This window comes from Bacteroides sp. D20 (assembly GCF_003436255.1).
Lineage (GTDB): Bacteria > Bacteroidota > Bacteroidia > Bacteroidales > Bacteroidaceae > Bacteroides > Bacteroides uniformis.
This window is the reverse complement of the sequence record NZ_QSOO01000006.1, coordinates 57,672-115,342: the sequence shown is the minus strand read 5'-3', so window position 1 is coordinate 115,342 and position 57,671 is coordinate 57,672. Positions and strand designations below refer to the sequence as shown.

46 protein-coding genes and 1 tRNA gene (2 of these 47 cut by a window edge) are annotated in these 57,671 nt (G+C 48.8%); 33 read left to right on the top strand and 14 right to left on the bottom strand.

Going from position 1 to position 57,671, the window contains the following annotated elements:
- Positions 1 to 552 carry the 5' portion of a 1-acyl-sn-glycerol-3-phosphate acyltransferase gene (locus DXD78_RS08285; protein WP_005830371.1) on the bottom strand. The gene continues 267 nt to the left of window position 1, outside the view, so only the first 552 of its 819 coding nucleotides appear in the window; its start codon is at positions 550 to 552; the stop codon falls past the left edge of the window.
- Positions 553 to 767: 215 nt separating this feature from the next.
- On the opposite strand from DXD78_RS08285, the gene DXD78_RS08280 reads away from it, so the two are divergent.
- From DXD78_RS08280 to DXD78_RS08195, 17 genes are all read left to right on the top strand, one after another.
- Positions 768 to 1,271, top strand: coding sequence for an RNA polymerase sigma factor (locus DXD78_RS08280; protein ID WP_008662699.1), 504 nt, complete (start codon positions 768 to 770; stop codon positions 1,269 to 1,271).
- Between the two features lie 376 nt (positions 1,272 to 1,647).
- Positions 1,648 to 2,151, top strand: a complete 504-nt coding sequence (locus DXD78_RS08275; protein WP_005830374.1) for an RNA polymerase sigma factor — start codon at positions 1,648 to 1,650, stop codon at positions 2,149 to 2,151.
- 168 nt (positions 2,152 to 2,319) lie between these two features.
- Positions 2,320 to 3,741, top strand: coding sequence for a glycoside hydrolase family 125 protein (locus tag DXD78_RS08270; RefSeq protein WP_085931532.1), 1,422 nt, complete (start codon positions 2,320 to 2,322; stop codon positions 3,739 to 3,741).
- Positions 3,742 to 4,262: 521 nt separating this feature from the next.
- Positions 4,263 to 4,739: a division/cell wall cluster transcriptional repressor MraZ gene (gene mraZ / locus DXD78_RS08260; RefSeq protein WP_005834563.1), complete on the top strand. Its 477-nt coding sequence runs from the start codon at positions 4,263 to 4,265 to the stop codon at positions 4,737 to 4,739.
- 10 nt (positions 4,740 to 4,749) lie between these two features.
- Positions 4,750 to 5,670, top strand: a complete 921-nt coding sequence (rsmH, locus tag DXD78_RS08255; RefSeq protein WP_008662693.1) for a 16S rRNA (cytosine(1402)-N(4))-methyltransferase RsmH — start codon at positions 4,750 to 4,752, stop codon at positions 5,668 to 5,670.
- A gap of 9 nt (positions 5,671 to 5,679) precedes the next feature.
- On the top strand, positions 5,680 to 6,030 hold the full coding sequence (locus tag DXD78_RS08250; RefSeq protein WP_005830386.1) for an FtsL-like putative cell division protein: 351 nt from the start codon (positions 5,680 to 5,682) through the stop codon (positions 6,028 to 6,030).
- An 87-nt stretch (positions 6,031 to 6,117) separates the two neighbouring features.
- The gene (locus DXD78_RS08245) at positions 6,118 to 8,256 is read left to right on the top strand and encodes a penicillin-binding protein (protein ID WP_005830388.1); all 2,139 of its coding nucleotides are present in this window, start codon (positions 6,118 to 6,120) and stop codon (positions 8,254 to 8,256) included.
- A gap of 45 nt (positions 8,257 to 8,301) precedes the next feature.
- On the top strand, positions 8,302 to 9,750 hold the full coding sequence (locus tag DXD78_RS08240) for a UDP-N-acetylmuramoyl-L-alanyl-D-glutamate--2,6-diaminopimelate ligase (RefSeq protein ID WP_009037699.1): 1,449 nt from the start codon (positions 8,302 to 8,304) through the stop codon (positions 9,748 to 9,750).
- Between the two features lie 122 nt (positions 9,751 to 9,872).
- The gene (gene mraY / locus DXD78_RS08235; protein WP_005830392.1) at positions 9,873 to 11,141 is read left to right on the top strand and encodes a phospho-N-acetylmuramoyl-pentapeptide-transferase; all 1,269 of its coding nucleotides are present in this window, start codon (positions 9,873 to 9,875) and stop codon (positions 11,139 to 11,141) included.
- Positions 11,142 to 11,246: 105 nt separating this feature from the next.
- Positions 11,247 to 12,581 (top strand): UDP-N-acetylmuramoyl-L-alanine--D-glutamate ligase, encoded by a 1,335-nt coding sequence (murD, locus tag DXD78_RS08230; protein WP_009037698.1) that lies wholly within the window; start codon positions 11,247 to 11,249, stop codon positions 12,579 to 12,581.
- A gap of 91 nt (positions 12,582 to 12,672) precedes the next feature.
- A complete protein-coding gene (locus tag DXD78_RS08225) occupies positions 12,673 to 13,989 on the top strand; it encodes an FtsW/RodA/SpoVE family cell cycle protein (protein ID WP_005834555.1) in 1,317 nt (438 codons plus the stop codon).
- Between the two features lie 99 nt (positions 13,990 to 14,088).
- Positions 14,089 to 15,312 (top strand): undecaprenyldiphospho-muramoylpentapeptide beta-N-acetylglucosaminyltransferase, encoded by a 1,224-nt coding sequence (murG, locus tag DXD78_RS08220; protein ID WP_008662690.1) that lies wholly within the window; start codon positions 14,089 to 14,091, stop codon positions 15,310 to 15,312.
- 69 nt (positions 15,313 to 15,381) lie between these two features.
- Positions 15,382 to 16,827: a UDP-N-acetylmuramate--L-alanine ligase gene (gene murC / locus DXD78_RS08215; protein WP_050756852.1), complete on the top strand. Its 1,446-nt coding sequence runs from the start codon at positions 15,382 to 15,384 to the stop codon at positions 16,825 to 16,827.
- Complete coding sequence (locus DXD78_RS08210) at positions 16,820 to 17,557, top strand: cell division protein FtsQ/DivIB (protein WP_009037695.1); 738 nt, start codon at positions 16,820 to 16,822, stop codon at positions 17,555 to 17,557. Before murC ends, DXD78_RS08210 begins: the two co-directional genes overlap by 8 nt.
- Positions 17,558 to 17,640: 83 nt before the next feature.
- Positions 17,641 to 19,074, top strand: coding sequence for a cell division protein FtsA (gene ftsA, locus DXD78_RS08205; protein ID WP_005834548.1), 1,434 nt, complete (start codon positions 17,641 to 17,643; stop codon positions 19,072 to 19,074).
- Between the two features lie 33 nt (positions 19,075 to 19,107).
- Positions 19,108 to 20,421, top strand: a complete 1,314-nt coding sequence (ftsZ, locus tag DXD78_RS08200) for a cell division protein FtsZ (protein ID WP_009037694.1) — start codon at positions 19,108 to 19,110, stop codon at positions 20,419 to 20,421.
- A 69-nt stretch (positions 20,422 to 20,490) separates the two neighbouring features.
- On the top strand, positions 20,491 to 20,940 hold the full coding sequence (locus DXD78_RS08195; protein ID WP_005830410.1) for a GatB/YqeY domain-containing protein: 450 nt from the start codon (positions 20,491 to 20,493) through the stop codon (positions 20,938 to 20,940).
- A gap of 338 nt (positions 20,941 to 21,278) precedes the next feature.
- Here the strand turns inward: DXD78_RS08195 and recO are convergent, their stop codons facing one another.
- On the bottom strand, positions 21,279 to 22,007 hold the full coding sequence (recO, locus tag DXD78_RS08190) for a DNA repair protein RecO (protein ID WP_005834546.1): 729 nt from the start codon (positions 22,005 to 22,007) through the stop codon (positions 21,279 to 21,281).
- A gap of 287 nt (positions 22,008 to 22,294) precedes the next feature.
- On the opposite strand from recO, the gene DXD78_RS08185 reads away from it, so the two are divergent.
- From DXD78_RS08185 to gyrB, 3 genes are all read left to right on the top strand, one after another.
- Positions 22,295 to 22,366: transfer RNA gene (locus DXD78_RS08185), tRNA-Glu, on the top strand.
- A gap of 40 nt (positions 22,367 to 22,406) precedes the next feature.
- Positions 22,407 to 22,661: a 30S ribosomal protein S20 gene (gene rpsT, locus DXD78_RS08180; RefSeq protein WP_005830420.1), complete on the top strand. Its 255-nt coding sequence runs from the start codon at positions 22,407 to 22,409 to the stop codon at positions 22,659 to 22,661.
- 205 nt (positions 22,662 to 22,866) lie between these two features.
- Entirely contained in the window at positions 22,867 to 24,828 is a 1,962-nt protein-coding gene (gene gyrB, locus DXD78_RS08175) for a DNA topoisomerase (ATP-hydrolyzing) subunit B (RefSeq protein WP_005830422.1), read from the top strand.
- Positions 24,829 to 24,959: 131 nt separating this feature from the next.
- On the opposite strand, the gene DXD78_RS08170 is transcribed toward gyrB, so the two are convergent.
- Positions 24,960 to 25,541: a DUF3109 family protein gene (locus tag DXD78_RS08170; RefSeq protein WP_009037693.1), complete on the bottom strand. Its 582-nt coding sequence runs from the start codon at positions 25,539 to 25,541 to the stop codon at positions 24,960 to 24,962.
- Between the two features lie 112 nt (positions 25,542 to 25,653).
- Positions 25,654 to 27,168: a 2,3-bisphosphoglycerate-independent phosphoglycerate mutase gene (gene gpmI, locus DXD78_RS08165; protein ID WP_005834542.1), complete on the bottom strand. Its 1,515-nt coding sequence runs from the start codon at positions 27,166 to 27,168 to the stop codon at positions 25,654 to 25,656.
- Positions 27,169 to 27,437: 269 nt separating this feature from the next.
- Here gpmI and DXD78_RS08160 point away from each other — a divergent pair, with 269 nt between their 5' ends.
- Positions 27,438 to 28,364 (top strand): magnesium transporter CorA family protein, encoded by a 927-nt coding sequence (locus DXD78_RS08160; RefSeq protein ID WP_005834540.1) that lies wholly within the window; start codon positions 27,438 to 27,440, stop codon positions 28,362 to 28,364.
- Between the two features lie 6 nt (positions 28,365 to 28,370).
- Here the strand turns inward: DXD78_RS08160 and DXD78_RS08155 are convergent, their stop codons facing one another.
- The gene (locus DXD78_RS08155) at positions 28,371 to 28,979 is read right to left on the bottom strand and encodes a ribonuclease HII (RefSeq protein WP_009037691.1); all 609 of its coding nucleotides are present in this window, start codon (positions 28,977 to 28,979) and stop codon (positions 28,371 to 28,373) included.
- A gap of 97 nt (positions 28,980 to 29,076) precedes the next feature.
- Between DXD78_RS08155 and DXD78_RS08150 the strand changes: the two genes are divergently transcribed.
- The 9 genes from DXD78_RS08150 (at position 29,077) to DXD78_RS08105 (ending at position 47,954) form a co-directional block, all read left to right on the top strand.
- A complete protein-coding gene (locus tag DXD78_RS08150) occupies positions 29,077 to 30,699 on the top strand; it encodes a tetratricopeptide repeat protein (protein ID WP_009037690.1) in 1,623 nt (540 codons plus the stop codon).
- Between the two features lie 1,027 nt (positions 30,700 to 31,726).
- The gene (locus DXD78_RS08140; RefSeq protein ID WP_005830477.1) at positions 31,727 to 34,804 is read left to right on the top strand and encodes a TonB-dependent receptor; all 3,078 of its coding nucleotides are present in this window, start codon (positions 31,727 to 31,729) and stop codon (positions 34,802 to 34,804) included.
- A gap of 28 nt (positions 34,805 to 34,832) precedes the next feature.
- Positions 34,833 to 36,368 carry a RagB/SusD family nutrient uptake outer membrane protein gene (locus DXD78_RS08135; RefSeq protein WP_005834532.1) on the top strand — a complete coding sequence of 512 codons (1,536 nt, stop codon included), beginning with the start codon at positions 34,833 to 34,835 and terminating at the stop codon, positions 36,366 to 36,368.
- Between the two features lie 126 nt (positions 36,369 to 36,494).
- Positions 36,495 to 38,504, top strand: a complete 2,010-nt coding sequence (locus tag DXD78_RS08130) for a trehalase family glycosidase (protein WP_005834530.1) — start codon at positions 36,495 to 36,497, stop codon at positions 38,502 to 38,504.
- A gap of 69 nt (positions 38,505 to 38,573) precedes the next feature.
- Entirely contained in the window at positions 38,574 to 41,810 is a 3,237-nt protein-coding gene (locus DXD78_RS08125) for a glycoside hydrolase family 2 TIM barrel-domain containing protein (RefSeq protein WP_117652680.1), read from the top strand.
- 101 nt (positions 41,811 to 41,911) lie between these two features.
- On the top strand, positions 41,912 to 42,190 hold the full coding sequence (locus DXD78_RS08120) for a LysO family transporter (RefSeq protein ID WP_005834527.1): 279 nt from the start codon (positions 41,912 to 41,914) through the stop codon (positions 42,188 to 42,190).
- Positions 42,187 to 42,789, top strand: coding sequence for a lysine exporter LysO family protein (locus tag DXD78_RS08115; RefSeq protein ID WP_005830487.1), 603 nt, complete (start codon positions 42,187 to 42,189; stop codon positions 42,787 to 42,789). The genes DXD78_RS08120 and DXD78_RS08115 overlap by 4 nt, the downstream gene beginning before the upstream one ends.
- 72 nt (positions 42,790 to 42,861) lie before the next feature.
- On the top strand, positions 42,862 to 46,005 hold the full coding sequence (locus tag DXD78_RS08110) for a glycoside hydrolase family 2 TIM barrel-domain containing protein (RefSeq protein WP_009037687.1): 3,144 nt from the start codon (positions 42,862 to 42,864) through the stop codon (positions 46,003 to 46,005).
- 20 nt (positions 46,006 to 46,025) lie between these two features.
- On the top strand, positions 46,026 to 47,954 hold the full coding sequence (locus DXD78_RS08105; protein WP_009037686.1) for a trehalase family glycosidase: 1,929 nt from the start codon (positions 46,026 to 46,028) through the stop codon (positions 47,952 to 47,954).
- 154 nt (positions 47,955 to 48,108) lie between these two features.
- Here the strand turns inward: DXD78_RS08105 and buk are convergent, their stop codons facing one another.
- Entirely contained in the window at positions 48,109 to 49,191 is a 1,083-nt protein-coding gene (gene buk / locus DXD78_RS08100) for a butyrate kinase (RefSeq protein WP_005830498.1), read from the bottom strand.
- A gap of 44 nt (positions 49,192 to 49,235) precedes the next feature.
- Positions 49,236 to 50,156, bottom strand: coding sequence for a phosphate acyltransferase (locus tag DXD78_RS08095; RefSeq protein WP_005834523.1), 921 nt, complete (start codon positions 50,154 to 50,156; stop codon positions 49,236 to 49,238).
- Positions 50,157 to 50,414: 258 nt separating this feature from the next.
- Here DXD78_RS08095 and DXD78_RS08090 point away from each other — a divergent pair, with 258 nt between their 5' ends.
- The 3 genes from DXD78_RS08090 to DXD78_RS08080 are packed head-to-tail and all read left to right on the top strand — an operon-like array spanning position 50,415 to position 52,831.
- The gene (locus DXD78_RS08090; RefSeq protein ID WP_009037685.1) at positions 50,415 to 51,353 is read left to right on the top strand and encodes an LD-carboxypeptidase; all 939 of its coding nucleotides are present in this window, start codon (positions 50,415 to 50,417) and stop codon (positions 51,351 to 51,353) included.
- Positions 51,350 to 52,363, top strand: a complete 1,014-nt coding sequence (locus DXD78_RS08085) for a M28 family peptidase (RefSeq protein ID WP_005830510.1) — start codon at positions 51,350 to 51,352, stop codon at positions 52,361 to 52,363. The genes DXD78_RS08090 and DXD78_RS08085 overlap by 4 nt, the downstream gene beginning before the upstream one ends.
- Before the next feature lie 45 nt (positions 52,364 to 52,408).
- Positions 52,409 to 52,831: a SufE family protein gene (locus tag DXD78_RS08080; protein ID WP_034523308.1), complete on the top strand. Its 423-nt coding sequence runs from the start codon at positions 52,409 to 52,411 to the stop codon at positions 52,829 to 52,831.
- 240 nt (positions 52,832 to 53,071) lie between these two features.
- On the opposite strand, the gene DXD78_RS08075 is transcribed toward DXD78_RS08080, so the two are convergent.
- From DXD78_RS08075 to DXD78_RS08045, 7 genes are all read right to left on the bottom strand, one after another.
- Positions 53,072 to 53,275: a helix-turn-helix transcriptional regulator gene (locus tag DXD78_RS08075; RefSeq protein ID WP_005830522.1), complete on the bottom strand. Its 204-nt coding sequence runs from the start codon at positions 53,273 to 53,275 to the stop codon at positions 53,072 to 53,074.
- A gap of 43 nt (positions 53,276 to 53,318) precedes the next feature.
- On the bottom strand, positions 53,319 to 53,960 hold the full coding sequence (locus tag DXD78_RS08070) for a DUF2975 domain-containing protein (RefSeq protein ID WP_005830526.1): 642 nt from the start codon (positions 53,958 to 53,960) through the stop codon (positions 53,319 to 53,321).
- A 15-nt stretch (positions 53,961 to 53,975) separates the two neighbouring features.
- Positions 53,976 to 54,578 carry a DUF2975 domain-containing protein gene (locus DXD78_RS08065; RefSeq protein WP_034529397.1) on the bottom strand — a complete coding sequence of 201 codons (603 nt, stop codon included), beginning with the start codon at positions 54,576 to 54,578 and terminating at the stop codon, positions 53,976 to 53,978.
- Positions 54,579 to 54,595: 17 nt separating this feature from the next.
- Positions 54,596 to 55,264, bottom strand: a complete 669-nt coding sequence (locus tag DXD78_RS08060; RefSeq protein WP_009037683.1) for a DUF2975 domain-containing protein — start codon at positions 55,262 to 55,264, stop codon at positions 54,596 to 54,598.
- Positions 55,261 to 56,055: a CPBP family intramembrane glutamic endopeptidase gene (locus tag DXD78_RS08055; protein ID WP_009037681.1), complete on the bottom strand. Its 795-nt coding sequence runs from the start codon at positions 56,053 to 56,055 to the stop codon at positions 55,261 to 55,263. Before DXD78_RS08055 ends, DXD78_RS08060 begins: the two co-directional genes overlap by 4 nt.
- A gap of 180 nt (positions 56,056 to 56,235) precedes the next feature.
- On the bottom strand, positions 56,236 to 56,721 hold the full coding sequence (locus tag DXD78_RS08050; RefSeq protein WP_005834518.1) for a DUF3836 domain-containing protein: 486 nt from the start codon (positions 56,719 to 56,721) through the stop codon (positions 56,236 to 56,238).
- 225 nt (positions 56,722 to 56,946) lie between these two features.
- A protein-coding gene (locus tag DXD78_RS08045) for a bifunctional riboflavin kinase/FAD synthetase (RefSeq protein ID WP_009037680.1) crosses the window boundary here: on the bottom strand, positions 56,947 to 57,671 show its 3' portion. 217 nt of this gene lie beyond the right edge of the window; only the last 725 of its 942 coding nucleotides appear in the window; its start codon lies off the right edge, out of view; the stop codon is at positions 56,947 to 56,949.

Here is a 57,671-nt window from a genome sequence, read left to right as displayed (position 1 = left end):
CACGATAAAGGTCTTTTTCCAATCCAAGTCACGGATGACCCCATTCTGCCTACGCGAACAAAGCCCTGCGGGAAACATGATGAGCTGATTGTCCGAAGCAAATCCCGCCTCCACCATTCTGGGGAAGTCTTTGGCCTGCTTTCCCGTCTTGTTGATGGGGATGCAAAGCGGCGCCAGTCCGTGCAGGTTCATCAGCAGGTCGTTGACCATATATTTCACCTTGCCACCATAAAAGGAGCCCAGGACATAACCCAGTGCCACTCCATCCTGCCCACCCAGGGGATGGTTGGACACAAAAGTATAAAGCCCTTCTTTAGGCAGATTTTCCTCCCCCTTTACCACAATATTGGCATCAAGGAACTCCAGACAAGCTTTCAGGAAATCTACACCGACTTTATCTTTCGACTCCCGCAAAAAGACATTCAATTCCTCTTGATGAACGATGTGCTTCAAATAAGAAACCACGAACTTGGGGATATACTTAGACTGCTTCGGAGCCTTTTCCCGAAGTATCTTGTCTATGTCAATCAAAAATAAAGAGTCGTCAGCCATTCTTCTTTTGATGAAATGAATGCGCAAAATTAACTCATCTTTTTAATTAATCGCAAAAAAATGACAGAAAACTGCACCCGAAATCTATCAAATAGCACCTAAAAACTGTCAATTGATAGTTTTTCCCCTAAAGTATGTTTGAAATCCGTCTGCCTGAAAGAGAAAACTTCCGTAAACTTGCAATATCAAGATTAACGAAAAAAAACATAGCACATATGAACAATATAACATTTAAAAAAGACCTGCTCGGAGTTCAAGACGATTTATTGCGTTTTGCATACAAACTTACTTCCGACCGTGAAGAAGCCAACGACCTCTTGCAGGAAACATCCCTGAAAGCTCTGGATAACGAAGAGAAGTATACGCCCGATACTAATTTCAAAGGATGGATATACACCATCATGCGCAATATCTTCATCAACAATTACCGCAAAGTGGTGCGTGACCAGACTTTCGTGGATACCACGGACAATCTCTATCACCTGAACCTGCCGCGCGACGCCGCTTTTGAAAGCACAGAAAGCGCATATGACCTGAAAGAGATGCACCGCATTGTCAACGCCCTTCCACGGGAGTACAAGATTCCCTTCTCCATGCATGTCTCCGGCTTCAAATACCGCGAAATTGCAGAGAAGCTAGGGTTGCCCTTAGGCACGGTAAAGAGCCGCATTTACTTCACCCGCCAAAAACTACAACAAGACTTGAAGGATTTTGTTTAAGCACTCAGCATATAAAACCAGTGATTTCCATAAATTAAGAAGAGTACAGATTTTAGTTGTATCAAAAGAGAGAAAGGCAGGTCGGGACAATCCCGCGTCTGCCTTTCATGGTCTCGCCCCTTGTATTTCGTACACAAACTCATTCAAGCCGTTACGCTTTGCGACAATATTATTTACAAAAATCAGGATAGCAATCTCTGGCTACATCCCACTTTTCCACCTATCCGAGGCACTGAAAGCTAACCAAAGCCACCCGAAAACTGCCAATTGTTAGATTTTACCCCAAAGAGAGTTTGATTTCCGTCTATCAAAAAGAGAAATCATCCGTAGCTTTGCATCATCAATAAAACGAACAATAATTTAAAAAACATCCATTATGAATAATAGAACATTTACCCAAGACCTACTCGGAGTTCAAAACGACTTATTACGCTTTGCATATAAATTAACCTCCGACCGCGAAGAGGCCAACGACCTGCTTCAAGAGACATCCCTGAAAGCTCTGGACAATGAAGAGAAGTACACACCTGATACCAACTTTAAAGGATGGATATATACCATCATGCGTAATATTTTCATCAACAATTACCGTAAAGTGGTACGTGACCAGACATTTGTAGATACCACAGACAATCTCTATCATCTGAACACGCCGCACGACCTCACACTCGACAGCACAGAAGGCGCCTACGACCTGAAGGAAATGCACCGCATTGTCAATGCCTTGCCACGTGAGTACAAGATACCTTTCTCCATGCATGTCTCCGGTTTCAAGTACCGTGAAATCGCAGAAAAGCTGAACCTCCCACTTGGAACAGTAAAGAGCCGCATCTTCTTTACCCGCCAGAAACTGCAACAGGAACTGAAAGATTTCAGATAAGAGAATACGGCAACCTAAGAATTGTTTATTAATTGGCCGGATAAAAAAGTAAATATGCTTATCTTTGGGCAATCATGGGACACAAACCAAGATACCTAAAGAAAAACCGAGTAATTAATAAACAACATGAAGAAACAGACAATCATTACAGCCTGCACATTTGCAGCAATGACAATGGCTACTCCTGCCGTTTTTGCCGTACAGCCGGCCATGAGTAACCACGTATGCGCCTCCGACGCTATCAAGAAAGACAACCGACCGGTAGAATCAAAACGACTGTTCCGTTCCAAAGCCGTAGAAGAACAAATTCAACGGATACAGCAGCTGCTGAAAAATCAGAAGCTGTCATGGATGTTCACTAACTGCTTTCCCAACACGCTGGACACCACCGTCCATTTCCGCAAGGACAAGAAAGACGGGAAGCCCGACACATTTGTCTACACCGGAGATATCCATGCCATGTGGCTCCGCGACTCAGGTGCGCAGGTGTGGCCCTACGTACAGCTGGCCAATGAAGACAAGGAACTGAAGACGATGCTTGCAGGAGTCATCAACCGCCAATTCAAGCTGATTAATGTAGACCCGTTTGCCAACGCCTTCAACGACGGCCCCATCCCCGACGGACACTGGAAAACCGACCTTACCGACATGAACGACGAGGTGCACGAGCGTAAATGGGAAATCGATTCACTGTGTTATCCGCTACGCCTTGCCTACCATTACTGGAAAACGACCGGTGATACAAGCATCTTCGATGCCGAGTGGATAAAAGCAATCCAAAACATCCTGACCACCTTCCGCGACCAACAGCGCCGTGACGGACGCGGTTCCTACCATTTCCAGCGGGTAACTGAACGCGCACTGGACACGATGACCAACGACGGCTGGGGCAATCCGGTGAAACCGGTCGGACTGATTGCATCTTCTTTCCGCCCTTCCGATGACGCCACCACCTTCCAATTCCTGATACCCTCCAACTTCTTCGCCGTATCTTCGCTGCGTAAGGCAGCCGAGATTCTGACTGAAGTCAATAACCGCCCGGAGCTTGCAAAAGAATGTACCGACCTGGCCGGAGAAGTAGAAACCGCCCTACGAAAATACGCTACCTACAACCATCCCAAATACGGCACCATCTATGCCTTCGAGGTAGACGGTTTCGGCAACCACCTTCTGATGGACGACGCCAATGTACCGAGCCTTATCGCACTGCCCTATCTGGGCGATGTGGACATCAACGATCCTATTTACCAGAACACCCGTCGTTTCGTATGGAGCGAGGATAACCCATACTTCTTCAAAGGTACGGCAGGCGAAGGCATTGGAGGTCCGCACATCGGCTACGACATGATTTGGCCGATGAGCATCATGATGAAAGCCTTCACAAGCCAGAACGATGAAGAGATTAAAACTTGCGTGAAGATGTTGATGGATACAGAAGCCGGAACCGGCTTTATGCACGAGTCTTTCCACAAAGACAATCCCGCCAAGTTCACCCGCGCCTGGTTTGCATGGCAAAACACATTGTTTGGCGAACTCATTCTAAAACTGGTGAACGAGGGCAAGCTAGACTTGCTGAACAGCATACAGTAAAAAAACATTTATCCCCCCTGGATTCTGTGGATGAATGTAATAATCAACCACTCCAGGGGGAATATTATCACTCCTCCCTCCCATCATCTTCCGGTAAGTAGTAACGTTCACAAAATAGACGGGAAGTTAACAAAAAAAGTTTCAGAAGTTAATACTAAAACAAGAAAGAGTTAAGAAAGAGCTTTATCCCAAACTTTGGTTTTTCCAAACCAAGCCTGGGGATAGAGAAACCAAGTCTTGGTTTAGATATCCGCAAAGCTGGGAAAGAAGTTTCCCACCCAAGACACCATTCCACCAACAAGCGACTTTCAAACCAAAGACCGTCATCCTCAACCGAATCTTTTCAAAAGAGACTACACGAATCCCCCACCAGCAAAGCGTTTCAAAAGCAGCTTCATTATCAAATGAATAAGCTATCAACAAGGTGTTGAAAACTTCTTCCTAAGATTTTAGTTAAAAGATTGTGGGGAATTGTGGGGAAATGTGTATTTTTACCGTCGCTTATTATAATAAGGTGAGAAATGATACAATTTTTAGGTAATATCGAGGCTAAGGCGGATGCAAAAGGAAGAGTTTTCATCCCGGCCACCTTCCGGAAACAGCTGCAAGCCGCTTCTGAAGAAAGACTCGTGTTGCGTAAGGACGTGTATCAGGATTGCCTGGTGCTCTACCCGGAAAGTGTATGGTTTGCCACTCAAAACCAACTTCGCTGCCGGCTGAATAAATGGAACGCCAAACAACAAATGATTTTCCGCCAGTTCGTAAGTGACGCGGAAGTTATGACCCCTGACGGGAACGGACGCATCCTGCTCCCAAAACGTTACCTGCAAATGGCGGGTATACAAAGTGATGTCCGCTTCATTGGTGTGGACAACACAATAGAAATCTGGGCTAAGGAACGTGCCGACCAACCATTCATGAACCCCGACGAGTTCAGCGAGGCTCTTGAAGAACTGCTGGGAGACGAAAATATTTGTTGTGACGAAAATAAGCTATAAACAACAGATGATGAAAGAAGAAACAACATATCACATCCCCGTATTGCTGATGCCGAGCGTAGATGCAATGAACATCCGTCCGGACGGCACGTATGTAGACGTAACGTTTGGTGGAGGAGGACATTCGCGCGAGATACTGTCCCGCCTGGAAGACGGCGGCCGGCTGCTGAGCTTCGACCAGGACGAGGATGCGGAACGTAACATTGTGAACAACCCGCATTTTACATTCGTACGCAGCAACTTCCGCTACCTGCACAACTTCCTACGCTATCACGGCATCGAAAAAGTGGATGCCATACTTGCCGACCTCGGCGTATCTTCCCATCACTTTGATGACAGCGAACGGGGATTCTCCTTCCGCTTCGACGGGGCACTGGATATGCGTATGAACAAGCGTGCCGGCCTGACCGCTGCCGACATCGTGAATACCTACGAAGAAGAAAAGCTGGCCGATATTTTTTATCTGTACGGCGAACTGAAGAACAGCCGGAAACTGGCATCTGTCATCGTTAAGGCACGGGCTACGCAGAGAATTGCCACCATCGGCGAATTTCTGGAAATCGTCAAGCCACTCTTCGGCCGCGAACGCGAGAAGAAAGAACTGGCAAAAGTATTCCAAGCATTGCGCATTGAGGTAAACCAGGAAATGGAAGCACTGAAAGAAATGCTGTATGCGGCAACAGAAGCGCTAAAGCCGGGAGGCCGCCTGGTGGTGATAACCTATCACTCCCTGGAAGACCGTATGGTGAAGAATATCATGAAAACCGGCAACGTGGAAGGCAAGGCCGAAAAAGATTTTTTCGGGAACGTATTGACCCCGTTCCGGCTAGTCAACAACAAAGTGATTGTACCGGACGAGGAAGAGATAGAGCGCAATCCGCGTTCGCGCAGCGCCAAGCTGAGAATTGCAGAAAGAGTAATGAATGATTAGTGACTAGCAATGGAAAAGAAGCAAGAAGAAAAGAATACGGAAAAGGTGAAAAAACGCACCTCACTGAAGAACATCATCGGAGGCGACATTCTGGCCACAGACTTCTTCCGCCGCCAAGCCGGATTGTTGTTCCTTATCATGGTGCTTATCATTATTTACATCAACAACCGTTACGAATGCCAACTGCAACTGATAGAGATAGACAATCTTAAAAAAGAGCTGATAGACATCAAGTACGATGCCCTGACACGCAGTTCGGAATTGATGGAGCGGAGCCGCCAATCACGCATCGAGGAATACATCGCCACCAAAGAAAGCGATTTGCAGACTTCCACTAATCCACCGTACTTACTAAAATAATGGAGAATTGAGGATTAAAGTAATTTCAATAGTACATCGTAAATCGTTAAATCGTAAATAACATTGGCTGTAAATAAAAAAAACATAATGACCCGTTACTTCTTCGTCGTCCTACTCATGGGGTTGGTGGGGATAGCTATTGTTGTGAAAGGCGCCATGATTATGTTTGCCGAGCGACAGTACTGGCACGATGTAGCCGACCGCTTCGTAAAAGAGAATGTAACGGTGAAGCCCAACCGGGGAAATATCCTGTCCTCGGATGGCAAACTGATGGCAAGTTCGCTGCCGGAATATAAAATATATATGGACTTCATGTCCGGCGAAAGGGACGAGAAGCGCCGCAAAAAGGACCAGCAGCGCAAGGATTCTATCTGGAAAGCCAATTTCGATTCCATCTGTATCGGGCTTCATCAGATTTTTCCGGACATCAGTGCCGCCACCTTCAAAAGCCATCTGCGCAAGGGGCGGGAGATGAAGAGCCGGAACTACAACATTCTTCCCAACCGCAACCGGCGCATCTCTTACATTCAGTATAAGGAAGCCAAGCGGTTACCCGTATTCAAGATGAACAAGTACAGAGGCGGGTTCCACGAACAGATATACAACCAGCGTAAAAAGCCGTTCGGTTCTTTGGCAGCCCAAACCCTGGGCCGTCTCTATGCCGATACAGCCATGGGAGCCCGTAACGGCATTGAACTGGCCTTCGACACCCTGCTGAAAGGACGGAACGGTATTACCCACCGTCAGAAGGTGATGAATAAATACCTGAATATCGTAGACCTTCCCCCGGTAGACGGTTGTGACATCATATCCACCCTCGACGTAGGCATGCAGGACATCTGCGAAAAAGCCCTGGTAGACAAGTTGAAGGAAATCAATGCCAATGTCGGGGTAGCCGTACTGATGGAAGTGGCTACCGGAGAAGTAAAGGCCATTGTCAACATGATGAAAGCCGGAGACGGCAATTACTACGAAATGAACAGTAATGCCATCAGCGATATGTTGGAACCGGGCTCCACCTTCAAGACAGCCTCCATTATGGTGGCACTGGAAGATGGCAAGATAACCCCGGATACCGAGGTAGACACGGGCAACGGTATTATGAATATGTACGGCAGCAAGATGAGAGACCACAACTGGCACCGGGGAGGTTATGGAAAGATAGATGTGACACGTATTCTGGAAGTTTCTTCCAATGTGGGCGTCTCCTACCTCATCGACAAGCACTACAAGGATAATCCGCAGAAGTTCGTGGACGGTTTGAAGCGCATGAGCATCGACCAGCCGCTTCATCTGCAAATACCCGGTGAAGGGAAGCCCAACATCAAAGGACCCAAAGAGCGTTATTTTGCCAAAACGACTTTGCCGTGGATGAGTATCGGCTACGAGACTCAGGTACCTCCTATGAACATACTGACCTTCTACAATGCCATAGCCAACAACGGGGTCATGGTACGCCCCAAGTTTGTGAAAGCAGCGGTAAAGGACGGTGAGGTAGTGAAAGAATATCCTACGGAAGTAATCAATCCCAAGATATGTTCCGACCATACCCTGACACAGATCCGCGAAATCCTTCGGAAAGTGGTATCGCAAGGTCTGGCAAAACCCGCCGGCAGCAAGCAATTCTCCGTATCGGGCAAGACGGGTACGGCACAGATTTCACAAGGAGCCGCCGGATATAAGTCGGGACGGGTGAATTACCTTGTAAGTTTCTGCGGATATTTCCCCTCGGAAGCACCCAAATACAGTTGCATCGTTTCCATTCAGAAGCCTGGGTTACCAGCTTCAGGCGGTCTGATGGCAGGTAGTGTCTTTGGGAAAATAGCAGAAAGAGTTTATGCCAAAGACCTGCGTTTTGACATACGCAGTGCCATAGACAGTACCACCAATGTGATTCCTCCCGTGAAAGCCGGAGAGATGAACGAAGCACTCCTTGTACTGAATGATTTGAAAGTGCCCGTTCAGAAACAGTTCGCCGGACAAAAGAAAAAGGAACAGTGGGGGCATACACAAGCAGCTCCGTCGGCAGTCATCCTGCAAGACCAGGAACCGGCCTCGGGCACCGTGCCCAGCGTGGTAGGTATGGGAGCGAAAGATGCTGTCTACCTTTTAGAGAGTAAAGGACTGAAAGTAAGGCTAAACGGCGTAGGACGGGTGAGGAACCAGTCCATAGCAAGCGGTAGCCGGATAGTGAAAGGACAAACCATAGCCCTGACACTACGTTAACATGAGAATAAACAAGATTTGGATATACACTATATATAATAAGGTATGAGATTAAGTGATTTGTTGCAAACAATACAGCCGGTCCGGATTACCGGAAGTACAAGCATGGAGATAACGGGGGTGAATATAGATTCCCGCCTGATAGGAACCGGACATCTGTTCATGGCCATGCGTGGTACGCAGACCGACGGGCATGCCTACATTCCGGCTGCCATCGATAAAGGGGCTGTTGCAGTATTGTGTGAAGAATTGCCGGAAGAGCTTAAGGCCGGCATCACCTACATTCAGGTGAAAGACAGTGAAGATGCCGTAGGGAAAGTGGCTACCACTTTCTATGGCGACCCTACATCCAAGATGGAACTCATCGGCGTGACCGGAACCAACGGAAAAACAACCGTTGCCACCTTATTATATAATACTTTCCGCTATTTCGGCTACAAGGTCGGACTGGTTTCCACTGTATGCAATTACATCGACGACCTGCCCGTACCGACCGAACACACCACCCCGGACCCGATAACCCTGAACCGCCTGCTCGGAGAAATGGCAGATTCCGGCTGCAAGTATGCCTTCATGGAAGTCAGTTCCCATTCCATTGCCCAGAAGCGCATCAGCGGTCTGAAGTTTGCCGGCGGTATTTTCACTAATCTGACCCGCGACCATCTGGATTATCATAAAACGGTGGAGAACTACCTCAAAGCCAAGAAAAAGTTCTTCGACGAACTGCCAAAAGGAGCTTTCAGCCTGACCAACCTGGATGACAAGAACGGACTTGTGATGACGCAGAATACCCGTTCGAAGGTATACACCTACTCTTTGCGTAGTCTTAGCGACTTCAAAGGCAAAGTCTTGGAGTCTCATTTCGAGGGAATGTTACTCGACTTCAACAATCACGAACTGGCAGTACGTTTCATCGGAAAGTTCAATGCCTACAACCTGCTGGCGGTATTCGGTACTGCCGTATTGCTTGGCAAGAAAGAAGAGGATGTACTGGTTGCCCTCAGCACGCTGCATCCGGTAACCGGCCGCTTCGATGCCATCCGTTCACCGAAAGGCTACACCGCCATTGTGGACTATGCGCATACTCCAGACGCCCTGGTCAATGTATTGAACGCCATTCACGGAGTGCTGGAAGGAAAAGGGAAAGTGATTACCGTTGTGGGCGCCGGCGGCAACCGCGACAAAGGCAAGCGTCCCATCATGGCCAAAGAATCCGCCCGCTTGAGCGACCGGGTTATCATCACCTCCGATAACCCGCGCTTTGAAGAGCCGCAGGACATCATCAACGACATGCTGGCGGGACTGGATAAAGACGACATGCAGAAAACCATCAGCATCACCGACCGCCGCGAAGCCATCAAGACAGCCTGCATGCTGGCACAGCCGGGAGACGTGATTCTCGTTGCAGGCAAGGGGCATGAGAATTATCAGGAGATTAAAGGCGTGAAACACCATTTTGACGACAAAGAGATATTAAATGAAATAATGTGCTGATATGCTAATGTGCTAATTGCCATGCGTCATGTAGGATATTCATTCCTTTACCAGCAGATATACCAGACTATCAATTAGCATATTGGCACATTAGCACATTAAACAATTAAATAATTAACATCATGTTATACTATTTATTTCAATGGTTAGACAAATATGACTTCCCCGGTGCGGGCATGTTTGGCTATACATCCTTCCGTTCGTTGATGGCAATCATTCTGGCATTGCTCATTTCGAGTATCTGGGGAGATAAGTTCATCAATCTACTGAAACGCAAGCAGATTACTGAAACGCAACGTGATGCCAGCATCGACCCGTTCGGCGTAAACAAGGTGGGAGTACCCAGCATGGGCGGTGTCATCATTATTTTTGCCATACTCATTCCTTGCCTACTACTGGGCAAATTGAGCAATATTTATATGATATTGATGCTGATTACCACAATCTGGCTGGGGTCGCTGGGCTTTGCCGACGACTACATCAAGATATTCAAGAAGGACAAGGAAGGCCTGCACGGTAAGTTCAAAATCATCGGTCAGGTAGGCTTGGGACTTATCGTCGGACTGACTCTCTACCTCAGTCCGCAGGTGGTTATCCGCGAGAACATAGAAATAGAGAAACCGGACGGACAGATAGAAGTGGTGCATGCCGCCAAGGAAATCAAGGCAACACAGACCACCATCCCATTCTTCAAGAGCAACAACTTCGACTATGCCGACCTAGTGGGCTTCATGGGTGAACATGCCCAGACAGCAGGTTGGATACTGTTTGTGATTATCACGATTTTCGTAGTTACCGCCGTCAGCAACGGAGCCAACCTGAATGACGGAATGGACGGAATGGCGGCAGGGAACTCTGCCATTATCGGACTGACCTTGGGAATACTCGCCTACGTATCGAGCCACATTGAATATGCCGGCTACCTGAATATCATGTACATTCCCGGCTCGGAAGAACTGGTAATCTTTATCTGTGCCTTCATCGGTGCACTTATCGGCTTCTTGTGGTACAATGCCTATCCGGCCCAGGTATTCATGGGCGATACGGGCAGTCTGACCATTGGAGGAATCATCGCAGTATACGCCATCATTATTCACAAGGAACTGCTGATACCCATCCTTTGCGGTATCTTCCTGGTGGAGAACCTTTCGGTCATCCTGCAACGCCTCTACTACAAGGCAGGCAAGCGGAAAGGCGTGAAACAACGTCTCTTCAAAAGAACACCGATACACGACCACTTCCGCACTTCCATGAGCCTGATAGAGCCGGGATGCAGCGTAGTATTCACCAAACCGGACAAGCTGTTCCACGAATCCAAAATCACCATCCGCTTCTGGATTGTGACGATTGTATTGGCAGCGATAACGATTATAACATTAAAAATTAGATAACAAACAAATGAAGAACTAAGAATGAAGAATGAAGAATTTAGCTGTACATCATCTCGCTGCATAGCGATTCTTCATTCATCATTCTTAATTCTTAATTAAAAAAGTATGAGTAGAATTGTAGTATTAGGAGCTGGCGAAAGCGGCGCAGGCGCTGCCGTACTGGCCAAAGTGAAAGGATTCGACACGTTCGTCTCCGACATGTCCGCCATCAAAGACAAATACAAGGAACTGCTGGATAAATACGGCATTGCCTGGGAAGAGGGACACCACACAGAAGAGCTGATTCTGAATGCTGACGAAGTAGTGAAAAGCCCCGGTATTCCCAACGACGCTCCGCTCATTATGAAATTAAAGGAAAAAGGTACGCCCATCATCTCTGAGATAGAGTTTGCGGGACGGTACACTAACGCAAAGATGGTCTGTATCACCGGCTCGAACGGAAAGACTACAACCACCTCGCTCATTTATCACATCTTCAAGAGTGCAGGCCTGAACGTCGGCCTCGCCGGCAACATCGGCAACAGCCTGGCCTTGCAGGTAGCCACGGAGCAGCATGATTACTACGTCATTGAGCTGAGTTCCTTCCAGCTGGACAATATGTATAACTTCCGTGCCAACATTGCCGTACTGATGAACATCACACCAGACCACTTGGACCGTTACGACCACTGTATGCAGAAATATGTGGACGCCAAATTCCGCATCACCCAAAACCAGACATCGGAAGACGCTTTTATCTTCTGGAACGACGACCCCATCATCAAGCGCGAGCTGGACAAGCATGGCCTGCGCGCCCATCTCTACCCGTTCGCTGCCGTGAAGGAAGACGGGGCCATCGCATACGTGGAAGACGGTGAAGTGGAAATCAACGAACCGATAGCCTTCAATATGGAGCAAGAGGAGCTGGCGCTGCACGGCACACACAACCTATACAATTCGTTAGCCGCCGGCATCTCGGCCAATTTGGCCGGCATCCGGAAAGAATATATCCGCAAAGCCTTGTCCGACTTCAAGGGAGTGGAACACCGGTTGGAGAAAGTAGCCACCGTACGCGGCGTGAGCTTCATCAACGATTCCAAGGCTACGAACGTAAATTCCTGCTGGTATGCCCTACAAAGCATGACCGGCAAAACCGTACTTATCCTCGGCGGTAAAGACAAAGGAAACGATTACACGGAAATCGAAGACCTCGTACGCGAAAAGTGCTCTGCCCTGGTCTATTTGGGATTGCACAACGAAAAGCTGCACGCCTTCTTCGACCGTCTGGGACTGCCCGTAGCCGACGTGCAGACCGGCATGCAGGATGCCGTAGAAGCAGCCTTCAAGCTGGCAAAGAAAGGTGAAACCGTGTTGCTCAGTCCTTGCTGTGCCTCCTTCGACCTCTTCAAGAGCTATGAGGACCGCGGCGATCAGTTCAAAGCATGTGTCAGAGCACTATAAGATACGGATGCCGCAACAGTCCTATTACGCATCCCGTAACAAGAACGGCAACTTTTAATTCTTTAATTATTAATTTTTAATTTGCGAAGCATTGGATTTATTAAAGAGCATATTCAAAGGCGATAAAGTGATTTGGATTATTTTCCTTTTCCTTTGCCTCATCTCCATCACAGAGGTATTCAGTGCTGCCAGTACGCTGACCTACAAGAGTGGCGACCATTGGGGACCGATTACGCAGCACAGCATCCTCCTGATGGTAGGCGCCGTCATTGTAGTACTGGTACACAACATCCCCTATAAATGGTTTCAGGTGTTCCCGGTATTCCTGCTTCCGATATCCATCGGACTGCTGGCTTTTGTGATGCTGATGGGATTCATTACCGGCGACCGCGTAAACGGCGCAGCCCGCTGGATGACCTTCATGGGCATTCAGTTCCAGCCGTCAGAAATAGCGAAGATGGCCGTTGTCATCGTTACCGCCTTTATCCTCTCGAAAGGGCAGGATGAAGACGGTGCAAGTCCGAAAGCCTTTAAGCGCATCATGATTATTACCTGCATTGTCTGTGGCCTTATCCTGCCAGAAAACTACTCGACGGGAATGCTGCTCTTCGGAACGGTCTACCTGATGATGTTCATCGGGCGGGTATCTGCCAGGAAACTGCTGATACTGGGAGGAGGAATTGTGGCATTCGTAACAGTCTTTGTCGCCTTCCTGCTGGCCACACCAGACAAGACATTGGAAAATATACCGATGGGGCACCGCTTCACCACTGTAAAATCCCGTATTGCAGACTTTACCAACAAGGAGGAAGTTCCTGCCGCCAAATTCGACATCGACGGCGACGGGCAAGTGGCACATGCCCGTATTGCCGTAGCTACGAGCAACGTTGTAGGCAAGGGCCCGGGAAACTCCGTACAGCGTGATTTTCTGAGCCAGGCATTCTCCGATTTCATCTATGCCATCATCATCGAGGAACTGGGACTGGTAGGCGGAATAGTCGTTGTGTTCCTTTATGTCTGCCTATTGGTGCGAGTGGGCCGTATCGCCAAAAAATGCGACCGCACTTTCCCCGCTTTCCTCATTACCGGAATAGCCTTGCTGCTCGTCACGCAGGCGCTGTTCAACATGATGGTTGCCGTAGGTCTGGCACCCGTCACGGGACAACCGCTTCCACTCATCAGCAAGGGTGGTACATCCACTTTCATCAACTGTGCCTACATCGGCATGATACTGAGTGTCAGCCGCTATACAGCCAAGCTGGAGGAACAGCGGATGCATGATGCGCAAGTGCCGATGCTGATAGATGCCGGAAATGCCGAGAACCCGGAACAACCGGCCGATAGCGAAGCACAGACAGCCGCCGAGCCGACAGCAAAGGTACTGAACAGTGATGCGGAGTTTGAATAACAGCCTCTCCCCCAACCCCTCCCCCGTAGGGAGGGGAGAAAAGAATAATTGAGTAATGGAGAGCATGCCAATAATACAAAAATAAAAAAGAACAAGAATATGAGTAAAGAGGCGAACAACTATACAACCAAAAGTAACTCTACCCCTCTCCCTACGGGGAAGGGGGTGAGGCTTATCATCAGCGGCGGCGGTACCGGAGGACATATCTTTCCGGCCATCTCCATCGCTAACGCCATAAAAGAGTTGTGTCCCGACGCGGAGATTCTCTTCGTAGGTGCCGAAGGAAGAATGGAAATGCAGCGTGTTCCAGATGCCGGTTACCGGATTATAGGCTTACCCGTTGCCGGATTCGACCGTAAACATCTGTGGAAGAACTTCTCCGTACTGCTGAAACTGATACGAAGCCAGTGGAAAGCACGGAGCATCATCAAGGAGTTCCGCCCGCAAGTAGCCGTCGGTGTAGGTGGCTATGCCAGTGGTCCTACGCTGAAAATGGCGGGCATGATGGGTATTCCCACGCTGATACAAGAACAGAATTCCTACGCCGGTGTCACCAACAAGCTGCTGGCACAGAAGGCATGCAAGATTTGCGTGGCCTACGAAGGTATGGAAAAATTCTTCCCGGCAGAAAAGATAATCATGACAGGTAATCCGGTGCGCCAGAACCTGCTCGGACATTCTATCCTGCACGCAGACGCCGTAAAGTACTTCGGATTGAACCCGGAAAAGAAGACTATCCTCATTCTGGGCGGCAGCCTGGGAGCCCGCACCATCAACCAGACACTGACCGCCGGCCTGGATATCATTCGTACCCACCCCGACGTACAGTTTATCTGGCAGACTGGCAAGATATACATTGACCAAGTCAGAGAAGCCATTACAGCCACTACGGGAGAAGCCGTACGTAACCCGCATATCAGTGCCATTCCGAATCTGTATGTGACGGACTTCATTAAGGATATGGCAAACGCCTATGCCGCTGCCGATCTGGTGATTTCACGTGCCGGAGCCGGTTCCATCTCCGAGTTCTGCCTGCTGCACAAGCCGGTCATCCTGGTTCCCTCACCCAATGTGGCCGAAGACCATCAGACCAAGAATGCGCTGGCGCTGGTGGATAAGGATGCAGCTATCTATGTGAAGGATGTGGAAGCGAAAGAGAAGCTGCTGCCGGTGGCGTTGGAGACAATCGCTAACCCCGAGAAGCTGCAAGACTTGAGCAAGAATATCGCCAAGCTAGCGTTGCCGGACTCGGCGACAATTATTGCGAAGGAGGTATTGAAGAGCCTCTCCCCTTGTCCCTCCCCCGTAGGGAGGGGGGAATAGATAGTACTGCTATCGTTCTTTTTATAATATCATACTTTTGGAAGAAGAGTTTGAAGAAAAAATTTGAATATGAATAAAAATATAAGCAATAGTAACTCATCTCCCCTCCCTACGGGGGAGGGGCAGGGGGTGAGGCTTGAAGCCATTCGCTCCGTTTATTTCGTCGGTGCCGGCGGCATCGGCATGAGTGCGCTGATACGTTATTTCCTCTCTAAAGGAAAGACAGTAGCGGGCTACGACCGTACGTCGAGCGAACTGACAGAACGTCTGATTACGGAAGGAGCACAGATACACTACGAAGAGGATATCAACCTTATTCCGGAGGAGTGCAAAGACAAGGCAAGCACGCTCGTGGTCTATACCCCCGCCGTGCCGCAAGGGCATGCAGAACTGACCTATTTCCGTGAAAACGGCTTCAACATACATAAGCGCTCCCAAGTATTGGGCATCATCACCCGCAGCAGTAAAGGCCTGTGCGTGGCAGGTACGCATGGCAAGACTACCACCAGCACCATGGCTGCCCACCTGCTGCACCAGTCACACGTGGGCTGCACCGCCTTCCTCGGAGGCATTTCGAAGAACTACGGTACGAATCTGCTGCTTTCCGCCACCAGCCCTTATACCGTTATCGAAGCGGATGAGTTCGACCGCTCCTTCCACTGGCTATCGCCCTGGATGAGTGTCATTACTGCCACCGACCCCGACCACCTGGATATATACGGCACCAAAGAAGCCTATCTCGAAAGCTTCCGCCACTACACCACGCTTATCCAGCCGGGCGGCGCCCTGATTCTGCACAAAGGACTGGAAATGCAAGCCGACGTACAACCGGGCGTCACCACCTATACCTACTCGCGCAACGAAGGCGACTTCCATGCCGAGAATATCCGCATCGGAAACGGTGAAATCTTCATCGACTTCGTGGCGCCTGACACCCGCATCAACGATATTCAGTTGGGGGTTCCCGTCAGTATCAACATCGAGAATGGTGTTGCCGCCATGGCACTCGCCCATCTCAGCGGTGCCACCGACGAAGAAATCAAGCAAGGCATGGCAAGCTTCCGCGGAGTGGACCGCCGCTTCGACTTCAAGCTGAAGAACGACCGGATTGTATTCCTCAGCGATTACGCCCACCACCCTGCCGAAATAGCCCAAAGCGTGAAGTCCGTCCGCGAGTTGTACCAAGACAAGAAGATAACCGTCATCTTCCAGCCCCACTTGTACACCCGTACTCGCGACTTCTATCGTGACTTTGCAGACAGCCTTTCCCTATCCGACGAGGTGATTCTGACAGAGATATACCCTGCCCGCGAGCAACCGATTCCCGGCGTGACGAGTCAGCTGATTTATGACAACCTCCGCCCCGGCATCGAGAAATGCATCTGTAGGAAAGAAGACGTCCTCAGCCTCCTCGCCCAAAAGCACACCGAAGTATTGGTAGTGCTGGGAGCCGGAGACCTGGACAACTATGCGCCCCAAATCACCCAACTATTATCAGAAAAATATCATGGTTAAAAGGATTCTACTTTCTATCGTTCTGTTGCTTGTCATTGCTTACCTGGTAGTGGCTGTCACAGCTTTCAACCGCAAGCCCACCTCGCAGGTGTGCCAAGACGTGGAACTGGTGATAAAAGACACGGTATATGCCGGCTTCATCACGAAGAAGGAAGTAGCTACCCTGCTGGAAAAGAAAGGTATCAGCCCCGTTGGGAAAGACCTGGAACGCGTGCGCACCAAGACCTTGGAGCGCGAACTTGCCAAGCATCCCCTCATCGACCAGGTGGAGTGCTACAAGACCCCGAGCGGCAAGCTCTGCATCGAAGTGACCCAGCGCATCCCCATCCTGCGCGTGATGAGCGCCAACGGCGAAAACTACTATCTGGACAACAAAGGTATCGTGATGCCCCCCGATGCAAAGTGCGTTGCACACCTCGCCGTTGTAACCGGAAATGTAGAAAAGTCGTTTGCCATGAGGGATTTATATAAGTTTGGTGTATTTTTGCAAAAGAATTCTTTTTGGAATGCACAGATAGAGCAAATTCACGTATTGCCCGGCAAGAACATCGAGTTAGTGCCCCGTGTCGGCGACCATCTTATCTATTTAGGCAAGATTGCCGGATTCGAGAAGAAGCTGAAACGTGTAAAGGCATTCTACGAAAGAGGATTGAACCAGGTGGGTTGGAACAAATACTCCCGTATCAGCGTTGAATTTGATAATCAAATCATCTGCACAAAGAGAGAGTAGAGAAAGGGATTTACTAATAGCCCTTCTTTATCAAAGCGCAGCAAATAGTAAATTGTAAATAGTAAAATAGTAAATAAATAGATATGGCAACAACAGATTTCATCGCCGCTATCGAGTTGAGTTCTTCCAAGATTTCCGGTATCGCAGGAAAGAAGAGCAGTGACGGAAGTATCCAGGTGTTGGCTTATGCACGCGAAGATGCATCCCCGTTTATACACAAAGGGGCCATCTACAACATTGACAAGGCCGCACAAGCGCTGACTTCCATCATCAACAAGCTGGAAGGCCAGTTGAACAACTCCATCGCCAAAGTATATGTAGGCATCGGCGGACAATCATTGCGCACGGTGAGGAATGCGGTAAGCCGTACGCTGGAGGAAGAGAGCATCATTTCGCAAGAACTGGTAGACGAGATTTGCGACGAGAACCGTGATGTACCCTTGGTAGACATGAGTGTGCTGGATGTAGCCCCGCAAGAATACAAGATAGACAACACGCTGCATGTGGAGCCCGTAGGAGTTGCCGGAAGATACATCACCGGGCAGTTCCTCAACATCGTAGCGCGTGCCTCGCTGAAGAAGAACCTCGAACACAGCTTCGAGCAAGCCAAAGTGGAAATTGCCGACGACCTGCTCGTGGCTCCCACTGCGTTGGCCAAAGCCGTGCTGACCGAAAACGAGATGCGTTCGGGCTGTGCACTGGTGGACTTCGGTGCCGACACCACCACCGTGCTGGTCTATAAGAACAATATCCTGCGCTACCTCAGCGTACTGCCGCTGGGTGGAAACAACATTACCCACGACATCACTTCCCTGCAAATGGAAGAGGAAGATGCCGAGAAGCTGAAACTGCAATACGGTAATGCCCTCTACGAGGAGGAAGAAGACGCCGAGACCCCTGCCGTATGCACGTCGGAAGACGGCCGTACCTTCGAACTGGCCCTGCTGAACAATATTATTGGAGCACGTGCAGAAGAAATTCTTGCCAACGTATGGAACCAGTTGCAACTTTCCGGCTACGAGGACAAACTTTTCTCCGGTGTTGTATTCACCGGTGGAGGAGCCAATCTGAAGAATCTTGAGAAAGCCTTCCATAGAGTGAGCAAGATTGAAAAGGTAAAGACCGCCAAGTTCGTACAGACCACCGTCCACACACGCAGCGACGAGCCCAAGAAGGACGGCATGCACAACACACTGCTGGGCCTGCTGGCTGCCGGCAACGAGAATTGCTGCCTGCAAGAGGTGAAGCCGGTACAGCAGCCTGCCTCCAATGTTCCTCCCAAACCGGTCGACATATTCGTTGACGACGAAGCGCTGAAAGAGCAGGAAGCCGCCGCACGCGCCGCCAAGGCACAGCGCGAGAAGGAAGAGAAAGAACGCAAGGAGCGTGAGCGCAAAGAAAGGGAGCTGCGCGAAAAGGAAGAAAAGAAGAAGAAAAAGAAAGAAGGCCCCAGCTGGTTCGAAAAGACTTTCAACAAGCTTTCCAACGAAATCTTCTCGGACGACGATATGAAGTAATAATGTGATAATGTGCCAGAAAATTAAGTTATTATGGAAGATATAGTACAATTCGATTTCCCGACCGATTCACCGAAAATCATTAAAGTAATCGGTGTAGGCGGAGGTGGCGGCAATGCCGTGAACCATATGTACCGGGAAGGTATACACGACGTGACGTTCGTACTGTGCAACACAGACAACCAAGCGTTGAAGGACTCTCCCGTGCCCGTGAAGTTACAGCTTGGGAAAGAAGGCCTGGGAGCCGGAAACCGCCCTGCCCGTGCCCGCAAGGCAGCAGAAGAGAGCATCGAAGACATCAAGAATATGCTGAACGACGGCACCAAGATGGTATTCATCACTGCCGGAATGGGCGGTGGTACCGGTACGGGTGCCGCACCCATCATTGCACAAACCGCCAAGGAAATGGACATCCTGACCATCGGCATCGTCACCATCCCTTTCCGCTGGGAGGGCGACAAGAAGATAGACCAGGCACTGGATGGCGTAGAGGAAATCAGCAAGCACGTAGATGCCCTGCTGGTCATCAACAATGAAAAGCTGAGCGAGATATACAGCGAGCTATCCGTAGACGACGCGTTTGACAAGGCCGACGACACCCTTTCGGTAGCCGCCAAGAGTATTGCCGAAATCATCACCCTGCATGGAAAGGTGAACCTCGACTTCAACGACGTGAAAACAGTGCTGAAGGACGGCGGCGTAGCCATCATGAGTACCGGCTACGGCGAAGGTGAGAACCGTGTCAGCGAAGCCATCAAGAACGCGCAGCACTCGCCGTTGCTGAACAACAACGACATCTTCAACTCCAAGAAAGTACTCCTCAACATCTCTTACAGTGCACAATACAAGCTGATGATGAGCGAAATGGACGAGGTGAAGGAGTTCATGAACCGTTTCAGCCGCGACTTCGAAACCAAATTCGGTATGGCCATTGACGACAAGCTGGAACAGAAAGTGAAAATCACCCTGCTTGCCACCGGTTTCGGTATCCAGGACATCCACATGAAGGAGATGGACGACCGCATCACCCAGCGCACCGCCGAAGAACAGCAACGCCTTGCCGAGCTGGAGGAGGAAGAGGAACAGAGACGCAACCGCCGCGAAGTGTACTATGGCAAGGATGCCAATGCCCGTTCCCAGCGCAGCCGCCGTCGCCATATCTATCTCTTCAATCCCGAAGACATGGACAACGCCGACATCATCAGCATGGTAGAGAATTCTCCGACCTATCTGCGTGACAAAAGCACGCTGAACAGCATCAAGATGAAGGCAGAGCAGGAAGGGCAGCTCGCCACCGAAGCCGCGCAAGAGGCAGAAGGCGGTGCAGGGGGAGTCATCACCTTCTGATTTTTCCGTTCCCGATATGTAAAACCATCCTCCTCCCCTTCGGGGGAACAGGAGTAAACCTATAACAATATGGATTTATTTGAAAAAGTCAGCGAAGACATTAAAACAGCCATGAAAGCCAAAGACAAAGTGGCTCTCGAAACATTGAGAAACGTAAAGAAAGTATTCCTTGAAGCCAAAACCGCTCCCGGAGCCAACGATACCCTGAGCGATGCAGATGCTTTGAAGATTATCCAAAAACTGACCAAGCAAGGCAAAGACGCCGCTGAAATCTATGTACAGCAAGGTCGCCAGGACTTGGCAGACGATGAGCTGGCACAAGTAAAGGTGCTTGAAACCTATCTGCCCAAGCAGATGAGCGCCGAAGAACTGGAGGCAGCCTTGAAGGAAATCATAGCCGAAGTCGGCGCCACCAGCGGCAAGGACATGGGCAAGGTGATGGGTGTAGCCAGCAAGAAACTTGCCGGACTTGCCGAAGGCCGCGCCATCTCAGCCAAAGTAAAAGAGTTGCTGGGATAAAGAAATACACTTCCCCTATCATATAAGCCGTGCTTCAACAGAGGGACTCAGCGTCCAAAGTCTGTTGAACACGGCTTTTTACATACCAATCCATATCCTCCCCCCACAAGAGATTATACGCTATCTATCAACGCATTATATTTACCGACCGTTTACCATAAGATGTAAAAGCCGTTACCTAATGATGTAACGACGGTTACCCTATATTGAAACGGTCGTTACCCTATATTGTAACGACCGTTACAGCTTATCGTAACGACCCTTACAGCAGTAAGTAAAACTCCCTACTCCTATAATAAAGGCAGCGCACACTTATTGGGCCGTTACATCGACGATAATCAATCAAAAAGCTCCTTCAATACCTCAAGTGATTTCAATACCGGGAAATCCGGCAGATGCAGACGATAATATTCATTCATAATGTTCAGGCAGCGGGTACGCTCCAACCGGTTCATGGTGAAAAGATGCATCGTTTCATAATTCATGCGCATCAGCTGTGTCAGGCGGGCCGCCTCCTCGGGAGCGATGTAATTGGAATGGAGCTGCGGACGCAAGGGAGTGAAACAAGCATTCTGCAAATCGAAGTAATCTCCGGCATGATAATCCTCCAGGTTGGGATACAAACCGAGAAAACGGGAAAGGCGCATCAGGAAGACCAGATGGAAATTGGCAAACCCCTCCCTGCATTCATCCAGCCAGATGACGGAATGATACAGATAAGCAAACAGCGGACGGTTCTCCGCCTCCTCCCGGACGGCGCGATAAAGGAATTCCGAAAGAAACAAAGCGATGGCAGATTTGTAGGGATCGTAGGGAAGCGTGGCGAAAGGATAAAGAGACTTCGCCTCCTTCACCTTATATATAGTGGCATTAGGACGGAAATCGGCTTCAAGTTCCACCAATGCCAGCGGCTGGAAGAGTACCGGCTTCACCGCCGCCTTGCGCGAACGGGGTATGGACACCATGAAGGAAGCCCTGCCAGCCACCTCCGTATAGATGTCTGCAATGAGAGATGTATCCTTATATTTCAAGGTATGCAGCACAATTCCCAGTGTTTTCTGTAACATTCCCGATTTCTTTATCTGGTTTCAATCTGATAACAAAGCTACAAAAAAAGCCCGAAAGAAGAGAAACAAAAGGAGAAGAATAAAAAAACAAGGTAAGGAGTGCAAAAAGCAAAAGCACGTATTACACTGATTTTCAACAAACAAGACGCTAACCTATGACAAAAAGCAACAAAAAGCTATATTTTTTTCTTGCGAATGTTTTGGTAATTCAAAAATAGTTTCTACCTTTGCATCCGCAAACGAGAAATAAAGGCTCTTTGCAAGAGCGGAAACGCTCACCAAAGGATGGCCCGTTCGTCTATCGGTTAGGACGCAAGATTTTCATTCTTGAAAGGGGGGTTCGATTCCCCCACGGGCTACAAAATAAAAAAATAAACGAATTAAAAAAGATTAGTCGAGATGGCAAATCATAAATCATCACTGAAGAGAATCAGACAAGAAGAAACAAGAAGACTTCACAACAGATATTATGGCAAGACCATGAGAAACGCTGTTCGTAAGCTTCGTGCTACTACAGACAAAGCTGCAGCAACAGCAATGTATCCGGGTATCACAAAACTGTTGGATAAATTGGCTAAGACTAATGTAATCCACAAGAACAAGGCTAACAACCTGAAGTCAAAATTGGCTATCTATATCAACAAGCTGGCTTAAGTTGACTGTTACACAAAAGATATTACAAGGCTGGACTTTTTAGTCCGGCCTTTCTCATTTATACCTCTCTATTTACCTGCTTCCACACAAGTTTCTTTTCTGTGCTAAAAAGCTGTAAACTACCCGAATTTATCCGTTTGTTTAGCACCATATCCCGAGGATTTTCACTATATTTGCTCTGTTATTACAATAAGGAAAAAAGATTATGACTGAAGAACAGATTCACTCCAATAACGGGAGCTATTCTGCCGAAAACATCCAGGTACTGGAAGGTTTGGAAGCAGTGAGAAAGCGTCCCGCGATGTATATTGGCGACATTAGCAGCAAAGGGCTTCACCACCTGGTGTACGAGGTTGTGGACAACTCCATCGACGAGGCACTTGCCGGCTATTGCGACCACATCGAAGTCACCATTAACGAGGACAACTCCATCACCGTACAAGACAACGGACGTGGTATCCCGGTAGACTATCACGAAAAGGAAAAGAAATCCGCACTGGAAGTTGTAATGACCGTACTGCATGCCGGAGGTAAGTTCGACAAAGGTTCCTACAAGGTATCGGGAGGTCTGCATGGTGTAGGTGTATCTTGCGTAAACGCCTTGTCTACACACATGACTACCCAGGTTTTCCGTAACGGAAAAATCTATCAGCAGGAATATTCCTGCGGACATCCGCTCTACTCCGTCAAGGAAGTGGGCACAACAGACATTACCGGTACACGCCAGCAGTTCTGGCCGGACGATACCATCTTTACGGAAACAGTCTACAACTATGATATTCTTGCCACCCGCATGCGCGAGTTGGCTTACCTGAACGCAGGCATCAAGATTTCACTGACCGACCTTCGCGTAAAGGACGAAGAGGGAAATGCCAAGAAGGAAATCTTCTACTCGGAAGAAGGCCTGAAGGAATTTGTGCGCTACGTGGACTCCTCACGCGAACACTTCATGAACGATGTAATCTACATCAACACCGAGAAGCAAGGCACACCGGTGGAAGTAGCCATCATGTACAACACTTCTTATAACGAAAATGTACACTCTTACGTAAACAACATCAATACCATTGAAGGGGGTACCCACTTGGCAGGTTTCCGCCGTGCACTGACCCGTACGTTGAAAAAATACGCCGAAGACAACAAGATGCTGGAGAAAGCCAAGGTAGAGATTGCAGGCGACGACTTCCGCGAAGGATTAACTGCCGTTATCTCCATCAAGGTGGCAGAGCCTCAGTTCGAAGGACAGACCAAGACAAAGCTGGGTAACAACGAAGTGATGGGCGCCGTAGACCAGGCTGTGGGCGAGGCCCTCACCTACTACTTGGAGGAACACCCGAAGGAAGCCAAGCTGATTGTAGACAAGGTGATTCTTGCCGCCCAGGCACGTATCGCCGCACGTAAGGCACGCGAATCCGTACAACGCAAATCGCCGATGTCCGGCGGTGGCATGCCCGGTAAGTTGGCCGACTGCTCCAGCAAGGACCCGGAAGAATGCGAATTGTTCCTCGTCGAGGGTGACTCGGCAGGCGGTTCAGCAAAGCAAGGCCGTAACCGTGCGTTCCAAGCTATCCTGCCGCTTCGCGGTAAGATTCTGAATGTGGAAAAGGCCATGTGGCACAAGGCATTCGAGAGCGACGAAGTAAACAATATCATCCAGGCGCTGGGCATCCGTTTCGGCGTGGACGGTGAAGACAGCAAAGAAGCGAACATTGACAAGCTGCGCTACAAGAAGATTATCATCATGACCGATGCCGACGTCGATGGTTCTCACATCGACACGCTGATTATGACGCTTTTCTTCCGCTACTTCCCGCAAGTCATCCAGCAGGGTTGCTTGTACATCGCCACTCCTCCCCTTTACCTTTGCACCAAAGGCAAGGCGAAAGAGTATTGCTGGACAGACCAGCAGCGCCAGAAGTTCATCGACACTTACGGCGGCGGTTCGGAAAACGCAGTACACACCCAACGCTACAAAGGTTTGGGTGAAATGAACCCGGAACAGTTGTGGGAAACCACCATGAATCCGGAAAACCGCATGCTGAAGCAGGTGCATCTTGAAAATGCAGCCGAAGCCGACTATATCTTCTCCATGCTGATGGGTGAAGACGTGGGCCCGCGCCGCGATTTCATCGAAAAGAATGCAACGTATGCAAATATTGACGCTTAATAAATAATAAATAACCAACCTCACATCTTACAACGAGGAAGCCCCGGACGGGCAGGATAATCCTGCTGACCGGGGCTTTTCCTTTATCCCTCTTCTCCTCCAAAGAAGAGGCCCGTCTCCGCACGGAAGAACTATAGGATTCCTTGTTTTTTCATCTCTTCCACTACCAATTCCAGCTCTGCATACCAGTCCTCACCAAACTTACGGATAAGCGGCTCTTTCAGAAACTTATACACGGGCAGATTTTCCTTTTGTCCCAACAGCATAGCGGCTTTGCAGACATCCCAACGATGATAGTTCACTGCCTTATAGAGTCCGTAGTTCCCCACCCTTATCGGATAGAGATGGCAGGATATAGGTTTGTAGAAGTTGGTCCTACCCTCACGGTAAGCCTTTTCGATGGCACAATAGCAACAGCCTTTATCATCATAGCAGGTAAAGACGCAATCCTTGTTGTTTACAATAGAAGTCACCAGGTCACCTTCACAATCGGTATAGACCACACCTTGCTCCTCTATCACGGTGCGGGCTTCGGGAGAAAGCTCGTCCCAAATCAGCGGAAGCACCTCTTCCAGTTTCTCCACCTCGTCCAGCTCCACGGGAGCACCGGCATCGCCCTCAATGCAGCAAATCCCCTGGCAAACACCCAAGTCACACAAGAACTTCTCGCGCAAGACATCGAAAGAAACCACAACATCACCAATCTGTATCATAATCATTCTATTAAAAAAAGACGCGGATTATCCGGATTGCACAGACTCAACTTTAAGAGCATCCGTGGAATCCGTATAATCCGCGTCTAAATATTGTTACGGCCTTGACGCCTTACTTAATCAAATCCTTACCAGTCATTTCAGCCGGCTGCTCCATACCCAAGATATGCAGAATAGAAGGAGCTACGTCAGCCAATACACCGTTCTCAACCTTGGCGTCCTTGTTTGCAGTAACGTAAACGAAAGGAACGGGATTCAGAGAGTGGGCAGTATTCGGAGTACCATCCTCATTCAGAGCGTGGTCGGCATTACCGTGGTCGGCGATGATGATTACTTCATAATCGTTTGCCTTGGCAGCTTCAACAGTATCTTTCACACATTCGTCGATGGCTTTCACTGCCTTCTCAATAGCTTCGTAGATACCGGTATGTCCCACCATATCACCATTGGCGTAGTTCACCACGATGAAATCGAACTTCTGGGTCTTGATAGCTTCAACCAACTTGTCCTTCACCTCGTACGCACTCATTTCGGGCTTCAAGTCGTAAGTGGCAACCTTCGGAGAAGGAACCAGGATGCGCTCTTCAGCATCGTAAGGAGTCTCGCGGCCACCGTTGAAGAAGAAAGTCACGTGTGCATACTTCTCTGTTTCGGCAATGTGCAGCTGGGTCTTGCCATTGGCAGCAAGGTATTCGCCCAAGGTATTCTGTACGTTCTCCTTATCAAAAAGGATATGCACACCCTTGAAGCTGGCATCGTACGGAGTCATGCAGTAGAACTGCAGGCCCGGAATAGTCTGCATGCCTTGTTCGGGCATATCTTGCTGGGTGAGGACAACGGTCAATTCCTTGGCACGGTCATTGCGGTAGTTGAAGAAGATTACAACATCACCTTCCTTGATGGTACCGTCGAAGCCACCGTTCACAATCGGCTTAATGAATTCATCCGTAACGCCTTCGTCGTAGGACTCCTGCATAGCCTGGACCATATCCGTAGCAACCTTGCCTTCACCGTTTACCAACAAATCGTAGGCAACCTTCACACGTTCCCAACGTTTGTCGCGGTCCATGGCATAGAAACGTCCCACGATGGAAGCAATCTTGCCGGCAGACTTCTCGCAATGAGCAGTCAACTGCTCAATGAAACCTTTACCACTCTTCGGGTCGGTATCACGACCGTCCATAAAACAGTGGATGAAGGTATTCTCGATACCGTATTCCTTGGAAATATCGCAGAGTTTGAACAAATGGTCAAAAGAGCTGTGCACGCCACCGTTGCTGGTCAGTCCCATAAAGTGGATATTCTTGCCGTTTTCCTTTGCATATGAGAAAGCAGAAACAATTTCCTTGTTCTTCAGAATGCTGCCATCGGCACAAGCACGGTTAATCTTCACCAAATCCTGGTAAACGATGCGTCCGGCACCGATATTGAGGTGACCTACTTCAGAATTACCCATCTGTCCGTCGGGCAAACCAACGTTTTCACCGCTTGCTTGAAGCTCGGAATGCGGATAAGTTGCCAACAGACTGTCCCAATACGGAGTAGGTGTATTGAAAATCACATCATCTTTGCCTTGATCGCCGATGCCCCAGCCATCAAGAATCATTAAAAGGGCTTTCTTACTCATAATATTAATCGAATTTAATTGTATAATCTTTTTGTATGATACAAACGTTCTTTTATAGTAGGAACCTGTTTTTTGCGTTGCAAAGGTACAAAAAACAGCCGTTAAAGCGTACTGTTTCAAATGATTTATGTACTTTTGCCACGCTTAAAAAATAAAAAAACAAGAAATATGGACGATTCAAACCCACGAACGTGCAATAGTATTCACCAATAAAACGAACGGAGACGTTGACTGCAATGCCTCTGTTCCAACTAGAAAGGAGGCAAACAATGAGAAAGTATCTCTACAGTGAAAATGGCTTCACTGAAAAGGCCGAATGGCAACCCAACTGCTGGGTCAACGTAGAATGCCCGGACAACGATGATTTCAAATTCCTAACCGAAGAGCTGAAAGTTCCCGAATCATTCCTGGAAGACATAGCCGACGTGGACGAGCGCCCACGTACGGAAACAGAAGACAACTGGCTGCTGACCATCCTCCGCATCCCGATGCAGAGCAACCAACGCGGCGTGCCGTTCATCACTGTGCCCATCGGCATTATCACCAATGACGGAATCATCGTTTCTGTCTGCTATCACCACACGGAGCTGATACCGGACTTCATTCAGCACACCCGCCGGAAGAACATAGTCGTCAACAATAAACTGGATTTGATTCTGCGAATCATCTACTCTTCCGCCGTCTGGTTCCTGAAGTATCTGAAACAGATAAACAACGATGTGGCCACCGCCGAAAAAGAGCTGGAGAAAAGCATCCGCAACGAAGATCTCCTGCAACTGATGAAGCTGCAAAAGACGCTGGTCTACTTCAACACTTCCATCCGTGGCAATGAAGTGATGATAGGACGGCTGAAAAACATCTTTCAAGACACCAATTATCTGGATTTGGAATTATTGGAAGACGTGGTCATCGAGTTGAAGCAGGCATACAATACCGTAAACATCTACAGTGATATCCTGACGGGAACCATGGACGCCTTCGCCTCCATCATCTCCAACAATGTGAATGCCATCATGAAACGTATGACAAGCCTCAGCATTACACTGATGATTCCCACGTTGATAGCCAGTTTCTACGGCATGAATGTGGACATCCACCTGGAGAGTTTTCCGCACGCGTTTATTTTCATCATACTTTTGTCGGCAATATTATCAGCAGTGACATTCGTATGGTTCAGAAGGATTAAGTGGTTCTAAACAGCATCATTGTCCGAAGTTCAGCGACAACTGCCCATCCCCCAAGAGATTAAACGTCAAGCGATGATAGGGTGTAGTACCCCGCTCAGCAATGGCGGCACGATGTTTCTTGGTGGGATACCCCTTGTTACGATTCCAGTCATAATACGGATATTCCTCGTGAAGGCGGTTCATGTAGTCATCACGATAGGTCTTTGCCAAAATGGAGGCGGCAGCGATGGAAAGGTACTTCCCGTCTCCTTTCACTACGGTAGTATGCGGCAAGTCCCGATATTTTTTAAAGCGGTTGCCGTCTATCAGCAGATGTTGCGGACGGACATTCAGTTGGTCAACAGCACGGTGCATGGCAAGAAAGGAGGCATTGAGAATATTGATTTTGTCAATTTCTTCGGGAGAGATGACGCCCACCGCCCATGCCAGAGCCTCTTTTTCAATCACTTCACGCAAGGTATAGCGTTGTTTTTCCGTCAGCTGCTTGGAGTCGTTCAAAAGTTCATTCTTAAAGTCCGTTGGCAGAATAACAGCAGCGGCATAGACCGCACCGGCCAGACAGCCGCGACCGGCCTCATCGCATCCTGCCTCTATCAAATCTTTATTCAAATAAGGTAATAACATATATATCGCTATCTTTGAGGCACAAAGATAAATCTTTTTGGAGGGAAACCGGACTTCTAAGAAGAATTAATTAAATTTGCAGAAACAAGACGATGCCATGAAGAAAAACCTATGTCTACTACTCGTATGTCTTCTGTCAGCAGCTGCCCCACTGCAAGCTCAAGACATGCAGCAAGCACAGAAATTGATTGACCAAGCACAGAAATACCTGTACAACAACCCCAAACAAGCTTCCTACTATGCAGCTCAGGCTTCTGCCTTGTTTCCCGAAGATGAGCCCAGTGAGGTCCGCGCACAAGCCATGATTCTCTACTGTCAAGCCGAACAATTGTTGGGGAACTTCGACCTAAGTATCAAGAATCTTTATGACACCCAAAAATATATCCATCCCACCAACAAAAAACAAATGGCACAACTCTGCTCCTTGATGGGGCGTGTATACAGCAAACTAGGCGATTACAACAAAGCCATTGAACTGAACGACAAAGCAACCTCCATCTTCAAATCCATCGGCGATTCCACCTCTGTGGCCGGATGCTATAACGAACGTGGAGTAATGCACCACTTCATGAGTGAATTTACCGTTGCCGAGCGTTTCTTCCAGCGTGCGCTGGCCATCAACCGTGCCCAACGAAACCTGAAAGAGATTGCAACCAACCTGAACAACCTCTGTCTGTACCGGGGAAATACGGAAGAGAAACTTTCTTTCATCCAGGAAGCCATCACCATCAACAAGAATCTGGATGCCCAATGGTCTCTTGGCGAAAACTACAACAACATGGGGAAACAGTATTACTATGACAAGCAATACTCCAAAGCCTTGGAAGCCTTGCATAAAGCCTACGAGTATGCCCACAACATCGGAGCCCGCGAACTGATTTGCGACAATTACGAATATTCGTCCATGGTATATGCAGCTATAGGTGACTATGCCCAAGCCTATAAGTATCTGAACAAGAGGTACCACCTGGGCAAGGAACTGCAAAGTAGCAACAAGCTACGCAACATCGAGCAGGAAATTTCCTACAAAAGATACCAAGACCAAAAATATGCTACTGAAATGCAGGAACAAACCTACAAGATAGAGCTACTGAAACGCAATTTGTGGCTTTTGGGCAGCGTACTTATTCTGGGAATAGCTTTCAGCATCTTTCTATATAAATGGTATAAACGCCGAAAAGATTTGCAACTGATAGAAGCACGCTACCAATTGCAACTGTCCGAAAAAGAAGTGGCCGAACTGAAGATGCATCAGCAAGAGCTGGAACTTCAAAATGTACACAATGCCCTGGCTACCAGTCAGCAGGAGGCAACCAGCTTCGCCGTATTCCTGAAAAGCCGCAATGAACTGCTGGACAAAATACGCGGAATGGTGAAAGAAGGATATAAGATGGACGCGCAAGCCATCACGCCCCACCTGAAGAAAATCAACGCATTCATCAGCCAGAGCCAAAGCGGAGACAAAACCAACAGTGCCCTATTGACAAACATCGATGATAAAAGCAATGAATTCCTCCAAAGACTGGTAGCGATTCATCCCAAACTGACACAAGGCGAGAAATATCTTGCCACCCTGCTAAGGGTGAACCTGTCTACCAAAGAAATATCCATGTTGACCGGCACCACCCCCAAAACCATCAATATGAACCGATACCGCCTGCGCAAATCCCTCAACCTCTCTTCCGAAGAAGACCTAACCGACTATCTACAGAATATATAACCCGGCTCAAGGCTGAAAATATTTATTTTGCATTTCTACCCTCACCGCCCTCACTGCTTACCTAAAAGTCTTTATTCATCGGACTTTCAGAGGTGAGTAAGGGCAATTTCAAAAAGGTGAGGGTAAAGTTTGCTCTCACTTTGTCTCAGTAGAAACAAGGCATCGAACAAGTAAGCATAGGCTCGCAAGTCCGGAAGAAGGGACTACTGTATCAGTATGCAAATGAAAGAACCGTCTACTGATGACGTTTATAAAGAAAAAAAGTGTCTAGTGAAATCAGGAAAAGACAGCTTTCTTTTTGTTTCCCCCAATATAACCGCTTGTTTCAACACACAGAACGGTTTGTTTCGACGTGTAGAACAATGTGTTTCATTAGGGCGAACACTTTGTTCCATTATAGTGAACACTTTGTTTCATACTATATAAACACCTTGTTTTATGTTGTGCAAACAAAACGTTTTATACTACATGAACGAAGTGTTTTGTACTGCAGAAACAAAGTGTTCATCACTATGAACTAATAAGTTATCCGTATTTTGCAAGAGATAAGATATGAATGTCATCCGTCTTATACTCGACTTCCTCTTTTACAGATGGCTTGCAGATAAAACATCTGCAAACCATCTGCAAGGGACATCATTGATAAACAGTAGTATCTCAACTCTCCTCCGAGGAGGAGAGTTGAGATACTACTGTTTATCAATGATTATAAAAGACTTGCGAAACTTGAGTTGCTTGATATTTCTAAAAGAGTTGGTTTCCTTCTTCATCTAATCACCGTTTACTTGCGCAACTCAATAATTAATGTAAATCGGGAAAAGTTTATGTGGATATAGTTTTGTAGATATAGAATATCTCATTTACTCCTATTTATCAAATACTTACAAAACTATTTGTAGATAATAAAACAAAGAATATCCCTCTCTTGTAGTCTGCTTGTAGATAACATTCATTAGCAATTCCTGTTTATGAAGCTTAATTTAGCATTGTGAAAAACCAATAGTATTAACCTTAAAAACTTATTCAAATGAGTAAAAGTAACTACTACAAAGAAAGAGTCATTCAGCTACTTCTCTTCTTTGCTTTTATGCTGCCTATGGGCGCATTGGCACAGAACATTCAGCTGAACGGTACCGTAACCGATGTTTCCGGTGAATCTGTCATCGGAGCCAGTGTATTAGAGAAAGGAACAACAAATGGAGTAATCACTGACATCGACGGTAACTTTACCCTCAGCGTTTCCCCAAAAGCCACTATTATTATCTCTTACGTGGGCTATGCTCCACAAGAAATCGCCCTCAATGGTCGCAAGGAATTGAAAGTGGTGCTGAAAGAAGACACCGAACTACTGGACGAAGTAGTCGTTATCGGTTATGGCACACAAAAGAAATCGGATGTTTCCGGTTCGGTAAGTTCCGTATCGGGCGATAAACTAAACAACATACCTACCGCTAATGCCGAAACTGCCCTGCAGGGTATGGCTCCCGGTTTGATAGTTAACTTTGGTAGCGGTGCCGCCGGCTCCACTCCCAGCCTGCAGGTGCGCGGTGTAACCACTTATGGAACAGACAACTCTCCGTTGGTAATTATCGATGGCGTTCCGGGTGATATGAGTTTTCTGAACCCCGAAGACATCAAGTCAATGTCTGTATTGAAAGACGCTGCCACCGCCGCTATTTACGGAGCACGCGCCGCCGCAGGCGTTATCCTGATTGAGACTTACCGTGGTACCAAATCCAAACCCAAAATCACGTTCTCAGCTTATTGGGGAGTGGATCAGATAGCCAAGAAACTGGATGTCTGCAATGCCGAAGAATTTATCCACATGGCAAAGATGGCCCGTACAAACGCCGGTCAAAACCCCAAAAACTGGCCTGCTTACATTGCGGCTTATGAGCAAGACCCCACACAGTTTGGCGACACCGATTGGCAGGACGAATACTACCGCAACGGCTTCACACAGAAATACAATGTGGGGTACACTAGTGGCAGTGAGAATGCCAACGTAGCTTTGTCCGTATTCTATTCAAAAAACGAAGCCATCGTGACCGGCACGGGTGACGAGAAATATGGCTTCCGCTTAAACTCAGACATGAAACGCGGCAAGTTCAAAGTGGGCGAATCAGTAAACTACAGCCGTTGGGAATCGGAAATGGAAGCCAACTCAGGTTTTCCCGGCATATACCAAGTGACCAACATGGAACCTATCGCACGTCTGTATGACGAGAATTGTGACGGCGGATACGGTGGTGCCATCCCCGGCATGAACATGAGCGATGCTGCCAACATGGTAGGTTATAATAACCTGATTGAGAACACCCGCGCCACAGATTACATCAAAGGATCGGGCTATCTGCAATATGAGCCCATCAAGGGACTGGTAATCAAGGCACAAGCAAGCCGTAGCCTCCTTTTCCGCGAAACCCGCGTATTCAAACCTACTTACGAACTGGGTGCCATGAAGTGGAACGAAAGCGCCTCACTATCACAGACCCGCACCAGAAGCGTCAACGACCTGCTGGAACTGACTGCCAACTACAACTTCACCATCAAAGACAGTCACGACTTCGCCTTCCTGCTGGGAGCTTCACAAGAAGAAAGCACTTACGACCTATTGGGTGCATCGGGTTCCGAATTCGAGAACAACGACATGGGCATTCTGGGCCAGGCACGCAAAGACTATGGTGTGCAAGGTGAAAAGACCCGTAGCGGCTTGCGTTCCGTATTTGGCCGTGTGAACTATAGTTGGAAAATGCGCTACATGTTAATGGCCTCGTTCCGCTATGACGGTTCTTCACGTTTTGCCGACGGTAACCAGTGGGGGTTCTTCCCCTCTGTATCAGTAGGCTGGAACATTGCCAACGAACCTTTCTGGGAAGATATGAAAGAAACAGTCAGCTCCTTCAAATTGCGTATGAGCTACGGCGCCCTCGGTAACCAATCGGTACCTCTCTATCTCTACATTCCCAAATTGGACTCCAACGCCGACAACATCAACTACCCCTTCGACGGCAAAGTCGTAAACCAGGGATATGCAGTACGTAGCCTCCCCTCAAGGAACATCAAGTGGGAAACTACCTTCTACAAAAACATCGGTGTGGACATGAGCCTATGGAACAACAAACTGGAATTCTCGATTGAAGGTTACATCAAGGACACCAAGGACATGCTTTCCGAAAAGAACATCAGTCTGTCTACCGGTTACGGTGCACTGACGGTGAACGACGGTGAACTGCGCACCACCGGTATGGAAATGCAACTGATTTACCACGGTAATGCAGGTAAGGACTTCAAGTATGACCTTGACTTCAACCTGAGCCACTTCAAGAGTAAACTGAAATCAATGGCAGACCCCAACTATATGTACGAATATGGTGCTTCACGTACCTACGTGGGTGGTTACTTCGGTGAATTCTGGGCTTACGAAACCGCAGGCATCATCCAAAATGAAGCAGAAGCCAAACTTTGGAAAGAATCACACGGACGCAAGGACAGCAAAGGCAACTGGATTCCCATGCAGCCCAACGCAGAACCCGGTGACCTCCGCTTCGTAGACCAAAACGGTGACGGCATGCTGGACAGCGATGACAAGAAGCTTCTGGGCAACGGTTGCCCCAAGGCCTCTATCGGCTTCAACGTAACACTGAATTACAAAAACTTCGATTTGGTAGCCAACTTCTACGGTGACCTCGGTGTAGACCGTTACAACTATACCAAATATCAATTGGAACGTATGGATACCAAGTTCAACTATGGCAGAAACGCACTGAAAGCATGGACTCCGGAGAACCCCAACACCAACATTCCACGTGCCGTATACGGCGACCCGAACAAGAATGCTCGCACTTCCGACCGTTTCATCGAACGAGGCGACTTCTTCCGCCTGAACAACTTGCAACTGGGCTACAACCTGCCTGCTACAGTTTGTGGTAAGTTGGGCATCAGCAACCTCCGTTTCTATGTAGGTGGTACACGCATCTTTACCATCACCGGTTACAGTGGCTATGACCCCTCTACCAACGGTGGTATTGACCGCATGGGTTACGACTATGCTTCATCACCTCTATGCCGCACTTTCATGGCCGGTATTAAATTCGGATTTTAATTGAACCAAAACTTTAAAAAAGATGATTATGAAATTAAAGAATATATTATTGTGCGCCTCAGTCTTAGGAGGCCTGGCACTCTCTTCATGTACCGGAAATTTCCTGGATGAAGACAGAAACCCCAACTCACTGGACCCCGAAAACTTCTGGAAGAGCGAATCCGACATCCTCAAAGGACTTACCGCAGCCTACGCTGGACTACAGCCTACCATCGAATGGGCGCAACCTTTCGAACGCTACATTGTGATAGACAACTACCGCAGCGACGAGCTGGACTACCGCCCCGACGTGACCGCCTGGATGGAACTGGCCATGTACAACAACGAATCGACCAACTACGTGCCCAACGATGAATGGACCAACCTCTATACCAGTATCAACTATTGCAACCAGTGTCTGGACAACATTCCCAATGTGCCCGACAACGATGACGAAGGCATCAAGCAGACCAAAGCGACCAGTATTGCCGAGGCACGTTTTCTGAGAGCCTTCTACTACTACCGTCTCTTCATCAACTTCGGTGAAAGACTACCAATGTTCGAGCACGAACTCGAAGGTACCGAAGAGGAATTCTATCCTCCTCAGGTAGAAGCCGGCAGACTGAAGACTTTCATCGAGACAGAACTGAGTGAATGTCAAGCCAACCTTCCCGAAAAATGGAATACAAACATGGCCGGACGCGTCACTAAATATACTGCCGCAGCACTCTTAGGCAAATACTATATGTTCATCGGCGAAAAGGCCAAAGCCAAAACAGAATTCTGGAAAGTCATTGACAGTCACAGATATGAACTGATGGAGAACTATGGCGACAACTTCAACGGACTACACGAGAACAATAAGGAATCCATCCTTGAAGTACAGTTCACCGGAAGTCTGGAAGGCGGGCACTACGAATACAATCTCTTTACCTTGCACTTGGGTCCCGACAGTGGCTGTGGCGCATACGAGGAAGCATATCCGTCCAAATGGTTATTCAATACACTGAAGAAAGACCTCACCGAAGATGGGGAATACAGCGACCGATTGTATGAGACTATCATTTTCGACGATCCCAAATCCCGTCCGTTCTATTACGAAGACGGCAAAGGATTCAGTGATTACCACCAAGAAGACAATATCTACTGGCGCAAATATGTGACTTACGACAAGTCATTGGGTGATTACTGGGATTATTCCGGTTTCAACATCCCCCTCATCCGCTATGCGGACATCCTGTTGCTCTATGCCGAGTGTCTGAACGATGAAGGAAACTCTAAAGAAGCCATCAAATACATCAACAAAGTACGTGACCGTGTACACGTAACGCCACTGTCCGACACCCTAAGTAAAGAACAAGTGCTGAAGCACCTGCAGGATGTGGAACGTCCTTGCGAACTGGCCCTCGAAGGCTCACGCTGGTATGATCTCATCCGTTGGGGCATTGTGGAAGACGCACTTAAGAGTCATGAAAAGCCTTTCGCAAGCAATTTCATATCGACCAAGCATATCAGACTCGCTATCCCTCACAAAGAATTCCTGATGAATCCTGATTGGGTGCAAAACGAAGGTTACACAAAATAACCGATAACCCTACAACTCAGTCTCTATCGGAAGCGAAATGCCGGAAACGGGATCCCATCCGATAGAGATTGCTTTTAATAGAACTCTCTGTTTCAAGACTTCATTTCATCATATACTTAATTTACCATGAGACATCCAAATAAAAACATCGCTTTGACTGGCATCGTTGCCTGCATACTGGCCTCGTGCGTCAAAGCTCCCACTTCTTCAGAACCGCTTTTATCCAAGCAAGCGGACTTCTGTAATCTTATCAACATAAAGAACACTCCCGCCGGAGCCGTAGACTGGGATGCCTACGTCTTTGCCGACAAAGGTGCTTGGATGGCATACTCACTGCCCGACAACGAAAACCGTCGCCATGCCGGTGCTTTCATGGGACCTATGGTCATGACCGGACGCGGATGGATAGCTGCCGGACTCGCCGAACCTACGCTGTGGGTGAACGGCGAACAGTATAGGATGGTGTACAATGTACAGACCACCCGATACCTCCCCGGCAAACTGATACAGGAATACAACGATGAGAACTTAAACTTCACTACCGAATTGTGCTACCTCACCTCACGTTCCGTAGCCATACGTTCAATCGTGAAGAATATGAGCCAAAAACCGGTAAAGGTCAGCTTCGACTGGAACGGAGGCGTATACGAGCCTACCTCTGTCGTAAGCAGCATAGATAAAGGTCTCTCTTTCATCCGCCCCAAAGATTCCACGAACACGGTAATCCGATTCCTCACAGCAGACAAGATTCAGGCTGTGGGGAGCGATAGCCTGCACGTCACAGAAAAAAGTGAAATGACCCTGGAACCCGGCAAGACTTATCAGTCGGAGATGACTCAAACCCTGACGCTGCGCGGTGAAGACACAGCCAAAGAACTGGCTGCCATAGCAACGCTGAATATAGACAATTGCTTTGAACTAAACGAACAGCAATGGAACGCACAAATCGCTTCGTTGCTGAGCGGAAACAGCAAGTACCTCAAGGACAACAAATACCGCAAGGTACTCGTAAAAGCAATGATGACCCTGAACAGCAACTACCGCACCCCTGCCGGTGACATCCTGCATGGCGGCAGCAACCCGTCGTACAACGGATTCATCAACGGCATCTGGTCGTGGGACTCCTGGAAGATTGCTTCGGGCAACGTACATTTCAACGAGGAGATAGCCAAAAGCGAAATGATTACCCTCTTCGACTATCAAGCCGACAACGGCATGGTACCCGACTTCATCAGCTACAACAAGAAATACAATAACTGGCGCGATGCCAAACCGCCCGTAGCCGCCTGGGGAGCCATGAACGTGTATAAAGCTACCGGCGACAAGAAATTCCTCGAAACAATGTTCGACAAGCTCTATAAGTTCCATCAGTGGTGGTATGCCGAGCGCGACCACAATCACAACGGCATCTGCGAATACGGTTCCACCGACGGCACTCTCATTGCTGCCTGTTGGGAAAGCGGCATGGACAACGGCGTACGCTTTGACGATGCCGTGATGCAGAAAAACAGCGAGAAGGCATGGTCCATGAACCAGGAGAACATCTGCCTGAACTCGTTCCTCTACGTAGACAAGACCATCCTCGCCGAAATGGCAACCCTCCTGAACAAGCCCGAACTGGCGGCACAGCTTAATGCCGAAGCCAAAGTCATCAAGGAGTTCGTACAGACAAAGATGTGGGACAAGGAAACCGGATTCTTCTACGACACCCGTATCGATACCGGCGAGCACATCAAAGTGATGGGTGCCGAATGCTGGCTGCCACTCTGGGCAGGCATCGCCACTCCCGAACAGGCCAAACAGGTGATGCAGAAGATGATGGACCCGCAGAAGTTCAACTCCACCCTTCCATTGGGTACCTTGGACATCAGCCATCCTCGCCTGCGTCCCGTGCGCGGCTACTGGCGCGGCCCGGTCTGGGTAGACCAAGTGTACTTCGGTATCACCGGCCTGCGCAACTATGGTTTCGACCGGGAAGCCGACATACTGACTGAGAAGTTCATCAACAACGCCCAAGGACTCACCACCGACGGCCCTATCCACGAGAACTACAACCCGCTGACCGGCGAAGCGCTCAATTCGCCTAACTTCGGCTGGAGTTCGGCATGTATCATCAAGATGCTGCTCGATGAGTAACTCTCACGCAAAACAACTCTCAAAAGTCTGAAAAGACAAACGATTATACATCATTAAAAGCATACGAATATGAATAAGATACATTCAATCTGCACCCTCGCACTGATGCTACCGTTATGCGCATTTGCACAGTACGACGGTACACCCATGAACAAGACGGGCGACACCAAGAAAGCGGAAACCGCCGTAAGAACCGACAAATATCCTCACTCGGACAACGATTGGGAAAACTTTGATGTGTTGCACATCAACCGTCTGCCTTCTGCCGCCACCTTCATGGCCTACACCACCAAAGAGAAAGCAGTGAAGAACGACAAGAGTCAATCGGAATATTTTCAGTCGTTGAACGGTACCTGGAAGTTTCAGTTTGTTCCCCGTTCGGACCAGCGCCCGATGGACTTCTTTGAAAAAGGCCACGATGTAAGCGGATGGGGCAACATCAAAGTGCCTGCCAACTGGGAAATGGAAGGCTATGGCCATCCTTTCTATGTAGGTGCCGGCTACGGCATCAAGCGCACCCCGCCACTCATTGCCGTGGAAAACAGTCCCGTAGGTTCCTACAAACGCACATTCAACGTCCCTGCCAACTGGAAAGGCAAGCAAATCGTCCTCCACTTCGGAGGCGTGGCCTCAGCTTTCTATGTGTGGGTCAACGGTGAAAAGGTGGGTTACTCGCAAGATTCCAAGACCCCCAGTGAGTTCGATATCACCCCCTATGCAGTAACCGGACAGAACGAGATTGCCGTGCAGGTATTCAAGTTCAGCGACGGCTACTACTTAGAGGATCAGGATTACTGGCGCTTTGCCGGTATACAACGTGATGTGTACCTTTATGCCCGTCCCAACATCCACGTGCGCGACTTTGAAGTAGTGACCGACCTCGACAACGAGTATAAGGACGCCGACTTCCACCTCTATGTGGAACTGGACAATGCCCAAAACTCCCAACGTACTCAAACGCCCAAGGTAAAAGGTGCCGAAGTGGAAGTGAGCCTGACGGACAAAGAGGGAAAAGTCATCTACACTGAACGCCAACGCGCCAAAGACAACAAGCTGCACTTCCTGAAACACATCGAAACGCCCCTACTGTGGAGTGCTGAAAAGCCCAACCTATACCAGATGATGATTACACTGCGTGCCAACGGCCAGACACAGTACATCTGCCGCAACATCGGATTCCGCAAATCGGAAATCAAACATGCACAGTTACTCGTCAACGGGCAACCCGTCTACATCAAGGGCGTAAACCGCCACGAACACGACCCTTACCACGGCCATGTAGTGGACGAAGCCTCCATGATACGCGACCTGGAACTGATGAAACAAAACAACATCAACAGCGTGCGCACCTCCCACTACCCCAACGACCCGCGCTGGTATGAACTGTGCGACATCTACGGCATGTATGTAGTGGACGAGGCCAACATCGAAAGCCACGGCATGGGCTACAAACCCGACCAATGCCTCGCCAACCAACCCGAATGGCAGAAGGCTTTCATCGACCGTACAGAACGTATGTTTGAACGCGACAAGAACCACCCCTGCGTCATTATTTGGTCATTGGGCAACGAAACCGGCTCAGGCTGTAACTTCCAAGCCACCTATGCTTGGATTCATGCCCACGACCGTTCCCAACGCCCCGTACACTCCGAGGACTCTGGCAAAAACCGTCCTTTCACCGACATCTTCTGCCCCATGTACAAGAAGATAGACGTGTTGATAAACCATGCTCTCTATCTGCCCACCATGCCCCTCATCCTCTGCGAATACGCTCATGCTATGGGTAATAGTGTGGGCAATCTGCAAGACTACTGGGACATCATCGAGAAGTACCCTTCTCTACAAGGCGGTCACATCTGGGACTGGGTGGACCAGGGTCTTTACAACAAGACCGACGACGGTAAGTTCTACTGGGCCTACGGCGGCGACCTTGCCCCCGAAGGCACTCCAAGCTCGGCCAACTTCTGCATGAACGGCCTGATTGCCGCAGACCGCACATTGAAGCCCCACATACATGAAGTGAAACGGGTGTACCAGAATATGGCTTTCAGATTGCTCGATTATCACGAAGGATTGGTAGAGCTTAGAAACAAGTTCTTCTTCACCAACCTGAATGACTTTGACTTCACTTGGCGTTTGGAAGGCAACGGCGAAGTATTGGCACAAGGACGCATAGATAATGTAGATTTGCCCGCCCAACAGACAGGCGTATTCCGGACACAGTTCCCCACCATACATTCCACCGAAGGAGTAGAATATTACCTGAATTTCTATGCCAGCCAGAAGCGCGACGAGGGTCTGCTGAAGGCCGGTACACAATTGGCTGCCGAACAAGTGAAGCTTCCCTTCTATAAGGCTGTTACCCCCAAAGCTGCCTCAGGCAACGTGACGGCAAGCGACAGCGAAGCCCTACTTGTCCTCACTGCCGGAAATGTCAGTGTAGGATTCGACAAAGCCACCGGAGCACTCTGCTCGTTCAAGGAAGGCAAGGAAGAGATGATTAAGGAAGCACTGCGTCCCAACTTCTGGCGTCCGGTGACGGACAATGACATGGGCAACGACATGAACAAGACCCTGCGCCCGTGGCGTGAAGCCGGACGTGGCGCCAAACTCACCTCATTGGAGAAAACAGCGCTCGACAAAGATGGCTATGAAGTAGTGTCACACTACCGTCTGCCCGAAGAAGTTGCCGGTTCGGAATTCATTGTCCGCTACCGCTTCTCACCGAGAGGCAGCCTCGATGTGAACTGTACTTTCATTCCTGCCAACGACACTTTACCTTTGATGCCCCGCATGGGTGTGAGCATCACCCTGAACAAGCAATACGACCAAATGGCATGGCTAGGTCGAGGTCCGCACGAGAACTATTGCGACCGCAACGGTTCTTCCTTCGTGGGTCTGTACAAAGGTAGCGTGGCCGAACAGTACTTCGCCTACGACCGTCCACAAGAAAACGGCAACAAGACCGATGTACGTTGGATGAGCCTCACCGATTTGAAAGGCAATGGCCTGATGGTTATCGGTGCACCCACAATCAGCGGCAGTGCCTACCTCTTCCCGACAGAAGATTTGGATGAACCCGGCACACGCAAGTCACAACGCCATATCTCAGACATCCAACCCAAAGATATGGTGACTTGGAACATAGACTTCAAGCAGATGGGTGTGGGTGGAGATACCAGTTGGGGAGCCTACCCGCATCAACCATACCTGATTCCTGCCCGTAAGATGGAATTCTCATTCCGCTTATGCCCTGCACAAGAAAAAGGAGTGAAAGAGAACCAAAGATATTTGGAAATGAAGTAATTTTGCAATTGTCAAACCTCAGAAGCGCCTTCCCCTCTTTAAACAGGAGGCGCTTTTGAGGGTAAGACAGCTTTCCATCTATTCACAAAACCATACAGACAATGTTTACAATCATCGGACTAATGCTCACAGGAATGCTGCTGGGCTACCTCTTACGGAAACGGGACTTAAAGAAGATTCATCCAATCATCACCCTGCTTATCTGGCTGCTACTGTTTATCCTCGGTATTGAGGTAGGAAGTAACGAAGAGATTATCAGAGGACTCCATACCATCGGATATGAAGCCGTTGTCCTCACCCTGGGAGGGACCTTGGGAAGTGTTATCGCTGCTTGGGCACTCTGGAGAGCCTTGTATAAAAGGAAAGGAGGCAGGGCATGAAAGGAAGTCTTATCATTGTGGGCTTTTTTGTATTGGGTACGATTTGTGGTGTGTGCCATCTGCTGCCTTTTGATATTGCAGAAACCAATATCAGCTACTACGCGCTTTGCGCGCTGATGTTCAGTGTAGGGTTGAGCGTAGGCAACGACCCGCAGACCCTGAAGAACTTCCGTTCACTCAATCCGCGGCTGGTATTCCTGCCCATCATGACGATACTGGGAACACTGGCAGGTTCGGCAGCCGTCAGTCTGATTCTGACACACCGTTCTATAACGGACTGTCTGGCCGTAGGCTCGGGATTCGGCTATTACTCGCTCTCCAGCATCTTCATTACCGAATACAAGGGAGCCGAGCTGGGCACCATCGCCCTGCTTGCCAATATCAGCCGGGAGATTCTGACACTGCTGGCCGCCCCGTTGCTGGTACGATGGTTCGGAAACCTTGCCCCCATCTCTGCCGGAGGAGCCACGACGATGGACACCACACTGCCCATCATCACACGGACAGCCGGACAGCAGTTTGTCGTAGTTTCCATCTTCCACGGGTTTGTGGTCGATTTCAGCGTTCCGTTCCTGGTGACATTGTTCTGCTCGATATAGGGCTTTTACCCTCTTTTGACAGACACCGGTCTCTGACAAGAGCCATTTTTATATCACTAAATCCTATTAATAATGAAAACCAAACTTTATACCTTTCTCCTTTCTTCGCTGCTTTGCACCGGTGCCCTGGCCGACAACGAGCCGTGGCAGAACCCGCAAGTCAACGAAATGAACAGAGAACCGATGCACGCCCACTTCACCCCGTTTACGAATGAAGCCAACGCATTGAAACAACGTGCCTTGCCCGCCGACGTACGGTTCGACGTTAATCCTGCAACGGAACGCCGTATCACTCTGGACGGCACCTGGAAATTTCTTTTTTCAAAGAACAATGACCTCTGCCCCAAAGACTTTCACAAGCCCGGATTCAGTACCCGCAAGTGGAGTAAAATTGAAGTTCCGGGAAGCTGGGAACTGCAAGGCTTCGATGCACCTATCTATACAGATACCCGTTATCCGTTCCCCCCCAATCCGCCCTACGTGCCTACCGACTACAATCCCGTAGGTGCTTATATCCGCGAGTTCACCGTCCCGGCTAGCTGGGAAGGCATGGACATCTTCCTTAATTTCGAAGGGGTGGAGTCTGCCTACTATGTATGGGTAAACGGCGAATTGGCAGGATATGCAGAAGACAGCCGCCTACCGTCGCACTTCAACATCACCCACCTGCTGAAGAAGGGCAACAATAAACTGGCTGTAAAAGTATTCCGTTATAGCGACGGTTCCTACCTGGAAGGCCAGGACTACTGGAAATACAGCGGCATCGAACGGAGTGTTTATCTCTACGCCCGCCCCCAGAGCCGCGTCAAGGACTTCCGGATGACAGCGGAACTGATAAACAACTACAAGGATGGCGAACTAAAGCTGGACGTATTCCTCCATCGGCCTAAAGCCGGAGAAACGGTGGAAGTCAAGGTAATGGACAAGGACAAGGTTATCTATGACCGGAAAAAGTCCATAACCTCTGCCACAGACACTTTGTTTACCCAGCAGCAAGTGTTCACGAATGCACGAGCCTGGAATGCCGAAACACCGAACACCTACACGCTGGTAGTCAGCACCTTTGATGCACAAGGGAAACCGCAGGAATCCTTTACGCACCTTTTTGGCTTCCGTACCGTGGAAATGATGAACGGCATGCAGATGATTAACGGCCAGGCCGTCCTCTTCAAGGGGGTGAACCGTCACGAGCACGACCCGCACAAGGGACGTACCATCACCGTGGGGTCCATGATACACGACATCCAGCTGATGAAGCAGTTCAACCTGAACGGTGTACGCAACTGCCACTACCCGAACAACTATGCGTGGTACGAGCTTTGCACAGAATTCGGACTTTATATGGTAGACGAAGCCAACATCGAGAGCCATGGCATGATGTTCCACAAGGATGAGACCCTTGCCAACTATCCCGACTGGGAGGTGCCTTTCATGCAGCGGATGAGCCGTATGATTGCACGCGACCGCAACTACTCTGCCATCGTGACTTGGTCCATGGGCAACGAGTCGGGCTACGGCAAGCACTTCGAAACTCTGTATGACTATACCAAGAAGATAGACCCCACCCGTCCCGTACAATATGAAGGGGGTGGCTACAACTCCAAGAGCGACATCTATTGCCCCATGTACGCACGCATCTGGAGGTTGCGCCAACACGTGAACCAGCGTGATGCCCGCCCCATGATTCTCTGCGAATATGCCCATGCCATGGGTAACAGTGTAGGTAACTTCCAGGACTACTGGGACTTGATTTACAAGTACGACCAGCTGCAAGGCGGTTTCATTTGGGACTGGGTGGACCAGACGTTTGCCATCAAGGACGAGAACCAGCGCGACATCTGGGCTTTTGGCGGCGACATGGGATTTGTAGGTGTCGTCAACGACTCCAACTTCTGTGCCAACGGCCTGGTTACTGCCGACCGCACCCCGCACCCGCACATTTACGAAGTGAAGAAGGTATTGCAATACATCCACTTCGAACCGCTTGCCTTCACCCCGAACAAGATAAAGGTCACCAACTGGCACGATTTCATCGGATTGGAAGGATATACCCTCCACTGGGCAGTGGAATGCGACGGCAAGACCGTTCAGAACGGTGAGATGGATTTCCCCAAGATTGCTCCCAGAAACTCTGCCAACATAGAATTGCCACTGAAAGCGCTGCCTGCCGACGGCAAGGAGTATTTCCTCACACTGCGTGCATTTACCAAGCACGAAGCGCCATTAGTACCGAAAGGACACGAGGTTGCCATCGAACAATGGGAATTGCCTTCTGCACCGTCAGCCAAAACCGTTCAGCCGGTGGAAGGAACGCTGACCGTAGACCGCAACAACGAAACACTGACCGTGAAAGGCAACAACTTCCAGGTAGCTTTCTCTACCCGAAACGGTGAAATGACAGAGTTGAACTACACCGGAAAGAATCTGATTAAAGAAGGGCTACAACCCAACTTCTGGCGCCCGTTGACCGATAATGATATTCCAAATGGGCACCTGATACGCTGCGGCACCTGGAGAAACGCCGGACGCGATGCCAAACTGCAGAACATCGAAGTTGCAGAAGCCGGACAAACGGCTACTGTCACTGCGACCTACCGCATGGAAGAACAAGATGCTGATTTGCAGACTCTCTACAAAATCACTCCCGACGGCAAGGTTCAGGTAACCATGCACTTCACCCCCGGCAAGAAGCCATTGAGCGAGATGCCTCGTCTGGGCATGCGCATGATACTCCCTGCCGAATATGAAATGATGACCTGGTTGGGCCGTGGTCCGCAAGAGACGTACGCCGACCGCAAGACGGGAGCATTGATAGGCCTCTACAACGCCACGGTGTGGGAACAGTTCCATCCGTATGTACGTGCCCAAGAGACGGCCAATCATTGTGACGTACGCTGGGTGGCCCTGCGCAATGCTGCCGGTGAAGGTCTGCTGGTAGTGGGCGAGGAACCGTTGAGCGTAAGCGCCTGGAACTTCCCGATGGAGGACATTGAATACCGTCCCTCACAGATGGAGCGCCGCCACGGTGGAAGCATCCAGAAGAAAGATATGATATGGCTCAACATCGACCACAAGCAGATGGGCGTAGGCGGTGACAATACCTGGGGAGCACAAGTTCATCCCGAGTACACCATCACTCCGCACGAATGGAAATACAGCTTCACGCTCGCCCCTCTCGCACCGGAGGATGATGCAGCGGAACAAGCGCACAAATAACCGTTAAATACCTCATTCATATGAAATACAAATTTATACGCATACTCTGCTTCACATTGTTGGCCGCAGGCATCGCAGCCTGCACCCCCGGCATGAAAAGCACTACGGAGAAACGGTATGCCTTCGCCGACATACTGGACATCTCCTACACTCCCGACACCCTGCACCGCTGCTATGGTTGGTTCACCGACGCCGGCTCGTGGATGGGCTTCACGCTGCCCGAACGGCAACAATGGGTCAACGGCTTCTGCGGCCCCTTCAGCCTCGATATGTTCCGCCGCCAGTGGATGGCACAGTCAGCCGCCGTCGTAAGCTTTGCCAAAGATACACAAGAGATTTTTGTTCCGGATTCCACTTGCTATTACCCCGGCGAGCTCTATATGTCGGCACATTCCACCCACGGGAGCATCACGCAACGGCTCAACTTCACAAGTGCCTCGACCGCCTTGCTGCGCATCGAAGCCGACACGGCTGAAGACCTGCTGCTCTCCGGTAGCCAATGGGGCAAAGACATCACCGTCAGCGTAGAACAGAACTCCGTCATCGCCCGTCATCCCAGTGGCGAAACCGTAACCGTGACCTTCACTCCTAATGTAGAGCTGGCCAAGACCGACAATAACTATACAGCCCTCGTCCGCTCTCCGCGCTACCCTGTCAACGTAGCCATCTCTTTCTTCACTTCCGAAAAAGAGATGACTGCCAACCTGCAAAACCTGCCGAGCCTGCTCAACAATCCCGCCCCCGCCCTGCAAGCCAATGCCGAACGTTGGGAAGGTTACCTCACTAAGATACTGCGCAAGGACATGAAGCCCGAATATGACCGTATCGCCGTGAAAGCCGTCACCACGCTCATCTCCAATTGGCGGACACACCGCGGTGGATTGCTTCACGAAGGTATCATCCCGAGCCATGCCGTAGGCTATTTCGTCGGATTTTGGGCATGGGATAGCTGGCGCTTCAGTGCCGGAACCGCCAAATTCGACCCCGAACTGGCCAAGAACAACATCCGAGCCATGTTCGACTACCAGCAACCGGACGGCATGATTATCGACTGTATCTACACTGACCCCTCCGAGAACAATGCCCGTGACAGCAAACCTCCCTTGGTATGCTGGGCTGTCGATGAAATATTTACCCATACGGGTGACACCGCCTTCGTTGCCGAGATGTATCCGCAACTGCTCTCCTATTATAAATGGTGGTACGAGAAGCGCGACCACAACCGCAATGGCATGTGCGAGTACGGTGCTACCGACGGAACACTGGAAGCTGCCGCCTGGGAAAGCGGCATGGACAACGCCATCCGTTTTGACGGCGCCGTGATGCTGAAAAACGAAGGCTACGAGGATGCCTGGAGTATGGATCAGGAGAGTGTGGACTTGAACGCTTATCTGGCACTGGAATGCAAACTGCTGAAGAAATTCTCCAGCCTGCTGAAGATACCTTTCGACGCACCGGACTACAGTAGCCAGGTAGCCGACTATTTCTTTGACAAGAACATCAACTTCTTCTGCGACCGCCGCCTGAAGGACGGTTCATTCATCGAAGAGCCGGGCTGCGAAGCCTACACTCCGTTGTGGACCCGGATTGCCACACAAGCGCAAGTGGACAGCATGCTGCCCATGCTTCAAGATACGGCAAAGTTCTCCACGTATATCCCCTTCCCGACCATTGCCGCCGACAATCCCAAATACAATCCGCGCGGCTACTGGCGTGGCCCCATCTGGCTGGACCAGACCTACTTTGCCATCCGCGGACTGCGCAACTACGGCTACAACCAACTGGCAGATGAATATACGCTGCAAGTCTTCGACCGCCTGAGCGGGCTGAAAGAGGGTGCTCCCATCCACGAGAACTACGGAACCCATACCGGCGAACGCCTGAAAGCTCCCCATTTCAGCTGGAGCTCCTCACATCTGTTGATGATGTACGACGATTACGGTAAGTAAACCGGGATTCCATATATGTCATAACTCACCACAGATTACACAGATTCACACAGATAAATATGTCAGATATCAATAAACTAAAAAAATCTGTGTGAATCTGTGTAATCTGTGGTGAGTTATGACACTTTCATGAAGAACAAAAGCGATATGATTATTATCGGTAAACCTGCACCGGAAGCTCTCCACGCAAAGCTCCCAGCGCATTCATTACCAATGCTTCCAATTCGTCTTCTCCGGGATAGACGTGGACGGGAGCAAGGAAAGACACGCGCTCCTGCAACCGCGAAGTGATGTACTCGGAATGTGCCATACCTCCCGTAAGCAGAATGGCGTCCACCTTGCCATAAAGCACAACAGCAGCACCGCCTATCTCCTTGGCAATGCGGTAAATCATGGCATCAAGCACCAAAGCGGCATGGGTGTCTCCCTCAGCGATGCGCCTCTCTATGGCGGGAATGTCGGTAGTACCCAAATGGGCGGCAAGTCCCGCCTTGCCGGAAATACGTTTCTTCAGTTCTTCGGTAGTGTAACGCCCCGAGTGACAAAGGTCTATCAGTTGCCCGGCGGGCAGGGTGCCTGCACGTTCGGGCGAAAAAGGACCGAAACCGTCGAGGGCATTGGGCACGTCCACCGCACGGCCGTGGCGGTGGACTCCTACGGAAACGCCTCCACCCAAGTGACAGACAATCAGATTGAGGTCTTCGTAATGCACGGGAGCTTCGGGCTGCAGGGCACTACGCTCGGCAGCATAGCGCCGGGCGATGGCTCGCTGGTTCAAGGCGTGCCAGATGGTGATGCTGGGCATCAGAGGCGAACCGGTGATGCGTGCCACATCGTCCAGCTCGTCCACCACGCCGGGATCGGCTATGAAAGAGGGGCAGCCGGGCAGCATGGCGGCAAGTTCGTGGGCTATCAGACAACCTAAGTTGCAGGCGTGGGTACGCATGGCGTGGAGCATATCGTCCAACATGGCATCGTTCACGGCATACACACCGCCAGGAATGGGTTTCAACAATCCCCCACGGCCGACGATGGCATCGAACTTAAAGGGAATGTCATTGGCCTCCAGCGCTTCCAGCACCAAGTGCTTGCGGAATTCGAACTGGTCGATGATGCGGGGAAATTGGGAAAGCTCCTCCACCGAATGCCGGATGTTGAGTACCAGACGGGGAGTTTCATCCTCATAGACAGCAATTTTTGTCGAGGTGGAACCGGGATTTACTGCCAGTATTTTCATTGATTACGATTTACAAATTACGAACTACAAATTACTAATTACAATCAAGGTTCTTTCACCCCGCTGGTCAGGCAAGCCATGGCAATGCTGTAATATTTGGACAAACCGGAATCGCTACGCGACGGTAATACCACCGGACATGAGGGTCCTTGCAGCAACCCGGCCATATCGGCATGAGAAAACAGAGATACAGCCTTATAAAAAGCATTGCCCGATTCGATGTTTGGGAATATCAACACATCCGCCTCCCCGTCAATCGGTGATACAATGCCTTTGATGTTACCGCTCGTCTTCTCACAAGAGGTCTTCACATCCAGCGGGCCGTCGATGATGACATTGCCGAACTCTCCGGCTTCCGCCAGTTCCACAATATTCACATAGTCCAATGAATGGGGGAATTTGGCGCTTACCTTCTCCGTGCAATGAATCAGCGCGATACGTGGCTGCTCTATCCCGAAATGGCGGCAAGTATGGATGGCATACCAAATCATTTCAATGCGCTGTTGCAGCGTCGGGCGGGGAATGACCGCAGCATCGGAGAAAAAGAGCAGTTTATCGTAAGTAGGTATCTGCATCACGGCCAGATGGGTCAGAATCTTTCCTTTAGGCAACAAACCATGTTCCTTGTCCAGAATGGCACGTAGCAAATTGTCGGTATTGATGATGCCTTTCATCAGGATGTCCGCTCCACCCTCGCGTACGATACGCACCGCCTCACGTGCAGCCTCATCGGAATCTTCTATATGCAAGGTACTGACATATTGAGGATATTTCTTCAAGGTGGGATATTTTTCCAATATGGCAGAATCGCCAATCATCAGAAATTCCGCAATCCCCTCCTCCAAGGCACGGGATATGGCATATTCTGTATTAGGGTCATTGGCACAGACTACCGCAATACGTTTCCTCTTATTCAAGGTTTTCAGGTGGGCTGTTAACTGGGCAAAGTTCCGTATCGGTTCCATAACGTTAGATTTTTAGCAAATATCTAAAAAAATGTCGAGAAATACGGCATTTGCCCCATTGAAATTTTATATGTTTAATATCATTTTGATATGTTCACCACAGATTACACAGATTGACACGGATTTGAACAGAATTTGAGTTACTCTGTTGATTATATATCATATATAACCTCCCTCTCTTCTGTTAAAAATCCGTGTTAATCTGTGATATCTGTGGTGAATTGTGTACTTTTGCCCAAAATAGATTGATAATATAATATGGGTAGTCTTATTTTCCCTCCGTATCTGCAGGAAGGTGATCGTGTCATTGTTCTCTCCCCTTCCAGCAAGATTGACAAATCTTTCCTGAAAGGCGCCTACAAACGTTTGAAGTCCTGGGGGCTGGAAGTCGTATTCGCAAAGCACGCGGGGAGTTCCAACGGAACGTATGCAGGAAATATCCGGCAACGCCTCGAGGACCTGCAGGAAGCCATGGACGATGAAGAAGCCAAAGTCATATTCTGTAGTCGGGGCGGTTACGGAGCCGCGCATCTGATAGGCAAACTGGATTTTACCAAGTTCAGGCAGCATCCCAAATGGCTCATCGGATTCAGTGACATCACCGCCCTCCATAATCTGTTCCAGCAGAATGGCTTCGCGTCGTTGCACGCCCCCATGGCGCGCCATCTCACAGTAGAACCGGAAGACGACTTCTGCACACAAGCACTGAAGGATATACTGTTCGGGCAGGCATTGGGAGGAACCGAAGCATTCAGTTATGTCTGCCCGGGGCACAAACTAAATCATAAGGGAGAGGGAAAAGGCGTGTTGCGCGGCGGCAATTTGTCTGTGTTCTACGGGCTGCGTGGTACTCCTTACGATATTCCCGCCGAAGGCACCATCCTCTTCATCGAAGATGTGGGAGAACGCCCGCATGCGGTGGAACGCATGATGTACAATCTCAAACTGGGCGGTGTCCTCGACAAGCTTTCCGGCCTCATCATCGGACAATTCACCGAATACGAGGAGAACAAGTCCCTGGGAAAAGACCTATATGGCGCATTGGCCGATTTGGTGAAGGAATACGATTACCCGATATGTTTCGATTTTCCCGTCGGACATGTCAGCATGAATGTACCGCTGATAAACGGCGCTGCGGTAACACTGAAAGTTGGAAAGAAAGAAGTGAAACTAAGTTTTAATACAGAAAGAGAATGAAACGGAATTATACATTCATCCCGTTGCTGCTGTTGCTGATTGTAGCGATAGTGGCATGCAGCAACAACAGCAGCAAGTCTGCAGCCGATAATGACAGTGAGGGCGATGCGACCAAAGCGACTGTCCAAGTGCCTCAGTTCAGTGCAGACAGTGCATATCAATACATACAGACCCAAGCGGATTTTGGTCCGCGCGTGCCCAACACCGCCGCCCACAAAGCCTGCGGAGAATTCCTTGCCAAGAAGCTGGAAGAATTCGGCGCCAAAGTATACAACCAGCATGCCGACCTGGTGGCTTACGACAACACCATCCTGAAAGCGCGCAATGTTATCGGCGCCTATAATCCGGAAAGCAAAAGGCGTGTACTGCTCTGTGCCCATTGGGACAGCCGTCCTTATGCCGACCAGGATGCCGACAAGACGAAGCATCACAGCCCTATCCTGGGTGTGAACGATGGAGCCAGCGGTGTGGGCGTATTGCTCGAAGTGGCCCGCCAACTACAGCAGCAGGCTCCAGCCATAGGCATCGACATCATCTTCTTTGACGCCGAAGACTATGGCATCCCCTACTTCTATCAAGGTGCATACAAGAACGACACTTGGTGCCTGGGCTCGCAATATTGGGGACGAGTACCCCATGTAGACGGCTATAATGCCCGCTACGGCATCCTGCTCGACATGGTAGGCGGAAAGAACGCCACCTTCTACAAGGAACAGTTCTCTCAAAGAACCGCCGGTAAGTACGTGAACAAGATATGGAACACAGCCCACCGCCTGGGCTTCGGCAACTTCTTCCCCAAAGAAAAAGGCACCGAAGTGACAGACGACCATATGTATGTATACAACCTGCGGCAGATTCCCTGCGTAGACATCATCAACTATGACCCGAACTGCGACACCGGCTTCGGTGACTTCTGGCACACGATAGACGACACCATGGACATCATCGACAAGGGCACTCTCAACGCAGTGGGACAGACCTTGCTGGAAGTCATCTACAATGAGAAATAGACCATCAAATAGTAAATCGTAAATAGTAAAATAGTAAATCCCATGATAAGTATCAACGAAGTACAAGATGAAGTAATTGCCGAATTCAATGATTTCGACGATTGGATGGACCGGTACCAACTTCTTATTGATTTAGGAAACGAGCAGGAACCGCTCGACGAAAAATACAAGACGGAACAAAACCTGATTGAAGGTTGCCAGAGCCGCGTATGGCTGCAGGCAGACGAAGTGGACGGAAAAATTATTTTCCAGGCCGAAAGCGACGCACTGATTGTGAAAGGAATCATTTCACTGCTTATCAAAGTACTCTCCGGGCACACACCGGATGAGATACTGAACGCCGACCTCTATTTCATTGATAAAATAGGACTGAAGGAACACTTGTCGCCCACCCGTAGCAACGGACTGCTGTCTATGGTAAAGCAGATGCGAATGTATGCGCTGGCCTTCAAAGCGAAAGGCATCTAAAGGTTACGACCGACAATATATAAGCTAATAATCAGCAGATTATATTTACCGGATGTTTACCCTATAATGTAAAAGCCGTTACTCCAGAATGTAACGGCTTTTACATTATGAAGTAACGACGTTTACCATAGTATGTAAAGGCGTTTACCGTAGTATGTAAAGGTGTTTACTGTAGTACGTAAACGGAGTTTCTTAAGGCGGTAAGCATTTCAACCTCTACTTGCGCCTTCTTCTCCCTATTTATCCCTCCTTAAACTCCAGTATATCCCCCGGCTGGCAATCAAGTTCCTTACAGATTGCTTCCAGTGTAGAGAAACGGATGGCCTTAGCCTTTCCGGTTTTGAGAATAGAGAGATTGGCAGGCGTAATATCAATCTTCTCCGCCAGTTCGCCCAAAGATATCTTTCTTCGGGCCATCATTATGTCAAGGTTTACTATAATCATATAATTGTGTTCTATTTATCAATTATTCTTTTCCCACTCACACCTAAATAGTTAAGTCCTGTTCTTCCTTTATCTTCACCCCGGCGGCAAATATCTCGGTGAAAAGAATTATAATAACCAGGGATGTGAAATCCGTATCATGCGATGCAACCACTTCGTAGCCCAGCAGAGCCACTTGCTTCACTGCTTCAAGATGATTCAGCCAATCGTGCAAAGTCATCAAGCCGTACAATGCAGCAAACGAATAAGTAAAGAAACGCAACCGGGCTACATTATCCGAAGTAAACACTTCCCGCTTTGAGATGGATACCAGCAAACGTATCAGGCAATAGATTCCTACAAAGAAAGGAATGATGGCAAACATGGCAAAGAAGTTCACTATGGAACTCCAGACAGTGGGGACAATCACAGTGCCTATTCTCTTTACCTGATAAGGTACTGACTTATCGGCAAAACGATTCGTCAAGGAATCGACTGCTGTCGTTTCCAAAGGTCTTACATCCACATATACCTTATCAAATAAACCGGAATACTCCGGCTGTGGAGTTCCCGAATGCACATTTACACTATTGTAACCCTCAAGAAAACTATTCTTCATATCCACCCAGCCCGCTATCATCGCATAGGTAAACTCTGCAACAATGACCAATATAGCCAGGATACCCAATATACTTATCTTTTTCATAATCCTCCCCCCACATTAAACCGTTAAATCCTGCTCTTCCTTTATCTTCACGCCGATGGCGAATATCTCGGTGAAAAGAGCTAATATCAAAAAATAAAACCAAGGATATTTAAGCCAATAAGACTCTATTTCATAACCGGCCAAATGAATCTGAGAAACGACATCACAATATTGACAATACTGTTTCAGTTCAAGAAGTATTCCCATAAGAATGATTGTATAAATAAAAACACGCATACGAAATACATTATCACGAATAAACACTTCCCGACGGGTTACAGCCATAACCATCTTTATCAAACAGAAAAAACCATACAAGCCGGCAAATGCCACAGGAAACATCAGAATATTCAATACAACACCCCAAACGGACTCTTCCACTTGTGTCTCCAGGGTTTCAATACAATACGGAATATTCCGCTTTGCCACACTATTAAAAAGAGAATCTGCTATCAAAGTCTCATCAGCCTTCACTGCAACATTTACAGTAGAGAAGTCAAACTCCCGACTGTCTCCTGCTTGATTCCAGCCATCAACCGCACCTTCAATTCCACCTTTCAAACCAGTAAATACTAATGCTACAATAACTAATATTGCCAATATCTGAATCTTTTTCATTATTGTATCTCCTTTCATTAAATCGTCAAGTCCTGCTCTTCCTTCATCTTCAACCCAATGGCAAACACTTCACCTACAATCAGCGAACAAAGCCCAAGTACCAGCGTGGTAGTGCTCACCAATTCTGAGAGGCTCAGCTCGTAACCATGCAGCGAGAATACGGTATCGATACCTATAAAATCAAGATATGATGACGCAAAGGTACAGCAGAAGCTGACAACCAGTGCCATTCCCAATCGACGCAGCCGACGTACATTCCGCCAGTTGAAGATGTCGGACTTGTTGATAGAGATTATCAAGCGGATAAACAATACTACCGCCCAAAGAGAAAAGCCCAAATGCAGATATATCAGCAAATACTTTGCCACCACTTTCCCAACAGAATCATGAGAATTTACGCTGACCATCAACGAAGAGTAGGCTGCAGGCACATAACTCCTGCTTTTCTCATTGTAGACGGAATCCCTGAAGAAATCAAACGACTCCATGGAAGAAGGTATCAGGTTGACAACCTTCAGGTTCATCAGTTCCTTGTAGGCAGCAATGTCACTCCCTTTCTTTCCCAGCTCCAGTCCGGTCTGCGCCCCCATCTTGGCTCCCAGAAAGATATAGTACCCCTGCTCCAATACCGAGTAACTCAGTACAAGCATTACCACCAGGCAGAGAATGTTCAATCTTCTTTTCATAATTCAGTTGTTGTTGTATTAGTATCAGATATATTATATTTATTCAGTTGTTTCAAGGAGAGTAGAAGCAACAATATGAAAACCACTGCCCAAACCAGTACATACGGGTTACTCAGCAGATGTGTCACATCCTCCATTTCAGGATGTTTCAGGCTCAGATAGACAGACAAGCCGTTATTCATGATATGTATCAGAATACATGCCATAAGACTCCGTGTCTTATAATAAAGCCAGGCAAGCAAGAAACCGATGAGGCAAGCACCTATTATCTGAACCGGATTCAGATGAAAGATACCGAATATCAACCCGGAAAACAAGATAGCCTTTGCCGGGCTATATCTGCGAAGCAGCTCCTTGGTAATGGCACCACGGAAAAGCAGTTCTTCCAGTACGGGTCCCAAAACAGAAATACAGAGAATACCCAGCCAACCGGATTGCAGTATATCAAATGTCTGGTCCAACAAATTGGGCAAAAAAGTAAGTTCGGACATCAGAAGACCTATTATACATATGGAAGTCATTCCGGCAAGCAGGCTCCATGCCAGATAAGGGACTGACACCGGAGAATACAGATGCTTGTCTCCCGTCAGGTAGTTCTTGCGCCACAAGTACAGTCCCATGAAAACAAAGCCCAGCAGCATGGTAGGCGCCACAGCAATCTGACCAGCCTTGTCCATGTCGAAAGTTCCATAAGCGAAATACGTATACAGCAGACAGAAAGGTCCTGCAAACAGTGCTCCTACAATCTGCATCAAAAAGTAAATCAATACTAGTTTTATTGCCGTTTTCATTGTTCTATTCGTCTAAAAGTTCGCAAAGATACACATTTTCTCTGTCAATCCGTCAAGCTGTGGCAACAAGTCCCATCAGCAGCACCATCACTGTAGAAAGTGACAATACCAATAGTGTAATACTCATGAATGCTCTTCTCATAACCTAAACCCCTCCCTCATTTCTATATTGTTCTTCATTTATTTTACTGCCAGGAGCAATACGTCTTCCTCCGCAGTGGCATGTTCCACCAACAGATTCCAGTCGTTGTCCTTCTTACTCCATTTGTAACTCAAGTAGTTGATGTCATCTCCCGCCTGCAGATAAACAGCTTTTTCCTTCACATCGGAGTAGGCATTCGTCTTGTTGTCCCACAAGGCATATTCCACATCCGTACCGGCTTCCGTATAATTGTAGTTCAAGCAATAGAAGCGTTCAAACGCCTGCTCAATCTCGTTCCATCTCAACGCCTCCTTCTGTATCGTACGCCCTTGGGCATCATAGGTGAAATTGTATTTCAAATGGTTCTGCAGAAACTTACCGTTCTCTACTTTATATACAATCTGGGACTCCACCTGATTTCCGTTCATCACTTCATTATAGGCAAAGTTTTCCTGGATATTACCACCAAAAGCATTTATCACTACTGTCACTACAAAGATTGTTGTCATTACTAAAGTTTTCATACCGTTATTGTTTTATTAGTTCTTTATTTTGTTTTTCGATAATCATTTATCGTTTTTCGATATGCAAATAAAAGACCTTTTTTTGGTATGACAAAGAAAAACAGAAAATATTTATCGAAAAACAATAAAAAAAACGCGTTTTACGATAAATATACAGAAAGCAAACACTTCAAACGGGAAAATACATAGAACTGCAAGGGGATAAATGACCTTATTGCCTTATGTTTATAAAGCAAGAATGGATTTAATCTCCACCTCGTCACGGTGAAGCTGGGCAATAAGTTCTTCTATACTGTCGAATTTCAGTTCAGGACGGGTGCGGCGCACAAAGGAAAGACGCATCGGCTGCTGATAAATATCAGCATCAAACCGGAATATATGGACCTCAATACTGCGATCGGGGCCGTTCTCCAACGTAGGTCGGTAGCCAATGCTTAGCATACCGCCGTACTCCTTGCCTTCAACACAGACACGGACGGCATACACACCATCGCAGGGAATCAGCTTGTCAGAATCGGAAACACGGAGATTAGCCGTAGGAAAACCTATTTTACGCCCCACTTGATAGCCGCCGACAACCGTACCGTCCAAAAAGAAATCATATCCCAGATACTCGGCAGCTTCCGAAACGTTTCCCTCCTGCAACAGACCTCGAATAGCCGAGGAGCTGACAGTAACCTCCGTTACCGATGCTTCCTTACTATAAGAATACGCGCGCGCAAGAAGCACCTCCATACCCAATTCGCGACCATAGTGCACATAGTCTTCAAAACCCTCGCTGCGGTTATGCCCGAAACGATGGTCGTATCCTACTACCAAAGCTTGTATCTGATAGCGATCCTTCAGTATGGACATGAATTCCCGTGCCGAAAGCCGGGCTATTTCAGGAGTAAAATCAAGCATCATGCAATAATCCACCCCAGTCTTGGCTAGCAGGGAAACTTTCTCAT

Bases quoted from the DNA above. Each gene is read 5' to 3' on its own strand.
- DXD78_RS08280 (WP_008662699.1), top strand. From the start codon at position 768: ATGAACAATATAACATTTAAAAAAGACCTGCTCGGAGTTCAAGACGAT.
- DXD78_RS08275 (WP_005830374.1), top strand. From the start codon at position 1,648: ATGAATAATAGAACATTTACCCAAGACCTACTCGGAGTTCAAAACGAC.
- DXD78_RS08270 (WP_085931532.1), top strand. From the start codon at position 2,320: ATGACAATGGCTACTCCTGCCGTTTTTGCCGTACAGCCGGCCATGAGT.
- mraZ (WP_005834563.1), top strand. From the start codon at position 4,263: ATGATACAATTTTTAGGTAATATCGAGGCTAAGGCGGATGCAAAAGGA.
- rsmH (WP_008662693.1), top strand. From the start codon at position 4,750: ATGAAAGAAGAAACAACATATCACATCCCCGTATTGCTGATGCCGAGC.
- DXD78_RS08250 (WP_005830386.1), top strand. From the start codon at position 5,680: ATGGAAAAGAAGCAAGAAGAAAAGAATACGGAAAAGGTGAAAAAACGC.
- DXD78_RS08245 (WP_005830388.1), top strand. From the start codon at position 6,118: ATGACCCGTTACTTCTTCGTCGTCCTACTCATGGGGTTGGTGGGGATA.
- DXD78_RS08240 (WP_009037699.1), top strand. From the start codon at position 8,302: ATGAGATTAAGTGATTTGTTGCAAACAATACAGCCGGTCCGGATTACC.
- mraY (WP_005830392.1), top strand. From the start codon at position 9,873: ATGTTATACTATTTATTTCAATGGTTAGACAAATATGACTTCCCCGGT.
- murD (WP_009037698.1), top strand. From the start codon at position 11,247: ATGAGTAGAATTGTAGTATTAGGAGCTGGCGAAAGCGGCGCAGGCGCT.
- murG (WP_008662690.1), top strand. From the start codon at position 14,089: ATGAGTAAAGAGGCGAACAACTATACAACCAAAAGTAACTCTACCCCT.
- murC (WP_050756852.1), top strand. From the start codon at position 15,382: ATGAATAAAAATATAAGCAATAGTAACTCATCTCCCCTCCCTACGGGG.
- DXD78_RS08210 (WP_009037695.1), top strand. From the start codon at position 16,820: ATGGTTAAAAGGATTCTACTTTCTATCGTTCTGTTGCTTGTCATTGCT.
- ftsA (WP_005834548.1), top strand. From the start codon at position 17,641: ATGGCAACAACAGATTTCATCGCCGCTATCGAGTTGAGTTCTTCCAAG.
- ftsZ (WP_009037694.1), top strand. From the start codon at position 19,108: ATGGAAGATATAGTACAATTCGATTTCCCGACCGATTCACCGAAAATC.
- DXD78_RS08195 (WP_005830410.1), top strand. From the start codon at position 20,491: ATGGATTTATTTGAAAAAGTCAGCGAAGACATTAAAACAGCCATGAAA.
- recO (WP_005834546.1), bottom strand. From the start codon at position 22,007: ATGTTACAGAAAACACTGGGAATTGTGCTGCATACCTTGAAATATAAG.
- rpsT (WP_005830420.1), top strand. From the start codon at position 22,407: ATGGCAAATCATAAATCATCACTGAAGAGAATCAGACAAGAAGAAACA.
- gyrB (WP_005830422.1), top strand. From the start codon at position 22,867: ATGACTGAAGAACAGATTCACTCCAATAACGGGAGCTATTCTGCCGAA.
- DXD78_RS08170 (WP_009037693.1), bottom strand. From the start codon at position 25,541: ATGATACAGATTGGTGATGTTGTGGTTTCTTTCGATGTCTTGCGCGAG.
- gpmI (WP_005834542.1), bottom strand. From the start codon at position 27,168: ATGAGTAAGAAAGCCCTTTTAATGATTCTTGATGGCTGGGGCATCGGC.
- DXD78_RS08160 (WP_005834540.1), top strand. From the start codon at position 27,438: ATGAGAAAGTATCTCTACAGTGAAAATGGCTTCACTGAAAAGGCCGAA.
- DXD78_RS08155 (WP_009037691.1), bottom strand. From the start codon at position 28,979: ATGTTATTACCTTATTTGAATAAAGATTTGATAGAGGCAGGATGCGAT.
- DXD78_RS08150 (WP_009037690.1), top strand. From the start codon at position 29,077: ATGAAGAAAAACCTATGTCTACTACTCGTATGTCTTCTGTCAGCAGCT.
- DXD78_RS08140 (WP_005830477.1), top strand. From the start codon at position 31,727: ATGAGTAAAAGTAACTACTACAAAGAAAGAGTCATTCAGCTACTTCTC.
- DXD78_RS08135 (WP_005834532.1), top strand. From the start codon at position 34,833: ATGAAATTAAAGAATATATTATTGTGCGCCTCAGTCTTAGGAGGCCTG.
- DXD78_RS08130 (WP_005834530.1), top strand. From the start codon at position 36,495: ATGAGACATCCAAATAAAAACATCGCTTTGACTGGCATCGTTGCCTGC.
- DXD78_RS08125 (WP_117652680.1), top strand. From the start codon at position 38,574: ATGAATAAGATACATTCAATCTGCACCCTCGCACTGATGCTACCGTTA.
- DXD78_RS08120 (WP_005834527.1), top strand. From the start codon at position 41,912: ATGTTTACAATCATCGGACTAATGCTCACAGGAATGCTGCTGGGCTAC.
- DXD78_RS08115 (WP_005830487.1), top strand. From the start codon at position 42,187: ATGAAAGGAAGTCTTATCATTGTGGGCTTTTTTGTATTGGGTACGATT.
- DXD78_RS08110 (WP_009037687.1), top strand. From the start codon at position 42,862: ATGAAAACCAAACTTTATACCTTTCTCCTTTCTTCGCTGCTTTGCACC.
- DXD78_RS08105 (WP_009037686.1), top strand. From the start codon at position 46,026: ATGAAATACAAATTTATACGCATACTCTGCTTCACATTGTTGGCCGCA.
- buk (WP_005830498.1), bottom strand. From the start codon at position 49,191: ATGAAAATACTGGCAGTAAATCCCGGTTCCACCTCGACAAAAATTGCT.
- DXD78_RS08095 (WP_005834523.1), bottom strand. From the start codon at position 50,156: ATGGAACCGATACGGAACTTTGCCCAGTTAACAGCCCACCTGAAAACC.
- DXD78_RS08090 (WP_009037685.1), top strand. From the start codon at position 50,415: ATGGGTAGTCTTATTTTCCCTCCGTATCTGCAGGAAGGTGATCGTGTC.
- DXD78_RS08085 (WP_005830510.1), top strand. From the start codon at position 51,350: ATGAAACGGAATTATACATTCATCCCGTTGCTGCTGTTGCTGATTGTA.
- DXD78_RS08075 (WP_005830522.1), bottom strand. From the start codon at position 53,275: ATGATTATAGTAAACCTTGACATAATGATGGCCCGAAGAAAGATATCT.
- DXD78_RS08070 (WP_005830526.1), bottom strand. From the start codon at position 53,960: ATGAAAAAGATAAGTATATTGGGTATCCTGGCTATATTGGTCATTGTT.
- DXD78_RS08065 (WP_034529397.1), bottom strand. From the start codon at position 54,578: ATGAAAAAGATTCAGATATTGGCAATATTAGTTATTGTAGCATTAGTA.
- DXD78_RS08060 (WP_009037683.1), bottom strand. From the start codon at position 55,264: ATGAAAAGAAGATTGAACATTCTCTGCCTGGTGGTAATGCTTGTACTG.
- DXD78_RS08055 (WP_009037681.1), bottom strand. From the start codon at position 56,055: ATGAAAACGGCAATAAAACTAGTATTGATTTACTTTTTGATGCAGATT.
- DXD78_RS08050 (WP_005834518.1), bottom strand. From the start codon at position 56,721: ATGAAAACTTTAGTAATGACAACAATCTTTGTAGTGACAGTAGTGATA.